Raw genomic sequence first — 56,618 nt, forward strand, 5'->3', positions numbered from 1 at the left:
TTGCAAGCGACGGCGGGGTCAATGTCCGCGGGATCCATACTACGGGATCGTCCAGTCAGAACTGTGGAACGAGGCTGACCAGCACCGTCTACAATACGCTTCAAAACTGGATCGCTACGTACCCGTGACTGCTCATTGACGCTGACTTGAAGTAACACGAACGTGGTGCGCCGCATGGCCGGCGCACCACGTTTTCGCGGCGTATCGGCCAACGCGCGAGGAGGCAAATATGAAAACGGTTTTTATTGCAGCGCTGATGCTGTTGGCAGGCTGCGGCCTCGACCGTACACAGCCGACCAAGAATCAAGAGCCGTTGGAGCGCGCGCTGATCATCGGCAGTGCAGAATCTCCGGACCCAGTGCTGGTCAAGGTCATGGAGTTGGAAAAAAGCGGTGTAGTGGAAGATGTCGTCGTGCACGAATCCTTTCCCGTGCAGATCCGCTTGCGCGCACCACAGAAAGTAATCGACGAGCTCAATGGAATCCCTCGGTCCGGCAAGTTGCGTTAGCGGTAGCCGACTTTACGAGGGATACTTAATCGACTCATCCGCATTTCGGGGGACTGGCATGGCAGTAGGCGACGCGCTAGAGATGAATTGGCTGGCGTCTTGCTCTCGTTCGGTTGACGTCGTCGGAACGACGAACCCAGGCCGCAGCCGCCATGCCCACCACCCGCATCGCCGGCCGCATCCATGCACCGCGCGCGGCGCCGCCCATCGCGCATTGATCGATTCCGACGCTGTCGCGACGTGGACGGTCCCCGGCGGCGTGACCAGCGAGGTCCATGTCTTCGAAGCGCGCGAGCAGGGGCGGTGCCGCATCTCGCTCACCTATACGGTCAAGGACGCGCACGGCACTGTGCTGCTGGGCGACAAGAGCATCGAGGCCGGCGCGTGAGCGATCCGCTGCACATCGCCTGCCCGCACTGCCAGGCATTGAACAGGGTGCCGGGCGAACGCCTGGCGGCGGCGCCGCAATGCGGGCGTTGCCATCGTGCGCTGTTCGTCGGCGCGCCGGTCGCATTGAGCGCGGACACCTTCGCCGCCCATGCCGAGCGCAGCGACATTCCGCTGCTGGTGGATTTCTGGGCGCCGTGGTGCGGTCCGTGCCGGACCATGGCGCCGCAGTTCGAGACCGCCGCCGCGCAACTGGAGCCGCGCATGCGCCTGGGCAAGCTGGACACCGAGGCGCAGCCGGCGCTGGCGGCGCGCTTCGGCATCCGCAGCATTCCGACCCTGGCCTTGCTGCGGCATGGCCGCGAGCTGGTGCGGCACAGCGGTGCGATCGGTGTGGCCGACATCGTGCGCTGGGCGCGGGCGAACGCGGGTTAGGCGTCCCCTGTCAGGCGCCGAATTCCTATTGCGTTCCTGTAGGAGCGGCTTCAGCCGCGACAGGATCTATCGGTAAGACCTGTCGCGGCTGATGGCCCGAGGCCACCCGGAGCCGCTCCTACAAAAAGCAGATGGAGCAGATGCCGCGCGTTACTTCCCCAGCGCCGCGTTCAGCGTCGCCGCCAGATCCGCGCCGGCCTGGCGCAGCTGCGCTTCGGCGACCAGGCGCCAGGTCGTCACGTAGTCGGCCGGCAGCTTGGCGCCGGGCGGGTAGAAGCCCGGGCGCAGCATGATCTTGCACGAGGCTTCGGCCCAGGCCGCGGCCGGCGGCGGCAGCGCGCTGCCGGCAGGCGAGGGTGGCGGCAGCGGTTGTGCCTGCAATTGCGCCAGGTAATGCGCCTCGTCCAGGCCGCGGCTGCGCAGCAGGCCGCTGTCCCACAGCGAATGCAGGTTGCTGCCTTTGCCCTCGAACTGGATCTGGAACGTGTTGGCGCCCTTGTCGTGGGCGTAGCCGGCGTGCAGCGGCTGCTGGATGTCGCCGGCGAAATGCACCACGAACTTCAGCGCCTGGGTGCGCGCCGCCTGCGGTTGGTTGCGGTCGGCAAGGATCGAGGCCTGGCGGCGCAGCGCCTCGACCACGCACTGGCCGTCGGGGCAGTCGCGGGTCTGTTCGTAGTGGCAATCGTTCTCGCCGAGGTTGACGTAGTGCCAGGGGCCGGAGCGCTTGCCCATGTCCGGGTCGCTTTCGCGCAATTGGTCGGCCCAGTTGGCGACGCCGGCCAGGGTCGGCTCGGGTTCGCCCTGCAGCAACTGCTGCACCTGCGCACGGGCCTGCGGAGTGAGTCGGGCATCGGCGAGATCGGCGACCAGGCGATGGCCCAGCGGACCCCAGGCGAAGGCGGCGGACGGCGCGGCGGCCAGTGCCGCGGTGAGCGCGGCGGACACGAAGAGAGAGGATTTCATCCGAGAATTCTAGCCGGCGCCGATGACGTTGCCATGGCCGCGTCATCGTGCCGTTGCGCAACCGCTAAGCCTCGCCCGTGCGGACGCGGCTGCGGGCCCTGCGGATCAGAAATACAGCAGGTAGGCCAGGCCGTAGGTGATGGGGTCGAGCTTGGCCTTGCCGAGCGTGCCGCTGTCCACTTCCACGTCGCTGCGCATGCTGGTCCAGCGCGCGTCCACGCGCAGCGCGCTGCGCTCGCCGATGGCGAAATCCACGCCGGCATGCACGGCCGGGCCGACGCTGTCCTTGAACTTGACGTCGTCGCGGGAGAACGCGCCCTTGCCGTCGGCGCCCAGGAAGGTGGTGTAGTTGAGGCCCACGCCGACGAACGGGGAAATGTCGCCGTTGCCGTTGAAGTGGTACTGCAGCGAGACCGTCGGCGACAGCGCCCAGGCGCTGCCGATATCGCCGCCCTGTTCCAGGCCGATCTTCTGCTGCCCGACCAGGGTCTGGATCTCCACGCCGAGGTTGCCGCGGAAGAAGTATTCGTAGCTGAACGAGAGCGCTGGCGTGGTGTCGGCGCTGAAACGCTGGTCGGTGCCGTCCAGCGTGCCGTTCGAAGAGCCGGGCACCATGCCGTGGATGCCGTAGCTGGTGGTGTAGTGGCCGGCCGACTGCGCCGCGGCGGGCAGGGCGATGGCAGCGAGGGCGGCGACGGCGAGACGGCGGAACAGGCGTGGCTTCATTGGGGACCCCGGTGGACGGCGAATGGGCGGATGCGAATCCCAGTGTCGGCCCGGCGGCGACCGATCCACATCCTTGTGGAGCGTAGTCTGCCAGAGAAGCGCGGCGCCCGCGCAGCCTCAGAACTTCATCACGTAGGCCAGGCCATACACCAGCGGATCGATGTTCGCGGTGCCCATGCTGGCGCCGTCGACCTTGACCTTGCTGTCGATGTCGGCCCAGCGCAGGTCCACCCGCAGCGCCGACTTGTCGGTGAGCGCGACGTCCACGCCGACGTGCGCGGCCAGTCCCCAGGAATCCTCCAGCTTCAGCTTGGTGCCGGCCAGCGCGCCGGTGCTGTCCTCGCTGAAGAAGGTGGTGTAGTTGATGCCGGCGCCGACGAACGGGGAGACCTTGCCGGCGCTGTTGAAGTGGTACTGCAGCGAGACCACCGGCGGCAGCTGCTTGGTGCTGCCGACCTTGCCGACGCCCTTGACCACGATGTCGTGCTTGAACGGCAGCGCGGCCAGCACTTCGATGCCCAGGTCCTGGTGCACGAAGTATTCGAAGGTGACGGTCGGCTTGATGTCGCTGCCGATGCTAAGCGGCAGGGTGCCGCCGGCCAGCTTGCCGTTGTCGGACTTCGGGTTGACCTGGTGGGCGCCGATGCCCACGGTCCAGTCGCCCTGTGACTGCGCCAGCGCCGGCAGGGCGCACAGCGCGAGGGCGACGGCCAGGCCGGACAGCAGAAGGGGGGAGGTCTTGCGCATGATGGGTGTCTCGTTTGGGTGTGGGCGCAGTGTCCCGCCGGCATCGCCGCGCCGCCTTGATCCTGATCAAAAGCGCGTGCCCGGCGCGATGCGGCCGGCCTGATAGAATGCTCGCCCCCTTCCATCCGCCGCGTCAGGCGCGGCCGCAGGAGCTACTGAAATGGCAATCAAGGTTGGCATCAACGGTTTCGGTCGCATCGGACGCAACGTGCTGCGCTCGGCGGTACAGAATTTCGGCAGCGACATCGAGATCGTCGCCATCAACGACCTGCTCGAGCCCGACTACCTGGCGTACATGCTGCAGTACGATTCGGTGCACGGCCGCTTCGACGGCGAAGTGTCGGTCGACGGCAATCACCTGGTGGTCAACGGCAAGAAGATCCGCCTGACCCAGGAACGCGATCCGGCGGCGCTGAAGTGGGACGAGGTCGGCGCCGAGGTGGTGATCGAATCCACCGGCCTGTTCCTGACCAAGGACACCGCGCAGAAGCACATCGACGCCGGCGCCAAGAAGGTGATCCTGTCGGCCCCGTCCAAGGACGACACGCCGATGTTCGTGTACGGCGTCAACCACGCCACCTATGCCGGCCAGGCGATCGTCTCCAACGCCAGCTGCACCACCAACTGCCTGGCGCCGCTGGCCAAGGTGATCAACGACAAGTGGGGCATCAAGCGCGGCCTGATGACCACCGTGCACGCCGCCACCGCCACGCAGAAGACTGTGGACGGCCCCAGCAACAAGGACTGGCGCGGCGGCCGCGGCATCCTGGAGAACATCATTCCGTCCAGCACCGGCGCGGCCAAGGCCGTGGGTGTGGTGATCCCGGAGTTGAACAAGAAGCTGACCGGCATGAGCTTCCGCGTGCCGACCTCGGACGTGTCGGTGGTCGACCTGACCGTGGAACTGGAAAAGCCGGCCACCTACGCCGAGATCTGCGCCGAAGTGAAGGCGCAGAGCGAAGGCGCGCTGAAGGGCATCCTCGGCTACACCGAGGACAAGGTGGTGGCTACCGACTTCCGCGGCGACGCGCGCACCTCGATCTTCGACGCCGACGCCGGCATCGCCCTGGACAGCACCTTCGTCAAGCTGGTGTCCTGGTACGACAACGAGTGGGGCTATTCCAACAAGTGTCTGGAAATGGTCAAGGTGGTAGCGAAGTAAACCGCGTCGCAGCGTCCTGCCCCATCCGAAATCCACGGTTTCGCCGGAAATTTCGGCAGTGCAATGCCGGCGGTCGCGTCCGGCGTTGCGCTGGAGGTTCAACGCAAAAAGGAGCGCGAAATGCGCTCCTTTTTGTTTGCCATATGCTGAAAAATCTCGGTCAGGGCATCGCCTGCCGGTAGCGCCTGAGCGTGGCGACGCACTCCTGCGCCACGCGGCGTTCGCTTGGCTACAGTGCGTTTTTGGACTCGTTGCTCTCGCTCTGGTCGTAATCGGTGACCACGCCTTTGGAGTCAAAGTCGATCGACAGGTAGTAGTCCTTGACGTTGCGCGCGCCGACGCCATGTTTCTGCGCTTCATTCACTGCGGAGCCGGTGTAGGCGCCAGGCAGCATCGACCTTAATACTCCGGTCACCGTCTTGCGGGCTTTTTCACCATGCGATTCCCCGGGGTCGTAACTCCACCTGTTTTCGTACCCGCCATTCTTCGCGGAAGTTTTGTGGACATAGGTCGGCTCGCCATAGATGGCGCGCACTTCTTCTCTGGTTGTCTTGCCCAGGACCAGATTCTTCTTCACCGCCTCACTGGTGTAGAGGCTCGGGTCGCCCACCTTTTCGGCGAACGCCGGAGCAGCGAAGGAGGTGGCCAGCAGGGCCGAGATGCAAAGCGTGCGAAAGGGTTTCATGGTCATGTCCGTTTACCTTGTGATTGCGTCTGAATTTCCAAATTCCATCCATACCATGCTGACACACCCGCATTCGGCGCGCATCAGCGATGCGCGCCGAGCTTAGGCATGCCGAAACGGCACCGTCAATACGCTACTTGCGGCCATGCGCATTCATGCGGGTCGATGCGCGCTGCATGGCGCACGGGCTTGCCGGACAGCGCCCGCATCATGCGAGTCTGGAGGACAACTGCAAGGTCGAAGAGCGTCTTGTGATGGGATGCGCTCTTTTCGGCATCGGTTGCCCAGGGATGGTAGCCAAAGGAGCGGCGTGCGAGGTGTTGGCTTCTGCACAGGGCGTACCGCCGAGCCACCTGCCGTGCGGCCAGCGCGCTGACGACCCGGCGGTATCGCGTCACCGCTGGCGGCATGCGTGCATGTGGGCGCTGCGGATCGCCGCGATCACGCCGCGCCGCGCTTGCCTGCCGCCGGGGCCGTGTCCAGTGCCGCGAGCATGTTGGCGCGGCACGCCGCGAGGATCTCGTCCGCCAGCGGCGAATCGTCCGGGCAGGCGCGGGACATGACGATCGCGCCTAGCGCGTGCGCCAGCATGTCCAGGCGCGCGGCGCGCGCATCGGCGGGGCTGGCGCCGGTCGCTGCGGCGTCCCCGGACTCCATGGTCGCCAGCATGGCTTCGACACCGTCCGCGAACGCGGACCGCACCGTTTCCGGCTCGCGTGCGGCATCGCCGCCCAGCGCGGCCATGGTGCAACCCGCCGCGCGGGCATCGCGGTGCGCGCGCGACACGTAGCGGCGGACGAATTCCGGCGCGTCGACCCCGTCCACCAGCATCACGGTCTGCGCGATCCCGCATGTCGTCGCCTCCGCCATCAGGTCGGCCTTGGACGGGAAGTGCTTGTAGAAACCGCCGTGGGTGAAACCGGCGGCGGCCATCAGATCGGCGACGCCGATGCCCTCGTAGCCGCGCTCGCGAAACAGCGCGGACGCGGTTTCGACGATATGCGCCCGGTTCGCCTGCGCCTGCGCCTTGCTGACCTTCATCGTGGATGCCCTCCAGCGTCGCTTTTTCAGGCGCAAGGATACATTGATGCCAGTCATCATCAAAATATTGAAAAATAAGATTACGATCATCATCATTAAGTGGCTTGCTTCGAAGCGCCGGTTGCGCCCAGCGCGCCGCCGCCGCACCACCGGCCATGCCCTCGTGGCCGCACCTTCCCTTTGACCCGAAGAGACCACTCGCATGAGCACTACCTCCACCGTCCTCATCACCGGCGCCTCCAGCGGCATCGGCGCCGTCTACGCGCAGCGCTTCGCCCAGCGCGGCCACGACCTGGTGCTGGTCGCACGCGACAACGCGCGCCTGGACGCGCTGGCCGCGCGCCTGCGCGCGGAACACCAGGTCGCGGTCGACGTGCTGCAGGCCGACCTGACCGCACAGGCCGACCTGGCCGCGGTCGAAGCGCGCCTGCGCGACGACGCGCGCATCGGCATCCTCATCAACAACGCCGGCATGGCCCAGTCGGGCGGTTTCGCCGAGCAGACGGCGGACGGCGTCGAACGCCTGCTTGCCCTCAACACCACCGCACTGACCCGGCTGGCGCTGGCGATCGCGCCGCGTCTGGCGCAGTCCGGCAGCGGCGCGATCGTCAATATCGGCTCGGTGGTCGGCCTGGCGCCGGAATTCGGCATGACCGTGTACGGCGCGAGCAAGGCCTTCGTGCTGTTCCTGTCGCAGGGCATGAGCCTGGAGCTGGCGCCCAAGGGCGTGTACGTGCAGGCGGTGCTTCCGGCGGCCACCCGCACCGAGATCTGGGAGCGCGCGGGCATCGACGTCAACACGCTGCCCGAGGTGATGGATGTGGAAGAGCTGGTCGATGCGGCGCTGATCGGTTTCGATCGCCGCGAGCTGGTCACCATTCCGCCGCTGCACGACGCCGACCGCTGGGACGCGCTCGACGGCGCCCGGCAAGCGCTGCTGGGCAGCATCCGCCAGGCCAATGCCGCGCAACGCTACCGGCCGGCGGCCTGAAGCCTGCAACCCTGCATCTGGCGCGATCGAGGCGATCATCATGCAAACGCAACGCGATAGCTGGGTGCTGATCAGCGGCGCATCGAGCGGATTCGGCGAGGAGTTCGCCAGGCAGTACGCGGCGCGCGGCCACAGGCTGATCCTGGTCGCGCGGCGCCTGGACCGGCTCGATGCGCTGGCGCAGGCGTTGCGGCAACGGCACGGTGTCGAGGTCCTCGTCGAGCAGGTGGACCTGTCGCAGATCGCGGCAGTGCGCGGGCTACACGCCGGCCTGCACACGCGTGGCATCGAGGTCGAGGTGCTGATCAACAATGCCGGGCATGGACTGCAGGGGCCGTTCCTGGATGGCGACCTGGAGCCGGCGTTGTCGATGATCCAGCTGGACATCGCCAGCCTGACCGCGATGACCCACCTGTTCGGCCAGGACATGCGCCGGCGCCGATGCGGCAAGATCCTGCAGGTGGCCAGTCTGCTGGCCTACCAGGGCGTGGAAAACTTCGCGGTGTATTCGGCCGCGAAGGCCTACGTGCTGCGCCTGGGCGAGGCGCTGCATCGCGAGTTCGCGCGCGATGGCGTCACCGTCGCCACGCTGTGCCCGGGATTGACCGACACCGGCTTCGCGCGCGTGGCCCAACAGCGGATCACGCCGCAGTTGAACGCCTTGATGATGCAGACCCCGCCGGTGGTGCGCGCCGGCATGCGCGCGCTGGATGCCGGCCGCATCAGCGTGGTGCCCGGGCTGATCAACAAATTGAATGCGGCCTTCATGTGGGCGACGCCGCGCTGGATCCACCAGGCCGTGCTGTCGCGCATCCTCAACCGGTGACCGCCATGCGCCCGGGTTTCCGTTCGCTGTCGGCCCTGGCCTCGCTGCTGTTCCTGGCGATCGCCTGCACCTGGATGTTCTCGCCGGACACGATGCTGGCGAACTGGGACATCGTCGCCTCGCCATCGGCCGAGCTGATGGCGCGACGCGGGGCCGCGCTGTATGCGGGCCTGAGCGTGATGTTGTTCATGGCGCGCGGCGCGGCGCCATCGCCGGCGCGTTCAGCGCTGGTGGCGGGCTTGGTCACCGCCTGTTCCTTGCTGGCGGCGCTGGGCATCGGCGAACTGGCCAGCGGGCACGCGGGCCGCGGGATCCTGGTCGCGGTCGTGCTCGAAATCGTCTTCGTTCTCGCATTCGTTTTCGTCAGGGAAACATCATGAAAGCGTTCTTCATCGAAGGCTACGGCAACAGGCATCCGGGCCGGATCGGCGAACTGCCCGAACCGGAGGTGCGCGACGACGAGGTGCTGGTCGAGGTGCATGCCGCCGGCGTCAATTTGCTCGACGCGAAGATTCGCAAGGGCGAGTTCAAGCTGATCCTGCCGTACCGCTTTCCGCTGGTGCTGGGCAACGACGTGGCCGGCGTGGTGCTGCGGGTCGGGGCCGGCGTGCGCCGCTTCAAGCCGGGCGACGCGGTGTATGCGCGTCCCGACCAGACGCGCATCGGCAGCTTCGCCGAACGCATCGCGGTCAAGGAAAGCGCGCTGGCATTGAAGCCTGCCAACCTCGGCATGGAAGAAGCCGCCTCGGTTCCGTTGGTCGCGCTGACCGCGTGGCAGGCGCTGGTCGAGACGGCACGGCTGCGGAAGGGCCAGAAGGTGCTGATCCATGCCGGCTCCGGCGGCGTCGGCAGCATCGCCATCCAGCTCGCCAAGCACCTCGGGGCCTTCGTCGCGACCACCACCGGCACCGACAATGTCGCCTGGGTGAAGGCGCTGGGCGCCGACCTGGTGATCGACTACCGGACGCAGGACTTCGCGACCGTCGTGCACGGCTACGACGTGGTCCTGAACAGCCTGGGCAGCGACGTGCTGGAAAAATCCCTGCGCGTGCTGAAACCCGGCGGCACGCTCATTTCCATCTCCGGCCCGCCGGACCCGGACTTCGCCGTGCGACAGGGACTGGCGTGGCCGCTGCGGCAGGCGATCCGTCTGCTGAGCGGAGGCATCCGCAGGAAGGCCAAGCGGCACGGCGTCAGCTATGCCTTCCTGTTCATGACCGCCAACGGCGAGCAGTTGCGCGAGATCGGCGCGCTGATCGAGGCCGGCAGCATCAGGCCGGTGATGGATCGGGTGTTCCCGCTGGAGGAAACCGCGCAGGCCCTGGCCTGTGTCGAGAGCGGACGCGCCAAGGGCAAGGTGGTGATCAGGGTCGGCCAGCGCTGAGCGTTGGCCGACCCGCGCGCGCCTCGCGCTACAGCGCCTGCAGAATCAGCGAATGCCAGCCGGTGCGATAGGTTTCGTAGCCGGGCGAGGCCGCATGCGCGATGCAGTGCGGGCGCCCGTTGAGGTCGCTCAGCACGGCGCCGCGCGGCTGCTTGAACAGCGCGTCGCGGCCCTGGAATTCGATCCGCTCCTGCAGCATGCGTCCGGCCGAGTCGGCCAGGACCTGGCCGCGCTGGTCGACGATGCAGACCCGGCTGCGGCCCCATTCCTGCTCCGACAGCGGCGTGCGCTGCACCACCGTCTGCGCCAGCGCGTCCCAGCGGAACACGATGCCGAGCACGCCCAGCACGCGGCCGTCGACGCGGCCGCCGTCGCGCACCGTGCACGAGTACACCAGCACGCGTTCGCCATCGGCCAGGGTGCTGGCATGCACGTCCTGGAAGCCGAATTCCTCGCCGCTGCGGGTGCGCGTGGCGTCTTCGAACCACGCCTGCCCGGACACGTCGCTGCCGGCCGAGGCGTACTGCTGCGGCCGGCCGTTGGCGAGGATGCGGCCGTCGGTGCCGGCCAGCACCAGGTCGAAGTAGACGGTGTACGAATCCAGGATCTGGCCCATGCGCCGCGACGCGTAGGCGAGTTCTTCGTCGCCGCGGCCGGGACGCGCGGCGGCGACGATGGCCGCGTCGGTCGCCCACCAACGCACGTCGCAGCTGCGTTCGTAGAGGTTGCGGTCGATCAGGTCGATATTGCTCAGCGCCAGTTCGCTCAGGCGCGTGCGGCGCACGTCGTCTTCCAGTCGCTGCAGGGTGTGGCGCATGTCGGCGCTGGTGCTGGCGGCGACCTTGTCCAGATCCTGGGTGGCATCGGCGACGCGCCGCGACAGCACGTCCATTTCCTGCGCGATGACGCTGAAGCCGCGCCCGGCCTGGCCGATCCGGGCCGATTCGATGCGGGCATTCATCGAGATCACGTGGGTGGTGCGGTTGATCTCGTCGATGCGCTGCAACGACTGGCGCAGCTGTCCGAGCAGTTGATCGGACAGGCCGACCACGGAGCGGATATGGTCGTCGATGCCCGCTTCGGTGGGTTTGGCTGGCAGGTTCATTGGCGCTGTCGGTGGGAGGGGAGGGAACAGCGGACGCAACGTGGGATAAGGGAGGTAGCGGCCGCGAATGCATCGGCTTTAGCGCCGATTGCGCTGGCCTGCGTTGCCGGAATGCGTTGCCGCGCCTGGCTTGCACCGCTGCCGGCGCGGCCGCGGCAAGGCCGAACTCGTCTACCATCTGCCCCAGGACCGGCGCCGTCGGACCATTGGTACGCGCCCAGCGCCGTGCCGGCTTGGGCATGGAGTGCGGATGGAAGGCTTGATCGTGTTGGCGGTGGTGGCGGTACTGGCGGTACCGATCCTGATGATCATGATGCTGGTGGCGCTGGCGGGCGTGCGCCGGCGCGTGGCGGTGCTGGAACTGCAACTGGCGCAACTGCGAGGCGCCGCGCCGCGGGCGGCGCAGGCCGATGTCGGGTTCGCTGCCGACGCCGATACCGATACCGAAGCCGAATTCAATGCCGGGTTCGAGGACCGCGCTGCGGCCGAGGGTCCGTTCTTCGTCACCGCGCCTGTCGCCACCGCACCCGCAGCGACCACGCCACCGCCGCTTCCGCCGCAGTTCGCAACCCGCGCATCGGCGGTGCGCGACGTTGCGGACACGGATGCCGACATGGGCGTTGCGCCAGCGCCCGAGACCTACGTGCCGCAGGGCCCAGGCCCGATCGAGCGGCTGCTGGCCGGCACCAAGCGCTGGTTCACCGAAGGCAACGTGCCGGTCAAGATCGGCATGCTGGTGCTGCTGGCCGGCGTCGCCGCGCTGCTGAAGTACGCCGGCGACCAGGGCTGGCTGCGCATGCCGATCGAACTGCGCTACGCCGGCATCGCCGCCGCGGCGCTGGCCGGCCTGGGCTTCGGCTGGCGCCAGCGCGAACGCAAGCGCAGCTTCGCGCTGGCCTTGCAGGGCGGTGCGATCGGCGTGTTGCTGCTGACCGTGTTCGCCGCGTTCAAGCTGTCCGGGCTGATTCCGGCCGGCGCCGCGTTCGCGCTGAGCATCGTGCTGGTGGCCAGCATGTGCGTGCTGGCGGTGTTGCAGGAATCGCGCACGCTGGCGGTACTGGCCACGCTGGCCGGGTTCCTGGCGCCGATCTGGCTGTCCACCGGCAGCGGCAACCATGTCGGCCTGTTCTCCTATTACGCGGTCTTGAACGCGGCGGTGTTCGCGATCGCCTGGTACCGGCCGTGGCGGGTACTCAATCTGCTCGGGTTCGGCTTCACCTTCGGCATCGGCACGCTGTGGGGCGTACTGCAGTACCAGCCGTCAAAGTTCGCCAGCACCGAGCCGTTCCTGCTGCTGTTCTTCGCCTTTTACCTGCTGATCCCGATCCTGTACGCGCGGCGCCAGCCGGCCACGCGCGGCAACCTGGTCGACGGCAGCCTGGTGTTCGGCACGCCGCTGGTCGCGTTCTCGCTGCAGGCCGGGCTGCTGCGCGGCGAGGGCCTGCCGCTGGCGCTGTGCGCGCTGGGCCTGGCGGCGGTGTATGCGTTGCTGGCCGCGGCGCTGATCCGGCGCGAACGCTTCGCGGTGCTCGGCCAGGCCTATGCGCTGCTGGCGGTGGGCTTCGCCACGCTGGCGGTGCCGCTGGCGCTGTCCGCGCGCGCCACCGCCAGCATCTTCGCGCTGGAAGGCGCGGCGCTGGTGTGGCTGGGACTGCGCCAGCAGCGCTGGTTGCCGCAGTTCACCGGCGCCGGCCTGCAACTGGCCGCGGCGATCGGTTTCGTGCTCGGGCTGGACGTGGCCTGGCACGACGTCCATGCGCTGGCCAATGCCACCTTCATGAGCGGCGCGTTGCTGGCCCTGGCCGGTCTCGCCAGCGCCTGGAGCTATCGCCGTGCCGGCGCCGACACGCCGGCGCTGGCCTATTACCTGTGGGGCCTGGCGTGGTGGTGCGGGATCGGCGTCGCCGAGATCGAACGCTTCGTCGCGGCCGCGGCGCAGGCCGACCTGTTGCTGGCGTTCGTCGCGCTCAGCGGCTGGCTGGCCGCCGAGGCGCAGCGCCGCTGGCCGGCGCGCGCGCTGGCCGCGACCACGCTCGGCGGGCTGCTGCTGGCGCTGCCGCTGGCAGTGCTGCAGGCGGACGCGCACGGCCAGCCGTTCGCCGGGCATGGCGCCTGGGCGTGGACGCTGTTCGCGGTGCTCGGCGTGCGCAGCCTGATCTGCCTGCGCGGCAGCGGCGGCTGGGTGGCGCGCGCGGCGCAATTCGCCTGGTGGCTGGTGTGGCCGTCGGTGCTGTCGATGCTCGGCCTCTGGCTGGCGCAGCGCTTCGCCCTGGCCGAGGGCTGGCAGTGGGCATTGCTGCTGGCGCCATGGCTGGCGGCGGCGGCGTTGTCGCTGCTGCGCTGGCCGTGGCTGGCGGCGCCGCTGGGTGAGGATTTCGACCGTTGCCGCACGGCGCTGCAGGGCAGCTATTTCGGCCTGCTCGGCCTGGCCTGGCTGTGGACGCTGTGCGTGCCCGGCGCCAGCGCGCCGCTGCCGTGGGTGCCGCTGCTCAATCCGCTGGAACTGAGCCAGTTGCTGGTGGTGGCGCTGGCCGCGCGCTGGCTGTGGTCGGCGACCGCGCCGGCCCTGTTGCGTGCGCAGCGCCTGCAACTGCTGGCCGCTGCCGGATTCCTGTGGGTCACCAGCGTGACCCTGCATGCGGTGCACTACTGGGCGCCGGTGCCGTGGGCGTCGCTGTTGTCCGCCGGCGTGGCGCAGACCAGCCTGACCGTGGTGTGGAGCGTGCTCGGCGTACTGGGCTGGGTGCTCGGCTCGCGCCGCGGCCAGCGCGGCCTGTGGCTGGCCGGTGCGCTGCTGATGGCGGTGGTGCTGGGCAAGCTGCTGCTGGTGGATCGCGGCAACCTCGGCAATGTCGCCGGCATCGCCTCGTTCATCGCCTACGGCCTGCTGTGCACCGTGGTCGGCTATTTCGCGCCGGCGCCGCCGCGCGCCATCGAACCGGCCGAGGAGGCCCATCCATGAAACGCCTGATCATTCCGGCCGTGCTGCTGGCATTGCTGCCGGTGGCTGCCTTCGCCGCCAGCCAGCGCGACGACTACGTGCAGCAATGGCCGCTGACCCTGCAGGATCCGGCCGCCGGCGCCTACCGCGTGCAACTCGACGATGCGGTGTACCGCAGCGCGCACCTGGCCTCGCTGGGCGACGTGGAGGTGTTCAACGCGGCCGGCGATCCGCTGCCGTCGGCGCTGTTCGCGGCCGAACTGGCCGAGACCACGCCGCGCCGGCAGCCGCTGCCTTGGTTCCCGCTGCCGGCCGTGGCCGGTGGCGGTGCGGACAACCTGGAGCTGATCGCCGAGCGCGATACCGACGGCAGCGTGCGCCGCATCCGCACCCGCATCGCCAGCAGCGCCACGGCCAGCGCCGAAGCCGGTTGGTTGATCGATGCCAGCGCGCTGCGCGAGCCGTTGCGCGCGCTGTCGCTGCAGTGGGCGGCCGATGCGCAGCCGCGGCAGGCGCGCTACCGGGTCGAGGCCAGCGACGATCTGCGCGACTGGGAACTGCTGGTGCCGGAGGCGACCCTGGTCGACCTGGCCAACCAGGGCAAGCGCCTGCAGCAATTGCGCATCGCCATCGATCGCCAGGTGCGCTACCTGCGGCTGCTGCCGTTGTCCTCGCCGCCGCTGCCGACGCTGACCGGGGTGGAGGCCGAACTGGCGCCGGCGCCGGTCGCCGCCGACTGGCACTGGCAGCAACTGGATGCGCTGCAGGCCGATCCGGCGCAGCACAGCTTCGACTTCGTATCGCCCGGCCGCTATCCGGTCGCGCAGCTCGACATCGCGCTGCCCGGCAACAGCGCGATCGAATGGCGCGTGCAGAGCCGCGACAGCGCCGAGGCGCCGTGGCAGGACCGGGCCGGGCCGTGGGTGGCCTACCAGGTCGGCGCCGGCGCCAGCCGCTCGCCGCCGCAGGCGCTGACCCAGCCGGTGCGCGACCGCTACTGGCGGCTGCTGGCCACGCAGGATCCGGGCCGGCAGCGGCCGGCGCTGCGCCTGGGCTACCAGCCGGAAACATTGATCTTCCTGGCGCAGGGCATGCCGCCCTACGCGCTGGCCGCCGGCAGCGCGCGCACCCAGCGCGCTGCCGCGCCGTTGGCGACCACGTTGCAGGCCCTGCGCGCGCAACGCGGCCCGCAATGGACGCCGGCCACCGCCACGCTTGGCGCGGCGGTGCCGCTGGCCGGCGCCGCCGCGCTGCAGGCGCCGGCGACGCCACGCGACTGGAAGACCTGGCTGCTGTGGGCGCTGCTGGTCGGCGGCGCGCTGATCGTGGTCGGTTTCGCCTTCAGCCTGTTGCGCAAGCCGGCCGCGCCCGGCGCGGGCTGATCGGCTCGGTACCGCCACGCCACGCGCCCGTCGCGGCGTGGCCACCTCTGTGCGCGCGTGGTTTTGCCCGCGCCGCAGCGCTGCGGCCGCACGCTGCGCGATGTCTCGATTTGCCGCTGCGCGGCCGACGCCGGACAATGCCCGTCTCGGCACCGCCCGCGCGCGCTGGCGCCAGCGTGCCTGCAGCGGAGGTTCCGATCGCCGCGCCTATGCTGCGCACGGCCTCCTCTTTCCTCAGCAACCCCACGATAGCGAGCAACCGACAATGCCCATCCTGCGAATGACCGATCTCGACCTGTCCGGCAAGCGTGTGCTGATCCGGCAGGACCTCAACGTGCCGATCGACGACAACGGCCAGATCACGTCCGAGCAGCGCATCCTGGCCTCGGTGCCGACGCTGCGCCACGCGCTCGAGCAGGGCGCGGCGGTGATGGTGACCTCGCACCTGGGCCGGCCCAAGGAAGGCGTGTGGACGCAGGCCGATTCGCTGGCGCCGGTCGCCGCGCGGCTGACCGCGCTGCTCGGCACCGAGGTGCCGCTGCTGCGCGATTGGGTCGACGGCGTGGACGTGCAGCCGGGCCAGATCGTGCTGCTGGAGAATTGCCGCATGAACGTCGGCGAGGGCAAGGACGACGAGGCGTTGTCGCAGAAATATGCGGCGCTGTGCGACGTGTTCGTGATGGATGCGTTCGGCACCGCGCACCGCGCGCAGGCGTCCACCCACGGCGTGATCAGGTTCGCCCCGATCGCGGCCGGCGGCCCGCTGCTGATGGCCGAGCTGGACGCGCTGGCCAAGGCGCTGGAGCACCCGGCCAAGCCGCTGCTGGCGATCGTCGCCGGCAGCAAGGTCTCGACCAAGCTGGAGCTGCTGTCGAACCTGGTCAACAAGGTCGAGCAGCTGATCGTCGGCGGCGGCATCGCCAACACCTTCATCGCCGCGGCCGGCTATCCGGTCGGCAAGTCGCTGTGCGAGCCGGACCTGCTCGACACCGCGCGCAAGATCGTCGCCGACGCCAATGCGCGCGGCGCGGCGATCCCGCTGCCCACCGACGTGGTGGTGGCCAAGCAGTTCCTGCCCGACGCCGAAGCCACGGTGAAGGCGCTGGCCGAGGTCGCCGACGACGACCTGATCCTGGACATCGGCCCGCAGACCGCCGCGCACTACGCTGAGTTGATCGCCAAGGCCGGCACCGTGGTCTGGAACGGCCCGGTCGGGGTGTTTGAGTTCGATGCGTTCGGCCACGGCACCGAAACCCTGGCGCGCGCCATCGCCGCCTCGCCGGCGTTCTCCATCGCCGGCGGCGGCGACACCCTGGCCGCGGTCGACAAGTACGGCATCGCCGAGCAGGTGAGCTACATCTCCACCGGCGGCGGCGCGTTCCTGGAGTTCCTGGAAGGCAAGACCCTGCCGGCGGTGGCGGCGCTGCAGGCGCGCGGCGCGTGAGCGCGAACACCCTGTTCTTCGACCTGGACGGAACCCTGGTCGATTCGGAGGCCGGCATCGTCGGTAGCATCCGCCACGCGTTCGCCGAACTCGGGCGCGCGGCGCCCGAGCCGCAGCAACTGCGCGCCTGGATCGGGCCGCCGTTGCGCGACAGCTTCAACGACTACTTCCCCGGCGACCCGCCGCTGGTCGAGCAGGCGCTGTCCCTGTACCGCGAGCGCTACGACGCGCAGGGCTGGCGCGAGCACACCGTGTTCCCGGAGATCGGCGCGGCAGTTGAGGCATTGGCCGCGGCCGGCCATCGCTTCGCGGTGGTGACCTCGAAGAACGAGCGCTTCGCCCGGCGCATCGTCCAGACGCTGCCGTTCGCCGCGCATTTCGAGGAGATCGTCGGCGCCAGCGACGACGGCCAGCGCCGCTTCAAGCCGGACCTGATCGCCGAGGCCTTGCGGCGGCTGTCGCTGCAGCCGGCGCAGTGCGTGATGATCGGCGACCGGCGCATGGACATCGAGGGCGCCAACCACCACGGCATGCGCAGCATCGGCGTGCTGTGGGGCTTCGGCGACGCGGCGGAACTGCGCCAGGCCGGCGCCAGCGCGTTGGCGCAGGTGCCGGCGCAGTTGCCTGGCTTGGTTGCTTGACGGCGGGGATTCGGGATTGGGGATTCGGGATTCGTAAAAGCGGGTCCTGTTGCCGAATCCGCGCATTCGCGTCATTGCCGGTTCCAGGTGCGCTGCCCGGCCTGCGTCGCGTGCGCCGGGCGCAGCGCCAGACCACTGCGTGGCGTGTGTGTCCGGCGGTTGGCGGCTTCGCCTGACAGGGCCGGCAACAGCGCAAGAGAGCTGAGCCTGGGCTTGCCTGGCATGGCGCCCGCGCCAGGGCTGGGCGCGGGCGAGGCAGCGCTGGCGCGGCTTCGAGTCCGCATACTGTCCCGCACTGTCTGCAAGACATGCATGAATCCGCGGTCGCCTATGTCGATTCGCCATCCTGCGGTAGCGGCGCCTGTGCTAGTTTTGACGGCTTTTCCAGGGAACGACGTCTCATGATCGAACGCCAGCGCCGCACCAAGATTCTCGCCACCCTCGGCCCGGCCACGGATCCGCCCGGCGTGCTCGAGGACCTGTTCCGCGCCGGCGTCAACGTCGTGCGCCTGAATTTCTCCCACGGCGACCCGTCTGGCCAGGCCAAGCGCGCCGCCGAAGTGCGCGCCGCCGCGCAGCGCGTGGGCAGCGAAGTGGGCATCCTCGCCGACCTGCCGGGGCCGAAGATCCGCATCGAGCGCTTCGCCGCCGGCAAGGTGGCGCTGAAGGCCGGCGCGCGCTTCGACCTGGTCGCCGATCCCAACGCGCCGGCCGGCGACGAGCACCAGGTCGGCGTCAGCTACCTGGGCCTGCCCAACGACGTCAAGCCGGGCGACGTGCTGCTGCTCGACGACGGCCTGCTGCAGTTGCAGGTGGTCGAAGTCGACGGCGCGCGCATCGTCAACACCGTGCTCAACGACGGCATGCTGTCCGACCGCAAGGGCCTGAACAAGCAGGGCGGCGGCCTGTCGCTGGGTGCGCTGACCGAGCGCGACAAGGAACTGATCGGCATCGTCGCCAAGATCGGCGTGGACTTCATCGCGGTGTCGTTCTGCCGCAACGCGCAGGACATGCACGACGCGCGCCGCATCGCCCGCGAACACGGCTGCGAGGCCGCGCTGGTGTCCAAGATCGAGCGCACCGAGGCGATCGAGAACCTGAGCGAGATCGTCGAGGCCAGCGACGTGGTGATGGTCGCGCGCGGCGACCTGGGCGTGGAGATCGGCGATGCCGAACTGCCGGGCCTGCAGAAGAAGATCATTCGCGAGTCGCTGGCGCAGAACAAGGTGGTGATCACCGCCACGCAGATGCTGCAGTCGATGGTCGAGAACCCGATCCCGACCCGCGCCGAGGTGCTGGACGTGGCCAACGCGGTGATCGACGGTACCGACGCGGTGATGCTGTCGGCCGAGACCGCCGCCGGCGCCTACCCGGTCAAGGCGGTGCAGGCGATGGCGCGCATCTGCCTGGGCGCCGAGCGCCAGTTCGAGATGGACACCGACTTCGAGGCCGCGCAGCGCAACCTCGAGCGCGCCGACCAGGCGATCGCGATGGCGACGATGTTCCTGTCCGAGCACATCGGCCTGAGCGGCGTGGTCACCCTGACCGAATCCGGCGGCACCCCGCGCTTCCTGTCGCGGTTCCGTTCGAAGATGCCGATCTACGCGTTCACCCGCCACGACGGCGCGCGCCGCGGCATGGCGATGATGCGCGGCGTGTTCCCGATCAACTTCGACAGCCGCGGCCTGACCCCGCGCGAAGCGGCACGTGCGGCGATCCGCCTGCTGGTCGAGGCCGAGCGCATGGGCCCCGGCGACCGCGTAGTGTTCACCAGTGGCGAGCACATGGAAACGCACGGTGCGACCAACACCCTGCGCCTGCTCGAAGTCGGCCCCGACGGCCGCGCCAGCGGCCTGGGCGAGCTGTAGCCGCAACCGCGCCGCCAACGCCGGACCACGACCGCGCGCTGCGTCTGCAGCGCGCGGTTTTTTTTGCCTGTCCGGCGGGCGCTGCCGGTCGCCTGCCGCTGCGCGCGAATGCGCATGCGGTCGCGGATTGCGTCTACCGGATGGAAACGGTTGCAGGCATTCCGTGAAGGAATCGGTAGCGTTTGCCGCGATATACTTCGGGTTTCCCCCCGTGCCATAGGAATTCCATGAGCATCGAACAGCTTGCCGAAACCGCACAGGCGATGGTCGCCCCGGGCAAGGGCATCATCGCGATCGACGAATCCACCAGCACGATCGCCAAGCGCTTCGCCAGCGTCGGCATCGAGAATGTCGAGGAGAACCGCCGCGCGTATCGCGAGCTGCTGCTGACCACGCCGAAGCTGAGCGAGCACATCTCCGGCGCGATCCTGTACGACGAGACCATCCGCCAGAAGACCAAGGACGGCGTGCCGTTCCCGAAGTACATGGCCGAGCACGGCATCATTCCCGGGATCAAGGTCGACAAGGGCACGCATCCGCTGGCGGGCATGCCCGGCGAGCTGATCACCGAAGGCCTGGACGGCCTGCGCGCGCGCCTGGAGGAGTACTACAAGCTCGGCGCGCGCTTCGCCAAGTGGCGCGCGGTGATCACCATCGGCGAGGACATCCCGTCGGGCGTGTGCATCGAGACCAACGCCCACGCGCTGGCGCGCTATGCGGCGCTGTGCCAGGAGCAGGGCCTGGTGCCGATGGTGGAGCCGGAAGTGCTGATGGACGGCAACCACGACATCGAGACCTGCTACGAAGTCACCGAAGCCACGCTGCGTTCGCTGTTCGGCGCGCTGTACGAGCAGAACGTGGTGCTGGAAGGCACCATCCTGAAGGCCTCGATGGTCATCGCCGGCAAGGACTGCGACGAGCAGGCCAGCGTCGAGGAAGTGGCCGAATCCACCGTGATGTGCCTGAAGAGCACCGTGCCGGCGATCCTGCCGGGCATCGTGTTCCTGTCCGGCGGGCAGACCGACGAGCAGTCCACCGCGCATCTCAATGCGATGAACCAGATCGGCACCCTGCCGTGGCCGCTGAGCTTCTCCTACGGCCGCGCGATGCAGCAGGCCGCGCTGAAGCTGTGGGCGCAGGACATGAAGGGCAACTTCGCCAAGGCGCAGCAGGTGGTCTACGACCGCGCCAAGGAAAACGGCCTGGCCGCCCTGGGCAAGTGGCAGGACTGAGGTCCGGCTAGAAGCGCACGAAAAACGCCGGCATCGCCGGCGTTTTTCGTTCTGTATCCCTTCTCCCGACGGGAGAAGGTGCCCCGAAGGGGCGGATGAGGGTACGGGGGCGTAGCCCCTAATGAAGCCGGTTAGCAACGCTACCGCAAACCGCACACCCCAAACTCAAGGCCTCAAAGCAGCCGGCGCATGAAACCGGTAACCGCTATTACGCAGCGTCTTCACCGGCAGCGGCCGCCCACTGATCTCCTCCACCCGCCGCCGCAGCCGGTACATCTGCGTGTCCAGCCGGCGCCGATCGTGGTCGAGGAAGTTCGCACCGAGCGCCTCGGCGATTTCGCGGTGGCCCACGCTTTCGCCGGCGCGGCTCATCAGGCACTTGAGCACCAGCAGATCCTGATGCGAGAGCGGAACCGACGGCGCGTCGGGCACGTTCAGGCGTGCGGCACCCAGCTCCAGCATCCAGCAGGCGTTTTGCAGGCCCAGGCGCCGGCCGAGCGCGGCCAGGGTCGCGGCCAGTTCGTCCAGATCGGCGCCTTTGCCCAGGTAATGGTCGGCGCCGATGTCGAGGCCGGCGACGCGATCGCGGCTGGTGTTGCGCGCACTGAACACCACGATGCCGAGCCGTTGCGCGCCTTGCCGCAGTTCGCCGATCAGGTCCAGGCCGCTGCCGTCGGGCAGTCCGACGTCGATCACCGCCAGGCCATGGCGCAGCGGATCGAACCGTTGCCAGAATTCCCCGACGTTGGCCGCGCACGTCGTGGCGTAGCCGAGATCCTCGAGGAATTCGCCGAGCTCCTCGCGCAGCACGGGCTCGTCTTCAAGCAGGATCACCTCGCCCATCGCGGCAAACTCTTGGTGCATCATTGGTCGCTGTGACTCAACCGGGTTCGGCGATCGTGCGGTGTGGCAAATGATGGCGAGGTGTTTTCGCTGGTTTGTGGGCGCATGGCTGTGCTGGGGCGCGATGGCCTGTGTCGCGGCGCAACCGGGATGGGCGCCGCCTGAAAAGTTGTCGCTGACCGCCGCGGCCGAGCATCTGGATGCGAGCGGATACCTGCAGCGCCTGGACGATCCGCAAGGCCGGCTGGATGCCCGCCAGGCCGCGGCAGCGTCCGGCTGGACCCCACTGCCTGCCAGCCTCAATGCCGGGTTCACCGCCAACACCGTGTGGCTGCGCGTTCCGCTGCACGTGGACAGTGTAGCGTCCGCGGGCTGGATGCTGCGACTGAGCAATGCCGTCATCGACGATGCGCAGGCCTACGCCAGCGTCGACGGCGGCGCTTGGCAAGCGTTGGGCCATAGCGGCGAGAACGTCCGCCGCCACGATTGGCCGGTGGACTACCGCAGCCCGGTGTTCCAGTTCGCGCCGTCGCGTCCCGGCGACTACGTGATCCTGCTGCGGCTGCAGAGCAAGAACGCGCTGGTCACCCGTCTCGATATCTGGCAGCGGCTGCCGTTCGACAACCAGTCGCGGCGCGAGGGGCTGCAGTTCGGCCTGTACTTCGGCTTCTACCTGCTGCTGATCTGCGTGCATCTGCTGTTCTGGAGCGTGACGCGTGCGCCGATGAGCGGCCTGTTCGTCGCCTACCTCGGCGGCTGCGTGCTCAACGAGGCCATGTCGATCGGCCTGGTGCAGCAGGTGACGGGAGTGCCGGTGCAGTGGAGCGACCGCCTGCTGGGGATCAGCATCGCCTGCAGCCTGCCGGTGGGCTTCCAGATCGCGAGCAGGCAGTTGCACCTGCGCGCCCTGTATCCGCGGTTCGCGCGCTGGTCCATCCGTTTCCTGTGCGGTGCCGCGCTGGTCTGTGCCGCGCTGGTCGCGACGGGGCACTACGCGCTGGGCATGCAGCCGGTGCAGGTGCTGGCCTTGCTCGGCATCGCGGTGCTGACGGTGCTGGCGCTGCGCCTGCTGTGGCAACGCTATCCGCCCGCGGTGTTGTTCGCGCTCGCCTTCTTCCCGTTCTACCTGGGGGTGATGCTCGGATTCCTGCGCAATCTGGGGCTGGTCCCGGTGAATGCATGGACCCAGTACGCCACCACCGTCGGCACCATGCTGCACATGACCGTGATGAGTTTTTTGGTCATTGGTCGCTACGAACGTCGGCGGCGCATCCGCGAGCGGCGCCACGCCAATGCCGCGGCGGAACTGGCGCGCAGGCATGGCATGCAGTTGGAACGCGAAGTCGCGTTGCGCACCGTCGAACTGCACGGCGAGATCCGCAGGCGGCAACGCCTGGAGGACGAACTGCGCGCCTCGTTGCAAACCGAACGCCGGGTGATGCAGGAGCAGGGCGAATTCGTGGCGATGGTGTCGCACGAGTTCCGCACGCCGCTGGCGGTCATCATGACCTCGGCGCAGCAACTGGCGCGCAAGCTGGAGGGGCCGATAGAGCGCAACCGCGCGCGCTGCGTCAACATCCATGGCGCGGCGCAGCGGCTGCTGGCACTGGTGGACGAATACCTCGGCGCCGACCGCATGGACGCGACCACTGCGGAACTGCGGCTGCAGCCTTGCGCGCTGCGCGATCTGCTGGACGCGGTGTGTCGTGACTTCCCGCCGCAGCGCGTGGTCTGCGCATACGAGAGCGACGACGACAGCCTGGTCACCGACAGCGGACTGTTGCGCGTGGCCTTGCGCAATCTGATCGCCAATGCCGATCGCCATAGCCCGCCGGGCGAGCCGATTCGCATCCGCGTGCGCGGGCATGGCGAAGCGCTGCGGGTGGAGATCGCCAATGCGGGCGAGCGCATCGCCGCCGCCGATCGGCAGCGGCTGTTCCAGAAATACTACCGGGGCGAGAACGCCAGGAATACGCCAGGCGCCGGACTCGGCCTGTACCTGGTGCGCAGGATCGCCGAGCGCCTCGGCGGTTGGGTGGGGCTGGCCGGTGACACTGCCGACGCGCCGGTCTGCTTTGTCCTGCTGTTGCCGCGGCGTCCGCATGCGCAGATCGAGCCGTTACCGCCAGCGTTCGATTCCTGATCCTGCAGCGCACGCGATCGCGCGCGCGGATTCCGCGGCGTGCGGCGCGGATATTCAAGTTGCCCACGATGCCGGACCCACGCGCCGAATTGCCGCGCGGGAATGGCGTGCCTGTTCGCTCGGCCTTGGCTGTTCGGCGCAGACCGCCGCCATTCGCGATGCGGGAATGGCGGCGGCTCGGCCGCGCGACGCCTCGGCGAGGCGTCGCAGCCGATGGCGGTTACTGCTGGATGATGCAGGCTTCCGCGGGCGCGGCGGACGTGCCCTGGTTGCAGGCGAGTGCGGGGACGCGAACGCCGCCATCGACGATCAGGATGGAGTCGGTCGCGGCCGTGGCGCTGCTGCCGCTTGCGGCCTGGGCGCTCGCCGCCAGCTCCCTGGCGGTCTCGTCGTTGCCGGTGCCGGAAGTGCCGGTTTGCGCAGTCGCCGAGACCGAACTGTTGATCGCTTGCACCGTCGCATTTTCCAACTGAATGCCGGTGCCGGGACCGGGACCGGGGCCGGTATCGCCGCCGGGCAGCACGCTCAACAGGCCATCGACATAGCTGACGGTGTAGTTGGACAGCCCCGCACCGGTGGCGCCGGACGCGCTGATCGCGTACTTGCCGACCGCGGCGCTGGCGGCCGAACCGCCACTGCTCAGGCCGACGCCGGAGACCGTGTCGCCATTGCGCAAACCGGACACGGTGTAGCCGGTCAGGTTGATGCTGCTGCCGAAGGTCTTGCTGGCATCGGTGGCGACGATGCGCAGCGTCGCCGGATCGACCGTCAGGCTGCCATCGACATAGCTGATGACGTAGTTGGACAGTCCCGTGCCGCTGGCGCCGGAGGCGCCGATGGCGTACGTGCCGACCCCGGCGGTGGCGGCCGCGCCGCCGCTGCTCAGGTTGACGCCGGAAACCGCGTCGCCACCGATCAGGCCGGACACGCTGTAGCCGTTGAGGCTGGCGGTGTTGCCGTAGGTCTTGCCGGCGTTGCTGGCGGTCACCGTCAGGCTCGCCGGGGTGATGGTGATGCTGCCGGTTGCCGTGTAGGCGATGTCGTAGCCCTGCTGGGTGGAGTACAGCCCGCTCACGGCGATGCCGCCATTGCCGGTGGTGTAGGTTCCCGCGTTCTTGCCGGCGGTCGCGTAGGTCAACGACGAACCGAGCAGCAGGTTGCTGTTGGGGTTGCCGCCCACCGTGTAGTTGGACGTGGTGCCGCTGGCGCCGGTGCCGTCGTAGGTCTTGTCCACGCCGGAGACAGTGGCGGTGACCGTGAGCGACTTCAGGAAACCGCGCAGCAACGGCGACGTATGGCCCTCGTACATGCGCCAGGTCAGGCCGGTCCCGCCCTTGTCGTCGATGTTCCAGCCGGCAGCGGTGAAGGTGGACAACGTGGTCAGCTGGTTCCAGCTCTTGCCGCCGCTGTAGCCGTCGATGTTGCCGCCGGCATTGCCGGCCAGGTTCAGGCCGGCATTGATCGCATTGCCGTTGGCATCGGTGGTGGCGAAGAAGCTGGCGACGATGGTGCCGTTGGAATTGGAGCCGACCAGGCCGCCGACCGCATTGCTGCCGGTCACGCTGCCGGTGGCATAGGAGTCGCGCAGGGTGTTGTTGTAGTTGACGCCCACCAGGCCGCCGACATACGCGCTGCCCGAGACATTGCCGCTGGCGTAGGTGTTGGCGATGGTGCCGTTGTAGTTGTAGCCGGCCAGCCCGGCGACATACATGTCGCCGGTCGCGGTGCCGGTGGCGTAGGCGGTGGCGATGCTGCCTTCGTCGTTGTAGCCGACCAGTCCGCCGATGTAATCGTCGCCGGAGACATTGCCCATCGCGTAGACCGTGTTGACGCTGGCCGAATCGTTGTAGCCGACCAGGCCGCCGACATAGCTTCCGCCCGACACGTTGCCGCTGGCGTAGGCCGATTCGATGCTGCCGCCGGACAGGCTGCCGACCAAGCCGCCGGTGTCGTAGGTGGTGCCGGTCACGGCGCCGGTCGCATAGACGTTGCCGATCGTGGTGCTGGAACTGCGGCCGACCAAACCGCCGACGCTCTTGGTTCCGGATACGTGTCCGCTGGCGTAGGCATTGTGGATGCTGCTGGACGCGGCGAGGCCGACCAGGCCGCCGGCGCTCGCGGTGGTGGCGGTGATGTCGCCGGTGGCGTGCGCGTTCTGGATGTTGCTCTGGGTCGCGCTGCCGATGAGGCCGCCGACGTTGTTGCCGGTGGACGAACTGGTGCTGGTCACGTTGCCGCTGGCGCGCACATCGTCGTACGTGCCCAGATAGTCGTTGCCGACCAGGCCGCCGACGGTGCTGCCGCCGGACACCGTGCTCGTCGAGGACGAGGCGGACACCGATCCGGCGTTGTTGCTGCCGATCAGGCCGCCGACGTAGTTGCCGCTGTAGGCGCCGCCGCTGGCGACCACGCTGCCTGCGGTCTGCGCGCCGGAGATCGCGCCGCCGTCGTTGTAGCCGACCAGGCCGCCGACGAAGTTGCCGGTGCCGGCCACGCTGCCCGCGGCGGAGACGCCGCTGAGGGTGCTGGCGTTCTGGCCGACCAGGCCGCCGACATAGGCCAGGCCCGCGATGCTGCTGCCAGTCAGCGCGAGATTGCGGATCGCGCTGCCGCTGCCGGTCACGCCGAACAGACCGACACTGTTTTCGGCGCCGCGGGCGATGCTCAGGCCGCTCACCGTGTGGCCGTATCCGTTCAAGCTGCCGGTGAAGGCGCGCGTGGCATCGCCGACCGGATCGAAGCCGGCGCTGCTCCACATGCCGCTGGCGTTGCTGCCGGAGGTGGTGCTGGCATCGATGTCGGTGGCCACGGTGTAGCTGGCCGCCAGGTTGTAGGCCATCAACTGCAACTGGTGGGCGTTGCCGATGGCGGTGCTGTACTCGCTGGCCAGGAACGGACGGGTCTGCCCCTCGATCATGATCCAGGCCGCCTGCCCGTTGCCGTCGGCGGCGACGTAGACATCGCTGCTGCCGTTGAGCAGCGACCAGGTGCCCAGCGCGCCGTAGCTGGCATGGGCATAGCGGCTGCCGCCGGTGACGCTGGCGACGTTGGCGGAGGTCGAGTTCTCGAAGTTCTGGCCGATCGCGCTGGCCTGCCCGGAACTGCCCGCGTCCCAGTAGGCGTTGGTGAGGCTCGAGTTGTTGCGGTGGTAGCCGACCAGGGCGCCGGCCACTGCGGTCCCGCCGTTGGTGCCGGTGACCAGGCCGGTGGCGTAGACGTTGTCGAGCGTCGCCTGGTAGGTGTAGCCGACCAGGCCGCCCACCTCCGACGTCGCGGTCACGTTGCCGGTGGCGTAGGCGTTGTCGATCGAGGTGCCGACCATCTGCCCAGCCAGGCCGCCTGCGTTGTTGCTGGTCGCCGACACGTTGCCGGAGGCGTAGACATGATCGAGGGGGCCGTTGGTATAGCCGACCAGGCCGCCGATATAGGACACGCCCGAGACGTTGCCGGTGGCGTAGGCATCGCTGATCGCGCCGGTGTTGTAGCCGATCAGGCCGCCGGCGAACAGGACGGTGCCGGTGACGTTGCCGGTCGCGTAGGAATTGCGGATGGTGCCGCCGTTGTAGCCGACCAGCCCGCCGTAGTAGCCCGCGTTCGAACTGACATTGCTGCCCGAGTGAGAGGCGATGACGGTGCCGTCGGGGTTGTAGCCGACCAGCCCGCCGACATAGTTGTTGCCGCTGACGCTGCCCGTGGCGTAGACGTTGCTGATCGTCGCCCTGCTGCTGCCGACCAGGGCGCCGACATAGTTGCTGCCGGTGACGCTGGCGTTGACCAGGCCCAGGTCGCGGATGGTCGCGACGCCGACGTAGCCGAACAGGCCGACGTAGTTGTTCCCCGAGTTGATGCTCAGGTTGCTGATGGTGTGGCCCAGGCCGGTGAAGGTGCCGGAGAACTCGCCGGAGGCCGTGCGGGCGATGATCGGCGACCCGTAGGTGGTGCCGCTGGCGTCCAAGTCCGCGGCCAGGGCGTAGTTGCCGGTATTGCTTATCACGTTCTGCAAATCGTCCATGGAGCGCAGCAGGGTGTAGGCATCGCCATTGATGCTCAGCTGGGCGTTGCTGCCGCTGAGCGTGACCGGCGTTTTGACCCGGTAGTCGCTGCCGCTGGCGGCGGCGCCGTTGGCGGTATAGCCGCCGTAATTCAGCACCAGGCCGGCGTTGTTGCCGGTGGCGGTGATGGCGGCATTGAGGTTGATGTCGTTGTAGGCATCCAGGGTCAGCGTGGAATTTCCGCCCCAGCTGATCGCCGAATTCACGTTGATGTCGCCGCTGCCGCTGCTCACGGTGCCGGGGCCGCTGGCGGTGGTGCTGGTGGTGATCAGGGTGACGTTGGTGCCGCCGTCCAGCGTGCTGCCGATGGTGCCGGCCGCGGCGCTGTCCACGGTCAGGTCTTCCGGATCCACCAGCCAGGTGCCGGCGCTGCCGCCGCCGGCCGCCTTGGCGCCGACCGCGATGCCGCCGAAGTCCACGTGGTGGCCGCTAGTCTCGATGCTGCCGCCGTCGCCGCTGCCGGCGGCATTGGCGCGCAGGCTGCCGTGTACCGCGGTGTCGCCGTTGGACCAGACCACGATCGAGCCGCCGTCGCCGTGCGCGGTGGCGCTGGCGTCGAGCACGCTGCCGCTGCCGACCGTGGCCGAGCTGGCCTGCAGCAGGTGCTCGCCGCCCTGGTAGCCGCCGCCGATGCGGATGCTGCCGCCTGCGTTGGTGCCGCGCGCATCGATGCTGCCGTCGACCGCCACGTTGGCGTCCGACAGCAGCTGCACGCTGCCGCCGTCGCTGCCGGAGACGTCGATGCTGCCGCTGCTGGCCACTCCGCCGCCGCTGGCGACCAGTCGGATGCTGCCGCCGGAGGTATCAATGGCGGACGCTTCGAGCGCGCCGGTGTTGTTGACCAGCAGTTCGGACAGGCCGGTGCTGGCCGCCTGCAGCAGGATCTGCCCGCCGCCGGCGGTGAGCGTGCCGCTGTTCTCCACGGCCGCGCCGGTGCCGCTCGCCGTCTGGGTGGAGGCGGCGAGCAGCTGCAGGCCGATCGCGCCGGCTGCGTCCATGGTCACCTGGACCTGGTCGGCGGAGAGCAGGCGAATGGCGCCGCCGTTGGCGCTGATCGTGCCGCTGTTGGCGACATGGTTGCCGACCAGGTTGACCGAACCGCCGTCGCGCGCGGTGATCTGGCCGTGGTTGATCACGCTGGCGGCTGCGGCATCGCCGCGGCCGAGCAGGTAGCCGTCGCCGTCGTCGTCGGCCAGGCCCAGCGAGCTGGCGACCAGACCGCCGACATTCACCTGGGCGTGGCGGCCGAACAGGATGCCGGCCGAGTTGATCAGGAACACGTTGCCGTTGGCGCGCAGGCTGCCGTTGATGGTGCTGGCGCCATGGCTGGCGTCGATCAGGTTCAGCGCCACCGCCGAGCTGGAGGGCTGGGCGAACACCACGCTGGCGTCCTTGCCGATGTTGAAGCTGTTCCAGTTGAGCACGGCCTTGGCCGCGTTCTGGTCGATGGTCAGGGTGCTGCCGTGCTGCGACACGCTGGCGCCGGTGGCGCTGGACAGCGAGGGCAGGCCGCTGGCGTGCGCAGGCGCGGCCAGCGCCCAGGCCAGGGCGAACGGCAGCAGCGGCGCCAGCAGGCGCTTGGCGCCGGAGGTGCCGCCGCCGGCGTGGCCGGCGGCGACTTCGGAAGCGACCTGGAGCACGCCGAGATTGCGGTTGAAGACGAGGCGGTAAATGCGGTTCATGGCGTTCCCCAAATCAGAAAGTGAGGCCGAAGCGGGCCCAGTAACGTACGTTCTTGCCGTCGGCCGGCTCGGTGCCGCCGGTCGGCTTGGCCGCGGCCAGGTCGAACGACAGGCCCTGCCAGTGGGGAAGGCGGAAGTTCAGGCCGACGCCGGGTCCCTGGAAAGTGGTGACGGCGTCGTACACGGCACGGTTGGCCCCGTTGGGATAGACCCGGCCGTAGTCGTAGAACACGCTGGCGGTCAGCAGTTCGCCCCAGGGGCGACCGCCGAACGGCGAGGCGGTGCCGGCGAAGCCCGGCGCGTCGACCTGGTATTCCAGGCTGGAGTCGAAGCCGCGGTCGCCCAGCGCGCCGCCGAGCGCGAAGGCGCGCACGCTGGTCGGGCCGCCGAGCGAGAACTGCTCCAGCGGCGTGAGCGCATCGTCGCTGTATTGGCCGTTGAGGCGCAGTTGCAGTCGCTGGGTGGCGGTCAGGCCCTGCAGGCGGGTGTAGGCCAGGCGCGCGACCAGGAAGTGGCGGTCGTGCTGCGCGTACAGGTAGTCGGTGCGCTGCGAGTCGTCGTCCAGCGCGCTGCGCACGCTGAGCTGCAGCGCGTCGATCGCATGCCGCTGGCGGTCGTCATGGCGGAAGGCCGCGCCGAGTTCGACCACGTCGAACTTCTGTTTGGACAGCAGCACGCCAAGGCCCTGGATGCGCGAGCTTTCCTGGATCAGGTGCAGCCAGGTCTGCATGCGCCAGGCGTCGGTGTTGCGGAACTTCCAGTCCAGGCCCAGCGATTTCTGCTGGGTCGGCCCCTGGATGCCCAGCGCGGCGAAGGCGCCGGTGTCCAGATTGATCAGGCTGCGGGTGTAGGCGGCGTTGACGCTCAGGCCGTCGACGTCGGCGATCGGCACCTGGTAGGCGAAACTGCCTTGCCAGTTGTTGGCCGGATCCAGCGCATAGGCGTAGCTGGCGGAGAGGTGGTCGCCGAGGCCGAGCGGATTGTTCCAGTCCACGCCGAGCTGGGCACGGTAGCGGCCGATGCTCTCGGTGCCGTAGTTGCTGGCGCCGACGCTGACCTGCAGCGGGCGGTCCTCGGTGGCCTGGATCACCACGTCGGTCTCGCCCAGCTGCGCGCCGGGCTTGAGCACCGAGGTGACGGACACGCCGGGCAGGTCGCGTGCGTAGAGCAGCGCCGACTGCAGGTCCTGCTGGCGCAGGATCTGGCCCTGCAGGGCCAGCGCGGGGCTGGCGATCAGGCGCTCGTCGTAGCGGCGCGTGCCTTCGACGGTGATCTTGCCGACGCGGCCTTCGGCGACGCGGATCTCGACGCTGTGGTCGGCGCCGATGGTCTGCACCGGCAGGTAGGCGCGCGCGACCAGGAAGCCGGCCTGGCGATAGGCCTGGGTCAAGGCATCGGCGATCTGCTGCAACTGGGCGAAGCTGAGCTGGGCCGGCAGAGCCTGGCCGCCGAGTTCGCGCAGGCGCGCATCGGCCAGCGCCTGCAGGCGCTGCGGGCTGATGTCCTGGCGCGGATGGTCGCCGACGCCGGTCACGCGGATGGCCTGGACGGCGATGGGCGCCGCCGCTGCGGCAGGCGTACCGGTTGGGACGGCACCCGCGTCCTGGGCGAAGGCGGCGGGGCAGGCCATGACCAAGGCCAGGCTGGTCGCCCAGGGCAGGGCGAACCGGGCTTTCGCCAGCGCACTCGGACGTGGCCGACGGCAAGAGGTCTTGGTCATGATGAAGTAAAAATAGTGTGAAGTTGGCGCAATGTAGCGCCGCCACTGCAGGCCAATCTGAGCAAATCTGAGCGCGCCCTCGTGCCGGCCGTCACACCCTGACAGGGTGTGGGGGAAATCCCTACAGCGGATGCTTCAGGTCGTCGCCTGCGTAGCAGGGCTGGATGCACGGGCGAGGCGTTGGCGACGTCCGCGCGAGCGGCGGAGTATCGCAGCAACGCTATGCGTCGTGGGTTGCCTGCAGGCCGTGTCGCTGGTGTACGCCAACTGCCGCGGTGCGCACGCCAGGCCTTGGCGCGGGCGTCATTGTAGGCTCGCCGCTCGGGTACTGCATGCCTGTCCGGTGCCGAGTCTTTCGGCGGCCGCGACGCGCGCGGCCTGGGTGGGATGCTCGGCAGGACACTCCAGAACTAATCGCAGCAACACGGCTGGGTGCAAGCCAAGCCCGATGAGCGCGATGCCGCCCATCGGATGCAGCGGCGCGAATGCGGCTCAGGCCACTTGCGTCTGCGCCGCCTGCAGCAACGACACCTGCATCAGCGCTTGCTGGTAGGCCTTGTAGGCCGCATCGCCGTAGGCGACCAGGATCACCCGCTTCGGCACCGCATGCGCACGCTGCCAGGCGGTGGTTTCGGCCACCGCGATGCGCGCGGCCTGGTGCAGCGGATAGCCGTAGACTCCGCAGCTGATCGCCGGGAACGCCACCGAGTGCAGCCCCATCTGTTCGGCCAGGCGCAGCGAGCGCCAATAGCAGTTGGCCAGCAGCGCCGGTTCGTCGTGGGCGCCGTCGCGCCACACCGGGCCGACGGTGTGCAGCACATGGCGTGCCTTGAGCCGGTAGCCGGCGGTGGCGCGAACCTCACCGACCGGGCAGCGCACGCCGGGCTTGAGTTCCGGAAGCCGCAGGCATTCGTCCAGCAGCTGCGGACCAGCGGCGCGATGGATCGCCCCATCCACGCCGCCGCCGCCGAGCAGGGATTCGTTGGCGGCGTTGACGATGGCGTCCACGTCCAGTTCGGTGATGTCGCCTTGCCAGATTTCGATCTTCATGCCGGGATCTTTATGGGATTCCAATGACGGAAACGTGATGAACGTGGAGTTCGCGCCGCTGCGCTGCAACGGCGGCTTAACTGGCGAGCGGCAAGACTGCAGCGTCTTCATCTCAGCGCCTGCGACATGAACCGGACCCAGCCGTCACCCGCCATCGCCGAGGCCCTGGCGCGTGGCGAGATCATCAAGGCAATCAAGCTGTTGCGCGCGCAGAGCGGCATGGACCTGCGCAGCGCCAAGCTGCAGGTGGACGCGTGGCTGCAGGCCGGTGCGGCGCAGACGGTCGCGGAGATGCTCGGCCGGCATGCCGGCGCCAGCCAGACCTCGGCCGGGGCATCGATGGGAGCGGAGACGGACCGGCTGCCGCCGGCGGCGTTGCTGGCGCTGGGCCAGGGGCAACTGCTGCAGGCGATCAAGCTGACCCGCGAGCAGCATCCAGGTATGGGCCTGCGCGAGGCCAAGGAATTGGTCGAGCGTTACCGCGACCGCAACGCACCGCGTGCAGGCACGCCACCGACCGTGGCCGGCGGCGATCGCCCCGGCGCGTGGCTGTGGGGCGTGCTCCTGCTGCTGGTGGCCGCTGCTGCGGCGTTCTGGTGGCTGCGCGGCTAGCGGATTGTTCTGCGAACTGTTTGCAGGTTGTGAGAGCGATCAAGGTAGTGAGATCCAAGGCTTGCCGAGGCGAGCGCAGTTGCGCTCCAACGCGACGCCATCCGATTCGCCGTGCGGCGCTGCCTACAGCCAGCGCCGCACCTGCGCGCAATAGCGGTCATAGGCGCTGCCGAAGCGCTCGCGCAAGCGCGCCTCCTCGAACGGGATCACCACGCGCTGCAAGGCGAGCAACGGCAACGGCAGCAGCAGGAGCGCCCACGGCCAGCCGATCTGCACGCACAGGCCGGCGTAGCTCAGCACCAGGCTCAGGTACATCGGGTTGCGCGTGTAGCGGTACGGGCCGCGCAGCACCAGATGGGACGGGTCGCGTTCGGGCAGCACGGCGGTGCGCCGTTGCACGAACATTGCCAGGCACAGCAGCGACAGCAGCAGCCCGGCGACGGCGACCACGCCACCGGCCAGTTGCATCCAGGCCAGCGCACGGCCTTGCGGCAGCGGCAGGGTCAATGCGCGCTGCAGCCATGCGCCGATCAGCATCGCGGCAATGAAATGCGCGGGCGACGTGGTGCGCACCAGCAGCGGGATACGCGGGTACCGGTCCTGCCGCTGGCTGCTTGCTTGATCGCTCAACGCTACTTCTCCCGTCCCCTAGGCTCAGTGCAGCGCCACTGTAACGCGCCGCAGGTCAGGCAGGGAGCGCGCCATCGTTCGCCGCCGCGCTGCGATCAGTCCGCCGGCGGCGCGCGCTGCAGGCGTCGTGCGCCAACGCGCGGGCTGTGCAGCGCTGGCGCAATGGTGTTCACTTGGCCCGCTGCACACGCGTTGCCTTCCTCCTCCTTCCAATACGCATTCCATGCCCGATCCGACATCCGCTTCCGCTGCTTCCCTCGCACCGCGCCGCCGCGTCATCCTCGAAGACGACATCGACGGCTTCACTCCCGCGCAGCTGCTGTTGCTGCAATCGCCGGAGGTCGAGGTGCTCGGCATCTCGGTGGTCAGCGGCAACATCTGGCGCGACGAGGCGCTGGCGCATACGCGCCGCCTGCTGGAAATCGCCGGCCGCGGCGAGGTGCCGGTGCTGCCCGGGCCGGTGCATCCGCTGCTCAACAGCGAGCTGGCCACCGAGCGCTGGGAAGCGTTGTACGGCAAGCTGCTGTGGAAGGGCGCGTGGACCAGGCAATGGATCGAGCACGACACCGTGCAGAGTTCGCCGCGCTACCACGCGCACGACGTGGTGCCGGACCTGGCGCTGGGCAATCCGTCGGTGGTGCAGGCGGCCAGCGAGCCGGCGGCGTTGTTCATGATCCGCAAGGTGCGCGAATTTCCCGGCGAAGTCAGCATCGTCGCCACCGGCCCGTTGACCAATCTGGCGCTGGCGCAGCGGCTGGATCCGCAGTTCGCGTCGCTGGCGAAGGAGCTGGTGTACATGGGCGGCAGCCTCAACCCGCGGCAGCGCCGCGACAGCGTGTCGGCGCGGCAGTTCGCGCGCGAGTTCGTCAATTCGCCGCGGCGCGAGTTCAATATCCGCTGGGATCCGGAAGCGGCGAGCATCGTGATGCGCTCGCCGTGGCGCAGGATGGTGATGGTGCCGGTGGACCCGTCCACCGCCACCGAACTGACCCCGCAGTTGCTCGCGCGGATGAGCGCCGCCGACACGCCGATCGGCCATGCGCTGCGCCGGCGCGAGCCGGGCTTTCCGCTGTGGGACGAACTGGCCACGGCGCTGTGGCTGCAGCCGCAGCTGGCGACGGTCAGCGAGACGCTATACATCGATACCAACACCGAGTTCGGCCCCGGCTACGGCGACATCCTGTCGTGGGCGCCGGGCTACCAGCCGGGCCTCGGCGAACAGGCGCAGCAGGTGGTGCGCGAGGTCGACGTGGACGCGATCGAACGCCTGTTGGTGGAACGCCTGACCGCGCCGCAACCGCCGGCGCTGGGCGTGCCGTTGCCGGACTGACGGTAGCGCGGCGCCGGCAGCGTGCACGGCGTTTCCGACGCAGGCGCGCTCCCGTGCCAGGTCGCGCCGTTCCGTCCGCCGACGATTCCGCTTGTGCGCCGCGCTGCCGGCGCGCCGGCAGGCCGATGCGCGGCCGCGCTTGCGCGATCCGCTCGCCGCAGGCGACCCTGCAACCGCGGCGAAGGTTGGCCGGCTCCCCTCATCGAGAGACAAGCGTCATGCAGATTCCCACGACGTGGCACGCCGGCATCCAGCGCAACACCGAGTTGCTGCTCGGCTACGCCCAACTGCTGCAGGCGTTCGAAGCGCCGTCCGCGCCGCCGGTCGCGGACGGCGGCGGAGCGGTCGCCGCGATGGTCGCCGCCACGCGCACGGATGGCGCGGCCGCGCAGCGGCACGCGCGGCAGGCGCTGGCGCAGATCGAACGCGAAAATCCGCGCTTGTGCGCGGTGACGCGAGCGCTGCCGGCGCGTGCCGAGGCCGATGCGGCGCGCGTGCAGGCGGCGCTGGCCGGCGGCGGCGATGGCGGTGCGCTGGCCGGGGTGCCGTTCGTGGTCAAGGACCTGTTCGATGTCGCCGGTCTGGCGACCACCGCCGGCGCCGCGTTGCGCGCCGAGCTGCCGCCGGCCACGCACGATGCGGCGGTGGTGCGGCGCCTGGCCGACGCCGGCGCGGTGCTGGTCGGCACCGCCAACATGGACGAATTCGCCTACGGCTTCGCCACGGTCAATGCGCATTACGGCACCACGGCCAATCCGCACGATCCGCAGCGCTTGGCCGGCGGGTCTTCGGGCGGCTCGGCGGCGGCGGTGGCGGCGCGCTGGGTGCCGTTCGCGCTGGGCTCGGACACCAACGGCTCGATCCGTGTGCCGGCGGCGCTGTGCGGCGTGTACGGCCTGCGCCCGAGTCACGGCAGCCTGGAGATGGACGGCGTGTTCCCGTTCGTCGAGGCCTTCGACGTGGTCGGGCCGTTCGCGACCACGGTCGCCGACCTGCGCGCGGTGTACGCGGCGATGCGCGGGCACGAACCGGCGCCGGTGGACACCGCCGCGTTGCGCGTGGCGCGCCTGGGCGGCTGGTTCCAGCGCAACCTCGATCCGGAACTGGAGGCCGGCCTGGCCGCGCTGCATGCCGCGCTCGGCGGCAATGCGTTGCGCGAACTGCCGCAGGCCGAACGCGCGCGCGCCGCGGCGTTCGTGATGACTGCGGCCGAAGGCGGCTACCGCCATCGGCAGGCACTGGCCGCGCACGGCGAGCGCTTCGATCCGGCCACCCGCGAGCGCCTGCTCGCCGGCCTGCAATTGCCCGCGGCCGCCATCGCCGATGCGCAGCGGTTCGGCGCGTGGTTCGCCGGCGCGATGCAGCGCCTGTGGGACGAGGTCGATGTACTGCTGGCGCCGGCCACGCCGTGTGCGGCGCCGCGCATCGATCAGGAGACGATCCAGATCGACGGCAAGGCGGTGTCGGCGCGCGCCAACCTCGGCATCTTCACCCAGCCGCTGGGCCTGGCGCGTTGCCCGGTGCTGGCCGCGCCGCTGTACCGTCCCGGACGCCTGCCGCTGGGCGTTCAACTGATCGCCGCGCCGGGGCGCGAGGACCGCCTGTTCGCGCTCGCCGCGCAATTGGAACGCGACGGTTTGATCGGTTCCACGCCGCCGTCGCTGGAGCCGCGCTGATGCTGCACACCTTGCGTTCCCGGCGCGGCATGGTGGTCGCGCCGCATCACCTGGCCGCGCAGGCCGGGCGCGATGTGCTGCGCGACGGCGGCACCGCGGTGGAGGCCGCGGTGGCGACCGCGGCCTGCCTGGCGGTGGTCTATCCGCACATGACCGGCATCGGCGGCGACGGCTTCTGGCTGATCGCCGAAGCCGATGGCCGCGTGCATGCAATCGATGCCTGCGGTCGCGCCGCGCAGGCCGCCACGCTGCAGCACTACGCCGGACAGGCGGCGATTCCCTGGCGTGGTCCGGGCGCGGCCAACACGGTCGCCGGCACCGTGTCCGGCTGGGCGCTGGCGCTGCAACGCAGCGACGCGCAGCTGCCGCTGTCGCGCCTGTTCGAGGACGCCGTCCATCATGCCGCGGCGGGCATGCCGGTCACCCTCGGCGGTGCCGCCATCGCCGCGGCCAAGGGCGCCGAACTGCGCGAGCAGCCCGGCGCCTATGCGGCGATCTTCGAAGCCGCCGGTCGTCCGTTGCGCGAAGGCGAACTGCTGCGCCAGCCGCAGCTGGCCGCCACCCTGCAACGCCTGGCCGCGGCCGGCCTGGACGATTTCTACCGCGGCGCGCTGGCGGCCGACATCGCCGCCGACCTGCAGGCCTTGGGCAGTCCGCTGCGCGCCGGCGATCTGGCCGCGCACCGCGCCGAGGCCAGCGTGCCGCTGTCGGTGGCGATCGCCGGTGCGCGCCTGTACAACCACGCGCCGCCGACCCAGGGCCTGGCCTCGCTGCTGATCCTGGCGCTGTTCGACCGCCTGGCCGCCGACCAGGCCGACGGCTACGCGCATCTGCATGGGCTGATCGAGGCGACCAAGCAGGCGTTCCTGGTGCGCGACGCGCACGTCGGCGACCCGGCCTGGATGACCCTGGATGCGCAAGCGCTGCTCGACGATGCCGGCGCGCTCGACGCGATGGCCGCGCGCATCGATCCCGCGCGCGCGCTGCCTTGGCCGCAGCCCTCACAGGCCGGCGACACCGTGTGGTTCGGCGCGATCGACGGCGCCGGCCGCGCGGTCAGCTGCATCCAGTCCACCTATTTCGAATTCGGTTCCGGGCTGGTGCTGCCGCGCAGCGGCATCGTCTGGCAGAACCGCGGCTGCAGTTTCCGCCTCGCCGCCGACGGTTGGAACGCGCTGGCGCCTGGGCGCAAGCCGTTCCACACGCTCAATCCGGCGCTGGCGCGTTTCGAGGACGGCCGGCTCATGGCCTACGGCACCATGGGCGGCGAAGGCCAGCCGCAGACCCAGGCGGCGCTGTTCAGCCGCTATGCGCGCTTCGGCATGCCGTTGCAGCAGGCGCTCAGCGCGCCGCGCTGGCTGCTCGGCCGCACCTGGGGCGAGGACAGCACCACGTTGAAACTGGAAGACCGCTTCGATCCGGCGGTGGTCCGCGCACTGCGCGCCGCCGGCCACGCGGTCGAACTGCTGCCGGCCTACAGCGCGGTGATGGGCCATGCCGGCGCGCTGGTGCGCGAGGCCGACGGCACCCTGTGCGGCGCCAGCGATCCGCGCAGCGATGGCGCGGTGGCGGGCTGGTAGCGCTCGCTGCCTGCAGCTTGCGATGGCAATGAACCACGACAGCCAATCCCTCGCGCGTGCCAGAGCGCTGGTGGACGCGGCGATGCGCGATCCGGAGCGTTGGTCCGCCCATCTCGCGCAGGCCGAGGCGCTGCTCATGGCCGCAGCGGCATCGGCGCCGGACGATAGCGCGGTGCTCACCTGCCTGGGCGCGGTGTTGTGCGATCTGGCGAAGTACCGCGAGGCCGCCGAGGCGCTGCAGCGCGCGGTGCGCCTGCGCTCTGACGATCGCAACACCTATTTCAATCTCGGCGTCGCGCTGCTCAACAGCGGCAAGCGCCGCCAGGCCATGCAGCGCTTCCGGCAGGCGGCGTCGCGGCGTGCGTCGGCGGCGACCTGGGAAGCGTATTTCGATCCTCAGGCGCAATGAAGCGCCATGCGCACGATGCAGGCGAAGCACAAGACGAGCGCAGGCGGCGCCAGCGGCGACGCTTCCGTACCATGGCAGTCGCGCGACGACGCAGCCGCTTCCACGCCGAGCGTCAGGCCCCACAGGAACCGATGCCGCCATGCCGACCTTCTCCCGCTTCACCCGCTATTTCATGGAAGTGGCGCATTGGCGCAGCATCCGCCGCGCCTCCGAGGCGCTGCATGTGTCGGCGTCGGCGATCGACCGGCAGATCCTCAAGGCCGAGCAGGAGCTGGGTGTGCAGTTGTTCGAGCGCCTGCCGAGCGGCTTGCGCCTGACCAGCGCCGGCGAGTTGCTGCTGGTCGATGTGCGGCGCTGGGAGAAGAGCTATCAACGCACGCTGGAGCAGTTCGACGAACTGAAGGGCCTGCGCCGCGGCCATGTCGAGATCGCGATGATCGATGCGTTAAGCGAGGGCATCGTGGTCGATGCGCTGGCGCAACTGATCGACGAACATCCGGGCCTGACCTTCGGCCTGCAGACCGAGGACAACCAGAAGGTGGCCGACAAGGTCATCGCCGCGGAGGTGGACTTCGGCCTGCTGCTGGACCCGGTCAGCGGCATCGACCTGGAGGTGGTCGCCTTCGCCGAGATCCCGCTGGGCATCTGCATGCCGGTGGGGCATCCGCTCAGCGGCAGGGCCAGCCTGCAGTTGAACGAAGTGCTCGACGACCATCGCCTGCTGCTGCCGGCCGCGCCGCTGATCGTCAACGAACACGCCAAGGTGGTGTACCAGCGCCAGCACATCGACACGCGCCGCTGCATCCGCTGCAACGACGTGCGCACGCTGCGCGCGCTGGTGCGGCAGGGCGTGGGCGTGGGCCTGCTGTCGCAACTGGACGTGCTGGCGGACCTGGCCGAGGGGCGGCTGGCGTTCGTGCCCTTGCGCGAAGGCCTGGCCAAGCCGATGACGCTGTCGCTGTGCGTGGCCCCGCAGCGGCAGCTGTCCAGAGCCGCGCAGACCATGCTCAAGGCGCTTGCGCCGCGGGTGGAAGCCATCCTGGAACCGCGCTAACCGAGCCGGCCGCAAGCCGTCGAGGTTGAAACCCCCACCTGCAAGCGCACCGCCAGCCACGACCTCCCTGTAGGAGCGGCTTCAGCCGCGACAACTTCCAACCGGCGCCAGTCAAGGCCCGTCTCGAAAGCGCACGAAGCAGCACGCACAACCTCCTTCGCACGCGAATGAGCACGCAGCCCGCGTCGGCGTTGCATTTTTTGCACTGCCCGCACGCGAAAACGGTGTTTGCCGGCTTTCGGCACGCTTCGTATAGTGCTTTTACCCCGGCAAAGCTGCGATTCCTCGGAAATAAGCTTTTGAATTGAAAGAACTTCCTTGGGCGCGCCAGACCCACGCCACGGCTCGCACCGATCGCCCGTCCCGCTCCGCCCGTCTTCCAAGCGAACCCAGCCATGCGCGACACCTCGCCACATCCGGGCCGCGACGGCGGCCGCACCTGAGCCGGCAGCGGCCATGCTGATGCCGGCTAGCGTTCCTGGCCTGCGCGCGGTGGCACGCTGCGACGCGCTCGGCGTGGCGCCCTACAGCGACACTGCGGACGGCCTGTTCCGCGGCTGGCTGAGTCCGGCGCATCGCGCCAGCGTGGCGGCCGTGGCCGCGTGGATGGGCGAGGCTGGCCTGCATCCCCACATCGATCCGGCCGGCAACCTGCTCGGCCGCTACGAGGGCGTCGCCGCGCAGGCGCCGGCGCTGCTGATCGGCAGTCACCTGGACAGCGTGCGCGACGCCGGCCGCTACGACGGCCCGCTCGGGGTGATGCTCGGCATCGAATGCGTGGCCGCGCTGCACGCGCAGGGCCGCCGGCTGCCGTTCGCGATCGAGGTGATCGCGTTCGGCGATGAGGAAGGTTCGCGCTTCCCGGCCTCGATGCTGAGCAGCCGCGCCGTCGCCGGCACCCTGGACCCGGCGGCGCTGCAGGTGGCCGACGGCGACGGCGTGACGCTGGCCGATGCGCTGGCCGTCTGGGGCCTGGACATCGCCCTGCTGCCGAGCGCGGCGCGCGCGCCGCACAGCGTGCTGGCCTATCTGGAAGCGCATATCGAACAAGGGCCGGTGCTGGAGGCCGAAGGCCTGGCGCTGGGCGCGGTCACCGGCATCGCCGCGCAGCGGCGCTACCGCGCGCTGCTGGTCGGCCGCGCCGGCCATGCCGGCACCACGCGCATGGACCTGCGCGCCGATGCGCTGGCCGCCGCCGCCGAATGCGTGCTGGCGGTGGAACAGGTGGCGCGCAGCGGTCCTGCGGATCTGGTGGCCACGGTCGGGCGCCTGCAGGTGGCGCCGGGTGCGGTCAACGTGGTGCCGGGGCGGGTCGAGTTCTCGATCGACGTGCGCGCCGGCGACGATGCCGTGCGCGATGCGGCGGCCGCGGCGATCGCGCAGCGCCTGCACGCCATCGCCGCCGCGCGCGGCGTGCAGCTGGAGCTGCAGTGCGTGCAGGACCTGCCGGCCAGTCCCTGCGACCCGCGCCTGGTCGCCGCGCTGGACACGGCGATCGCCGCGCAGGGCCTGGCGCCGCGGCGGCTGGTGTCCGGCGCCGGCCACGACGCGATGGTGATGGCGGCGCTGTGCCCGACCGCGATGCTGTTCCTGCGCTGCGCCGGCGGCGTCAGCCACCATCCTGCCGAACATGTGGATCCCGCCGATGCCGACGTGGCGGTGGCGGCGATGCTGCACTTCATCGATACCTTGGGAGACACCCTTGTCCGTTGACCCGCTGCACGCCGACCTGTTCGGCGAAATCGATCCGCCGCAACGCCTGCTGATGGGACCGGGCCCGGTCAATGCGCATCCGCGCGTGCTGCGCGCGATGTCCGCGGACCTGCTCGGCCAGTTCGATCCGGAAATGACCGGCTACATGAACCAGGTGATGGCGCTGTACCGGCCATTGTTCGGGACCGAGAACCGCTGGACCTTCCTGGTCGACGGCACCGCGCGCGCCGGCATCGAGGCGGCGCTGGTGTCGCTGGTGGCGCCGGGCGATCGCGTGCTGGTGCTGAACTTCGGCCGTTTCGGGCTGCTGCTGGGCGAGATCCTCGGCCGCATCGGCGCGGTGGTCGAGAGCGTGGATGCGCCGTGGGGCGAGGTGGTGCCGATGGCGGCGGTGGCCGACGCGATCGAACGCGTCGCGCCGAAGCTGGTCGCCTGCGTGCACGGCGATACCTCGACCACGATGGCGCAGCCGCTGGACGGCCTCGGCGCGCTGTGCCGCGCCGCCGGCGCGCTGTCCTACGTCGATGCCACCGCGACCATCGGCGGTATGCGCATCGCCAGCGATGCCTGGGGCGTGGACGTGGTCACCGGCGGCCTGCAGAAGTGCCTGGGCGGGCCGTCCGGCTCGGCGCCGATCACCGTGTCCGCGCGCGCCGCCGAGACGATCTTCGCGCGCCGCCACGTCGAGCGCGGCATCGTCCGCGACGACATCGCCAACGGCAGCGGCATGCGCATCGGCTCGAATTATTTCGACCTGGCGATGGTCATGGACTACTGGTCGGACAAGCGCCTCAACCACCATACCGAAGCCACCAGCATGCTGTACGCGGCGCGCGAGTGCGCGCGCGTGGCGCTGCAGGAAGGCCTGCCCGCGCGCTTCGCCCGGCACGCCGCGGCCGGCCGCGCAGTCGCCGCCGGCGTGCGTGCGCTGGGACTGCAGGTGTTCGGCGACGACCGCTACCGCATGGCCAACGTCACCGGCGTGGCGATTCCCGCCGGCATCGATGGCGAGGCGGTACGGCGGCGCATGCGTGAGGATTTCGAGATCGAGATCGGCACCGCGTTCGGACCGCTGCAGGGCAAGCTGTGGCGGATCGGCGCGATGGGCTACAACGCGATGAAGCACAAGGTGCTGATCACCCTGGGCGCGCTGGAAGCGGTGCTGCGCGCCGAAGGCTATGCCTGCACGCCGGGCGCCGGGGTGGATGCGGCGCTGGCCGCCTGGCACGCCGACGGAGCGCAGGGATGAGTACGGCGCGCGACCTGGTCGGCTACGGCGCGCAGCCGCCGGACCCGCAGTGGCCGGGTGGCGCGCGGGTGGCGCTGCAGTTCGTGATCAATTACGAGGAAGGCGCCGAGAACGGCGTGCTCAACGGCGATGCCGGCTCGGAGGCGTTCCTGTCGGAGATGGTCGGCGCGCACAGCCAGCCGGGCGCACGCGCGATGGCGATGGAGAGCCTGTACGAATACGGCAGCCGCGCCGGCTTTTGGCGGCTGCAGCGGCTGTTCGCCGCACGCGGCGTGCCGGTCACGGTGTTCGGCGTGGCGCAGGCGCTGGCCGCCAATCCCGAGGCGGTGCAGGCGATGCGCGACGCCGATTGGGAGATCGCCAGCCACGGCTTGCGCTGGATCGATTACCAGCAGGTACCGGAGGCGACCGAACGCGCGCATATCGCCGCGGCGATCGCGTTGCACACGCAAGTCGCCGGGACGCGTCCGCTGGGCTGGTACCAGGGCCGTACCAGTCCCAACACCGCACGCCTGGTGGCCGAGGAGGGCGGCTTCGTCTACGACGCCGACAGCTACGCCGACGACCTGCCGTACTACGATCGCCGCCACGGCCGCGCGCAGTTGGTGGTGCCGTACACGCTGGACGCCAACGACATGAAGTTCGTCGCCTACAACGGCTTCGCCGACGGCGAACCGTTCTTCCGCTACCTGCGCGACAGTTTCGAGCAACTGTGCGCCGAAGGCGGGCGGATGATGTCGGTGGGCCTGCATGGGCGCATCGCCGGACGCCCGGCGCGCGCGCTGGCGCTGGCCCGTTTCGTCGATCATGCGCTGGCCAGCGGCCAGGCCTGGATCGCGCGGCGCATCGACATCGCCCGCCACTGGCAGCAGGTGCACCCGGCATGATCGTCGATGCGCCCGAGGTGCTGGCCGAGGTGCAGGCAGCGTTCGCCGCCTACGAGCGTGCGCTGATGGCCGACGACGTCGCCGCGCTGGACCGGCTGTTCCACGATGCGCCGACCACGGTGCGCTACGGCGTCGGCGAGACGCTGTACGGCGCCGAGGCGATCCGCGCGTTCCGCCAGGGTCGCGGCGGGTCGCCGCAGCGGCAGCTGTTGCGCGTGCAGATCGTCGCCTATGGGCGCGATTTCGCCACCGCCGATGCCGAGTTCCTGCGCGAAGGCGCCACCCGCCGTGGCCGCCAGAGCCAGAGCTGGGTGCGCTTCGCCGACGGCTGGAAGGTGGTGTCGGCGCACGTGTCGCTGCAGGGCGAGCACGCATGAACGCCGCCGACTGGAATGCGCTGCCTTCTGCCGAGTTCGTCGCACGCCTGCACGCGCTGTTCGAGCACTCGCCGTGGGTGGTCGAACGGGCCGCGGCGCGGCGCCCGTTCGCCGATCTGCATGCCGGCCTGCTGCAGGTGCTGCATGCGGCCAGCGCCGACGAGCAACTGGCGCTGATCCGCGCGCATCCGGAACTGGCCGGCAAGGCCGCGATCGACGGCAGCCTGACCGCGGCCTCGGCCGCCGAGCAGGCGCAGGCCGGGCTGGACCGGCTCACTGCCGAGGAGTTCGCGCGATTCCATGCGCTCAATGCGGCCTACCGCGCGCGCTTCGATTTCCCGTTCGTGATCTGCGTGCGGCTGACCGACAAGGCCGGGATACTCGCGGCGATGCAGGCGCGGCTGGCGAACGCGCGCGAGGCCGAGATCGCCACCGCGCTCGACGAGATCGGCAAGATCGTGCGCTTGCGCCTGGAGGCCTTGCGGTGAGCGCCAAGGCCGGCGGCTTGCAAGCGCTGTCGGCGCAGGTCGCGCGCGAGCTGCAGTGGCTCGGCCATGGCGGCCCCGACTGGACCCGCCCGCAGCGGCACGGCGCCGAACATGTCTACGACGTGGTCGTCGTCGGCGGCGGGCAGAGCGGGCTGGGCGCGGCGTTCGGGCTGCTGCGCGAGCGCATCTCCAACCTGTTGGTGATCGACGAGAATCCGCCCGGCCAGGAAGGCCCGTGGGTCACCTACGCGCGCATGGTCACCCTGCGCACGCCGAAGGAACTGAGCGCGTTGGACTTCGGCATGCCGTCGCTGACCTTCCGCGCCTACTGGGAAGCGCGCCACGGTGCGGCCGCCTGGGACGCGCTGGGCAAGATCGCGCGCGCCGACTGGATGGACTACCTGCGCTGGTACCGCGAGGTGCTCGGCCTGCCGGTGCGCAACCAGGCGCGGCTGCTGCGCATCGAACCGCTGCCGGCGCAGCGCCTGCAGCGGCTGCACCTGGCCGGCGGCGACAGCCTGCTCGCGCGCAAGGTGGTGCTGGCGACCGGGATCCAGGGCGGCGGGCAATGGCACGTGCCGCCGCTGGTGGCGCAGACGCTGCCGCGCTCGCGTTACGCGCACACCTCCGAGGCGATCGACTACGCGGCCCTGGCCGGGCGCCGCATCGGCATCCTCGGCGGCGGCGCCTCGGCCTTCGACAACGCCCAGCACGCGCTGGCCGCAGGCGTCGGCGAAGTGCACGTGTTCCTGCGCCGCGCCGAACTGCCGCGGATCAATCCGATCCGGCACATGGAGCGCAGCGGCATCATCCCGCGCTTCGCCGCGCTGCCCGACGCCGACAAGTACGCGATGATGGCCAGCTTCTTCCGGCACAACCAGCCGCCGACCAACGACACCTTCGAGCGCGCGGCGGCCTGGCCCAATTTCCGCCTGCATCTGGGCAGCCCTTGGCAGCACGTGACCGAAGACGCCGACGGCGTGGCCGTGACCACGCCGCACGCGCGCCTGCAGTTCGATTTCGTGGTGCTGTCGACCGGCCTGGTCACCGATCCGGCGCTGCGCCCGGAACTGGCCGCGGTAGCCGACGGTATCGTGCGCTGGTCGGATCGCTACCGACCGCCGCAAGGGCAGGGCGTGCCGCTGCTCGACGCGCACCCCTATCTGGGGCCTGGCTTCGAACTGCTGCCGCGCACGCCCGCGCATGCGCCGGCGCTGCATGGGTTGTTCGCGTTCAACTATTCGGCGCTGCTGAGCCTGGGCCTGTCGGCGGCGGCGCTGTCCGGTCTCAAGCACGCGTTGCCGCGGCTGGTGAAGGCGGTCGCCGACCAGTTGTTCCTGGACGAGCGCGAGGCGATCGTCGGCGCCTACCTGGACTACGCCGAACCCGAATTCGTCGGCCAATGGCCGTTGCCGCAAGCGGAGGAATGCGTCGGATGAGCACGCTATCGACCCATGTGCTGGACCTGAGCCGCGGCGTGCCCGCTGCCGGCGTCGCGGTGCGCCTGTTCGCCGGCGAGACGCTGCTGCACGCCGGCGTCACCGATGCCGATGGGCGCTGTCCGGCGCTGCGCGAACTGCGTCTGGCGACGCGATGCTATCGGCTGGAATTCGACGTGGCCGACTACTTTCGCGGCCAGGGCGTGGTCTTGCCCGAGCCGCCGTTCGTGGATGTGGTGCCGATCGCGTTCGGTCTGGCCGCTGCCGCGCACTGCCACGTGCCGCTGCTGGTCTCGCCGTTCGGCTATTCCACCTACCGGGGCAGTTGAGATGGACGCGGTGCGGTTCCTGCTGGATGGGCAAGTGCTGGAACTGGAAGCGGTGGACCCGACCGCCAGCGTGCTCGATCTGCTGCGCTACCGGCTCGGCCGTACCGGCAGCAAGGAAGGCTGCGCCGAAGGCGATTGCGGCGCGTGCACGGTGCTGGTCGGCGAACTGGCCGGTGCCGAGGGCGACGAGCGGGTGCGCTGGCGCGCGCTCAACGCCTGCATCCTGTTCGTGCCGATGCTCGACAGCAAGGCGCTGCTGACCGTGGAGAGCCTTGCTACCGGGGGTGCACTGCATCCGCTGCAGGAAGAACTGGTGCAGCGCCATGGATCGCAGTGCGGCTTCTGCACGCCAGGGTTCGTAATGTCGCTGTACGCGCGCAGCATCGGTGCGCTGGGCACCGAGCAGGCGGCGCTGGCCGACGTGATCGCCGGCAACCTGTGCCGCTGCACCGGCTATGGCCCGATCCTGGAGGCTGGCGCGGCGGTGCCGGTGGCGCCGCGCGACGACGCGGCCACGCTCGCCGGCTTGCGCGCGCTGCGCCGCCAGACCGCGTTGCTGCAGACGCATGCCGATGCGACCGCCGGCCGCGTGCGCCGCAGCACGGCCCCGCGCAGCGCCGACGCATTGGCCGCGTTGCTGCTGGAACGTCCCGACGCGCGCCTAGTCGCCGGCGCCACCGATGTCGGCCTGTGGGTGGCCAAGCAGCAGCGCGTGCTCGACGATGTGGTGTTCATCGGCGACATCCCCGAGCTGCGCGACTTGCACGACACGCCCGACGGCCTGCACATCGGCGCTTGCGTGCGCTACAGCGAAGCGCACGCCGCGCTGGCCGCGTTGCACCCGGCGCTGGGCGAACTTGTGCGGCGCATCGGCGGGACCCAGGTGCGCAACGCCGGCACCATCGGCGGCAACATCGCCAACGGCTCGCCGATCGGCGACATGCCGCCGGCGCTGATCGCGCTCGGCGCCACCCTGACGCTGCGCCGTGGCGATGCGCGACGGACCTTGCCGCTGGAGGAGTTTTTCCTGGCTTACGGCCGCCAGGCACGGCAGCCGGGCGAATTCGTCGAAAGCGTGTACGTGCCGCGCCCGCCGCCCGCCACGCTGTACCGCGTGGACAAGCTCAGCAAGCGCTTCGACAGCGACATCTCCGCGGTCTGCGGCGCGTTCGCGCTGCGCATCGACGATGGCGCGGTGACGCAGGCGCGGATCGCCTTCGGCGGCATGGCCGGCATTCCGCAGCGTGCGCGTGGCGCCGAACAGGCCTTGCTCGGCCAGCCATGGAGCGAGGTAACGGTCGAAGCCGCCGCGGCCACGCTGGCGCAGGACTTCAGCCCGCTCAGCGATGCGCGCGGCTCGGCGGCGTATCGGCTGGCGGTCGCCGCCAACCTGCTGCGGCGGCTGTGGATCGGGCACGCGCATCTGCACGAACCGCTGTCGGTGCTGGCACTGGAACTGGTCGATGGCTGACGGGCCGGCCGCCAGCGACGCGGCGTTGCCGCAGGTGCACCGTTCGTTGCGCCACGACAGCGCGCAGGCGCATGTCAGCGGCCAGGCGCGCTATATCGACGATCTGCCGGAGCCGCCGGGCCTGCTGCATCTGGCGTTCGGCCTGAGCGAACACGCGCATGCGCGCTTGCTGCACGTGGATCTGGCGCCGGTGCGCGCGGCGCCCGGGGTGGTGGCGGTGTTCGCCGCCGCCGATATTCCGGGCGAGAACAACGTCGCTCCGGTCGCGCACGACGACCCGCTGTTCGCCCGCGACGAAGCGCTCTATCACGGCCAGCCGCTGTTCGTCGTCGCCGCCGACAGCCATGCCGCGGCACGGCGCGCCGCGCGGCTGGCGCTGGTCGAATACGCGCCGCTGCCGGCGCTGCTCAGCATCGCCCAGGCGCGTGCCGCCGGCGCGGTGCTGGAGCCTGCGCAGCGCATGGCGCGCGGCGGCGATGTCGATGCCGCCCTGGCCGCGGCGCCGCGGCAGTGCAGCGGCGCGCTGGAGATCGGCGGGCAGGAGCATTTCTATCTGGAAGGGCAGGTTGCGCTGGCCTTGCCCGGCGAGCAGGGGCAGCTGCATGTGCTGTCCTCGACCCAGCACCCGAGCGAGGTGCAGCACCTGATCGCGGAACTGCTCGGGCTGAGCAGCGCCGACGTGACCGTGGAAGTGCGGCGCATGGGCGGCGCGTTCGGCGGCAAGGAGACCCAGGCGGCGGCGCCGGCCGCGGCCTGCGCGCTGGTCGCCGCACTGACCGGGCGCCCGGCCAAGCTGCGCTACGACCGCGACGACGACATGCGCATCACCGGCAAGCGTCACGACTTCGTGGTCGACTACCGCGCCGGCTTCGACGACGACGGCCGCATCCTGGCGCTGCGCCTGGAACTGGCTTCGCGCTGCGGCGCCACCACCGACCTGTCGCTGGCGATCAACGACCGCGCGATGTTCCATGCCGACAACTGCTACTGGCTGCCGGTGGTGGAGATCGTCTCGCACCGACTGCGCACGCATACCGTGTCCAACACCGCGTTCCGTGGTTTCGGCGGGCCGCAGGGCATGCTGGCGATCGAGCGGGTGCTGGACGCGGTCGCCGCCGCGCTCGGCCGCGATGCGCTGGCGGTGCGCCGCATCAACCTGTACGCGGCGCCGGATCGCAACGTCACCCCGTACGGCATGACCGTGGAGGACAACGTCGCGCCGGCGCTGATCGAGGAACTAGCCGCGCATGCCGACTACGCCGCGCGGCAATCGGCGGTCGCCGCGTTCAACGCGCGCCACCGCGTGTTGAAGAAAGGCCTGGCGCTGACCCCGGTGAAGTTCGGCATCAGCTTCACCACCAGTCACCTCAACCAGGCCGGCGCGCTGGTGCTGGTCTATGCCGACGGCTCGGTGCAGCTCAACCATGGCGGCACCGAGATGGGCCAGGGGCTGATGATCAAGGTCGCGCAGATCGTCGCCGACGTGTTCGGCATCGATGTCGAGCGCGTGCGCATCACCGCCACGCGCACCGACAAGGTGCCCAACACCTCGGCCACTGCGGCGTCCTCGGGCACCGATCTCAATGGCATGGCCGCCTACAACGCCGCCAGCGAGATTCGTGCACGCCTGGCCGCGCTGGCCGCCGAGCGCGGCGGCGTGGCGCCGGCGCAGGTGCGTTTCGCCGCCGGCAAGGTCATCGCCGGCAGCCTGGAGCTGGAGTTCGGCGCGTTGTGCCGGCAGGCGCACATGGCGCGCATCTCGCTGGCCGCCAGCGGCTACTACGCCACGCCGAAGATCCACTACGACCGCGCCAGCCACCGCGGCCGCCCGTTCTACTACTTCGCCTACGGCGCGGCGCTGAGCGAAGTGGTGATCGACACGCTGACCGGCGAGCACAAGGTGCTGGCGGTGGACGTGCTGCACGACGTCGGCCGCTCGCTCAATCCGGCGATCGACCTGGGCCAGATCGAGGGCGGCTTCGTCCAGGGCATGGGCTGGCTGACCACCGAGGAACTGGTCTACGACGCGCACGGCCGGTTGCTGACGCATGCGCCCTCTACCTACAAGATTCCCACCGCCAGCGATCGCCCGGCGCGGATGGACATCCGCCTGTGGCAGGCCGGCCGCAACAGCGAGGCGACCATCCACCGTTCCAAGGCGGTCGGCGAACCGCCGTTGATGCTGGCGATCTCGGTGTTCTCGGCGCTGACCCAGGCGGTGGCCGCGGCGGCGCCGGGCGCGGGGCTGCCGGCGCTGGATGCGCCGGCCACGCCGGAGCGGATCCTGGCCGCGATCGCGGCACGGCGCGCCGATGCGCGCTGACTGGAGCCTGCAGGCCGAAGCGGCACTGGCGCGCGGCGCGACCGCGCTGGTCACGGTGCTGGCCACCGCCGGCTCGACCCCGCGCGAGGCCGGCACGCGCATGCTGGTGAGCGCCGACGGCAGCATCGGCACCATCGGAGGCGGCGTGCTCGAGTGGCGCACCTGCGCGCTGGCGCGCGAACTCCTCGCGCAGCCGCCGGGCAGCTGGCAGGTACAGGACTACACGCTGGGCGCGGCCGCGCCTGCGCGCGCTGTGCGCTGCAGCGGCAGGTGCGGCGAATGCGCGGCGCAGGCCCAGACCGACGACCTGCTCGGCCAGTGCTGCGGCGGCCGCGTGCGCCTGCTGCTGGAACGGCTGGACCCGGTGCGCAGCGACTGGCTGCGGCAGGCGACGCTGGGCCGCACGCTGCTGACCCGGCTGCGGCTCGGCAGGCTCGAACACCGCATCGGCGATGCGCCGCCGCAAGCGCTGTCGCTGCGTGCACCGGCGCCCGTGGCCGGCGCCTTGCTGGCACAGGCAATCGGCCCGCGGTGCACGCCGCTGTATCTGTTCGGTGCCGGTCATGTCGGCATCGCCATCGCGCGGGCGTTGCACGGCCTGCCGTTCGCGCTGACCTGGTCCGATCCGCGCGCCGACCTGGCCGCTGCCGCCGGCGCGGAGCATCTACAGGAAACGGCATTGCTCGCGCGTGCCGCGGCGGCGCCGGCCGATGCGATGCTGCTGATCCTGACCCACGACCACGCGCTGGACTATCGGCTCACTTCGGCGGCGCTGAGCGGCCAGGCCGGCTTCGTCGGCCTGATCGGCTCGGCGTCCAAGCGCGCGCGGTTCCTGTCGCGGCTGCGCCACGACGGCCTGGGCGCGGCCTCGCAGGCGCGGCTGACCTGCCCAATCGGTCTGCCCGGCATCGACGGCAAGGCACCGGCGGTGATCGCACTGGCGGTGGCCGCGCAGTTGTTGCTGCGTGCGTCGGCGCTGGACGCGCAGCGTCCGCAGGCGGAGGACGCCGCATCGCTGCCGCAGCGATCCGCGCTCGCCGCGCGCTGACATCGCCATCGTGGAAGCGGTGCTGCATGGCCTCGGGCGATCAGTCACAACGAGAGAAGTGTGAGAGGTTCATACGTCGGACACAGCCTGTCGGGGCTGAAGCCCCTCCTACAGTGCACTCAGTTGGCTCGCCGCAAGTCCCTGTAAGAGCGGCTTCAGCCGCGACGAGCGAAGCGGCGCGCTTTCCGACGGCGCAATGCGTCGGGACTGAAGTCCCTCCCACAGTGCACCCGGTTGGCTCGCCCCAAGTCCCTTTAGGAGCAGTTTCAGCCGCGACGAGCGGAGTGGGGAAGTCCAGGCTTCGGAAACAGCCTGTCGGGGCTGAAGCACCCTCCTACAGTGCACCAGCTGGCTCGCCGCAAGTCCCTGTAGATACCGTCTTCCCTGCTAACAGGCAAGAGCCTTTTCAGGATCGAAGTGCGTCCGTGATTTGAGGACGCCGTAGGCGATATGCAGCAGCTTGCGCATGGCGGCGCAGATGATCTGCTTGTTGGCTTTGCCGCGCTCGCGCAGGCGTTGCTTGAGCGCCCGGACAATCGGATTGTGGGTCATGGCGACCAGCGCGGGCATGTAGAGTCCGGCACGCAGGCGAGGTGAGCCGGTGCGGGAGATGCAGACCTGGCCCTGGCGCTTGCCCGACTCCTGCAGTCGCGGGTTCAGGCCCGCAAACGCCGTCACCGCCGCGGCATCGGCGAAGCGGGCCACATCGCCCAGCTCGGCCAGCATCAATGCCGCGCTGGTGTCGGCAATGCCGTCGATGCTCACCAGCAGTTCGCGCTGTCCGCGCAAGGTCGGATCCTGGTCGATATGGTCCTCGATCGCCCGTTCGATCTCGGCAATGCGGACCTGCAGATCGGCAATATGCGTGTGCAAGGAGTCCTGCACGGCGGACCCGGCCACGTCCAGACGGTTGCGCTCCATCTGCAGCATCTGCTGCAGATCGCCGCGACGGCGTACCAGCGCCTTGAGCTGCTTGAGTGTCGGCGGATCGGGCTGCCAGGGCCGTAGCTGCTCTTGGTGGCGTGCGCCGTAGCTGGCGATCAGCTTGGCATCGCTGCGGTCGGTCTTGACCCGGGTCAGCTGGCTGCGCGCATACAGCGCCGTTTGCGCTGGGTTGAGGACACAGACGCGGTAGCCGAGCGCATACACGAACTCCGCCAGGGCCTCGTGGTAAACGCCGGTGGCCTCCATCACGATCCAGCTATCGGCCTGCGCATGGGTCTGTAGCCACGTCTGCAGTGCCTGAAAGCCCTTCTGCTCGTTGGGGAGCTTGGCCTTGGTGCGGTGCTTGCCGTTGGCCAGTTCGATGGCCAGGTCGAAACTGCATTTGGCGACGTCGATACCGACGACTAGGAGCATGAAGAATCCTCCATCGTAGGGTGAAGGCGATCATCGCTGCGCCCGGTCCTGCCTTGTGGATGCGAGTTCACGCCAAGGGCGGACTCTGGATACCGTTCGGACACCGATGGGCCAGCATGTGGAGGGCGCGAGCCGATCTACAGCACAAGCTCGAAGCTTCAGGAGCGACTGGACTTCCCGCACCTCCTCCGATGATCAGTCGGAAGACATAACGCCATAGGAGCGCTATGTCCAGATACAAGGAGCGGCTTCAGCCGCGACGAGCGAAGCGACGCGCTTTCCGGCGGCGCAATGCGTCGGGACTGAAGTCCCTTCCACAGTGCACCCAGTTGGCTCGCCCCAAGTCCCTTTAGGAGCAGTTTCAGCCGCGACGAGCGGAGTGGGGAAGTCCAGACTTCGGACACAGCCTGTCGGGGCTGAAGCCCCTCCTACAGTGCACCCAGTTGGCTCGCCGCAAGTCCCTGTAGGAGCGGCTTCAGCCGCGACGAGCGAAGTGGTGTGCTTTCCGGTGGCACAACGCGTCGGGACTGAAGTCCCTCCCACAAGTGCATCCTGCTCACGCGCCGCAAGTGCGTGTCGAAGCGGCTGCATTCCCGCGTCGCCATGGCGCTTACGGCAGCCCGGCCAGCCAGTCGTCGTCGGAGCCTTCGTTGATGTCGGCGAACAGCGGGGTGGAGAAGTAGCGTTCGCCGGTGTCGGGCAGCATCGCCAGGATCACCGAGCCGGGGGCCGCGGTCTCGGCCACGCGCAGCGCGGTGGCCACGGTGCCGCCGCCGGAGATGCCGGTGAAGATGCCTTCCTCGGCGGCAAGACGGCGCGAGACGGAGATCGCGTCGGTGTCCTCCACGCTCAGCACTTCGTCGTAGACCTCGCGGTTGAGCACCTCGGGCACGAAGTCCGGGGTCCAGCCCTGGATCTTGTGCGGCTTCCACTCCTGGCCCTGCAGCAGGGCCGCGCCGGCCGGCTCGGTGGCGGTGATGCGGACGTCCGGACGGGCAACGCGCAGCACTTCGCCGACGCCGGTGAGGGTGCCGCCGGTGCCCCAGCCGCTGACGAAATGGTCGAGCCGGCGGCCGGCGAAGTCGCGCAGGATTTCCGCGGCGGTGGTGCTGCGGTGGTAGGCCGGGTTGGCCGGGTTGGCGAACTGGCGGGCCAGGAACCAGCCATGCTGCTGGGCCAGTTCCTCGGCCTTGCGCACCATGCCGCTGCCGCGCTCGGCGGCCGGGGTCAGGATCACCTTGGCGCCGTACGCGCGCATCAGCTTGCGGCGCTCGATCGAGAAGGTCTCCACCATCGTCGCCACGAACTTGTAGCCGCGCGCGGCGGCGACCATCGCCAGGGCCACGCCGGTGTTGCCGGAGGTGGCTTCGACGATGGTGTCGCCGGGCTTGAGCAGGCCCTTGGCCTCGGCGTCGAGCACGATCGCCAGCGCCAGCCGGTCCTTGACCGAACCGCCGGGATTGAACGCCTCGACCTTGACGTACAGTTCGACCTGCGCGGGCGGCAGGCGATGCAGCTTGACGATCGGGGTGTGGCCGATGGTGTCGAGGATGTTGTCGTAGATGGCCATGCGCAGGGTCTCCGGAAAAGGGATGCGGGTCAGGCGGCGTGGGCCAGGGTAGGCACGGCCGGCTTCGGGAAAGGTGAGGGCGGCGCGGTCAGCGGCGCGGCGCCGAACCAGTGCAGGGTGCTCGCCAGCGCGGCCACCTCACCCAGGATCAGCAGCGCCGGCGAACGCACCTGGTGCGCGCGGGCGGTGTCGGGCAGGTCGGCCAGGGTGCCGACCACCACCCGCTGCTGCGGGCGCGAGCCGTTTTCCACCAGGGCGAACGGGGTGTCGGCGGCGCGGCCGGCGCGCAGCAGGCGTTCGCGCACCGTATCCAGTCCGGCCACGCCCATGTACACCGCCAGGGTCTGCCGTTCCTGCGCCAGCGCGGCCCAGTCCAGCGTGTCGAACGATTCCTTGCAATGCGCGGTGGCCAGGCGTAGCGACTGCGCGTGCTCGCGATGGGTCAGCGGGATGCCGGCGTAGGCCGCGCAGGCCAGCGCCGCGGTGATGCCCGGCACCACCGCGTAGGGCACGCCGTGCGCGCGCAGGTATTCCAGTTCCTCGCCGCCGCGGCCGAACACGAACGGATCGCCGCCCTTCAGCCGCACCACGCGGCGCCCGCGCCGCGCGTGTTCCAGCATCAGCGCGTGGATCTGCTCCTGGCGCACGCTGTGGCCGCTGGCCGACTTGCCGACTTCGATCCGCTCGGCAGTGCCCGGCAGCAGCTCCAGGATCGCGGCGCTGACCAGGCGGTCGTGCAGCACCACGTCGGCATTGCGCAGCGCGTGCAGCGCGTTGAGCGTCAGCAGGCCGGGATCGCCGGGGCCGGCCCCGACCAGGGTCACCGTGCCGGGACGGATCGCTTGCGCCTGCGCTGCGGCGGCGGATGCGCCGATGCCGTCGCCGGCGCCGTCAGTCGACGGCGTGGCTGCGACCGTACCGGCTGTGCCGAATGCGTCCTGCGCCAGCACCCGCTGCGCGGCGGCGGCCTGCAGCGCCTGCCGGTTCAGCGCGTCGTCGTCGCTGGCGGCGACCAGATACCACACCGCGTCCAGCCAGGCGCCATCGAAGCGGCCGCGCAGCCACTGGACGCGTCCGGCATCAGCCCAGGCCTGCAGCGCCGGCGTCAGTGCCGGTGCACCCAGTCGCGGCAGAGCGCCAGCCGCGAGCAGCGCCTGCACCTGACGCTCGGCGGTGGCACCACCGCCGACCACCAGCACGGGCCGCTCGCACAGGTCCGGATACAACGCAATCGGGGCAGGGCTCACGGCGGTCGCAACGCAGGAAGGAGGTGGGAGGAGTGACCGTAGCGCCGGCTTATAGCCTCCGGAAATGACTTCATGCCTCTACCAGATAGCTTTCGGTTATAAGGTGAGAGGCCCATTTCCACTACAGTCGTGGCTGCTCCCGCCAGGCGGCGCCTCGCCCTCGCTCCGATGACGCTGACCCAACTCCGCTACCTCGTCGCCATCGCCGATGCCGATCTCAACATCACCCTGGCCGCGGCGCGCGTGCACGCCACCCAGCCGGGGCTGTCCAAGCAGCTCAAGCAACTGGAGGACGAACTCGGTTTCCTGCTGTTCGTGCGCAAGGGTCGAAGCCTAGAGATGGTGACCCCGGCCGGCCGCGAAGTGATCGAGCGCGCCCGCGCGGTGCTGGCCGAGGCCAACAACATCCGCACCTACGCCGCCAACCAGCGCCGCGAGAGCCAGGGCCAGCTGACCCTGACCACCACCCACACCCAGGCGCGCTTCGTGCTGCCGCCGGCGGTGGCGCAGATCAAGCTGGCGTATCCGCAGGTCAGCGTGCACCTGCAGCAGGCCGCCGAGAGTGCGGCGCTGGACCTGCTCAGCCAGGGCGATGCGGATATCGCCATCGTCAGCACCGCCGGCAGCGAGCCGGGCGCCGGCATCGCGGTGCCGCTGTACCGCTGGCGGCGGCTGGTGCTGGTGCCGCGCGGGCATGCGCTGGACGTGCCCAAGCGGGTGCCGGACATGGCCGCGCTGGCGGTGCAGCCGCTGATCAGCTACGAATCCTCCACCCGCTCCGGCTCCTCGCTGCAGCGCGCCTTCGCCCGGCTCGGGCTGGAGCCGAGCATCGCCCTGACCGCGCTCGACGCCGACCTGATCAAGACCTACGTGCGCGCCGGCCTCGGCGTCGGCCTGCTCGCGGAAATGGCGGTGCATGCCGGCGACACCGACCTGCGCGCCTGGCCGGCGCCGCCGGAGATCCCCGAGTGCATCGCCTGGGCGGTGCTGCCGCGCGACCGCGTGCTGCGCGACTACGCGCTGGAACTGGTGCATGTGCTGGCGCCGCAGATCGACACCCGCGACCTGCGCCGGGTCATGGAAGGCAACCAGGAACCGGACTGGCCGACCCCGCCGAGCTGGGAAGAGCTGACCCAGACCATCACCAGCTGAGCGGCGGCGCGGCGGCGTCTTCGCCGCGCCTGGCGCTGGCCGCTCCGGTCGGATGGCATCCGCAGCGGCGATCGCCGACGGCGCTGCGCGAACGGCGCGCTCGTCGCTGCGCGCGGATGCCGCGCCGTCAGGGCTTGCCATTGCCATCGTGGCGCGCGGCCGCTACGGTGCGCGCTCTTTTACCCAACACAAGGATGTCCATGCACCCCGTCCTCCAGCAGAACCTGTTCTTCGTCAAGGAGCAGGTCGGCATGTTCAAGGCCGCCAACAACTACGACGTGTTCGATCCGCAGAGCAACCAGCAGGTGCTCGAGTGCCGCGAGCCGAACCTGGGCGTGTTCACCAAGATCTTCCGGTTCACCGACTACAAGCGCATGACCCCGTTCCAGGTCGAAGTGCGCACGCCGAACGGGCAGAAGGTGCTGACGGTCAAGCGCGGGTTTTCGCTGTTCCTGTCCAAGGTCGAGGTGCTCGACGAGCACGATCGCCTGGTCGGCTCCTTCAGCCAGAAGTTCTTCTCCATCGGCGGCAAGTTCGACGTGCTCGATGCGCGCGAGAAACTGGTATGCACGCTGCGCGGCAAGTGGACCAGCTGGGATTTCCGCTTCGTGCAGGGCGAGCGCGAACTGGCGCGTGTATCCAAGAAGTGGGCCGGGCTGGGCAAGGAGCTGTTCACCTCGGCCGACAACTACATGCTCGCGATCGACAATGCGGTGC

The 56,618-nt window shown here is 69.8% G+C and carries 48 protein-coding genes (2 of these 48 running past the window's edge); 34 read left to right on the top strand and 14 right to left on the bottom strand.

All coding sequences use genetic code 11. The features are described from left to right. From HEP74_RS04810 to trxC, 4 genes are all read left to right on the top strand, one after another. A protein-coding gene (locus HEP74_RS04810) for a trypsin-like serine peptidase (RefSeq protein ID WP_185815432.1) crosses the window boundary here: on the top strand, positions 1-128 show its final stretch. The gene continues 868 nt to the left of window position 1, outside the view; 128 of the gene's 996 nt are visible here — the last part of the coding sequence; its start codon lies beyond the left edge, outside the window; its stop codon occupies positions 126-128. A 101-nt stretch (positions 129-229) separates the two neighbouring features. Continuing rightward, a complete protein-coding gene (locus tag HEP74_RS04815; RefSeq protein ID WP_185815433.1) occupies positions 230-508 on the top strand; it encodes a hypothetical protein in 279 nt (92 codons plus the stop codon). 214 nt (positions 509-722) lie between these two features. Continuing rightward, positions 723-896: an SRPBCC family protein gene (locus HEP74_RS04820; protein WP_185815434.1), complete on the top strand. Its 174-nt coding sequence runs from the start codon at positions 723-725 to the stop codon at positions 894-896. Then, positions 893-1,330 (top strand): thioredoxin TrxC, encoded by a 438-nt coding sequence (gene trxC / locus HEP74_RS04825; protein WP_185815435.1) that lies wholly within the window; start codon positions 893-895, stop codon positions 1,328-1,330. Before HEP74_RS04820 ends, trxC begins: the two co-directional genes overlap by 4 nt. 150 nt (positions 1,331-1,480) lie before the next feature. Here the strand turns inward: trxC and HEP74_RS04830 are convergent, their stop codons facing one another. The 3 genes from HEP74_RS04830 to HEP74_RS04840 all read right to left on the bottom strand — a co-directional run bounded on the left by HEP74_RS04830 (position 1,481) and on the right by HEP74_RS04840 (position 3,766). Next, a complete protein-coding gene (locus HEP74_RS04830) occupies positions 1,481-2,293 on the bottom strand; it encodes a S1/P1 nuclease (RefSeq protein WP_185815436.1) in 813 nt (270 codons plus the stop codon). A gap of 105 nt (positions 2,294-2,398) precedes the next feature. Continuing rightward, on the bottom strand, positions 2,399-3,019 hold the full coding sequence (locus HEP74_RS04835; protein ID WP_185815437.1) for an OmpW/AlkL family protein: 621 nt from the start codon (positions 3,017-3,019) through the stop codon (positions 2,399-2,401). A 117-nt stretch (positions 3,020-3,136) separates the two neighbouring features. Next, positions 3,137-3,766 carry an OmpW/AlkL family protein gene (locus tag HEP74_RS04840; RefSeq protein WP_185815438.1) on the bottom strand — a complete coding sequence of 210 codons (630 nt, stop codon included), beginning with the start codon at positions 3,764-3,766 and terminating at the stop codon, positions 3,137-3,139. 160 nt (positions 3,767-3,926) lie between these two features. On the opposite strand from HEP74_RS04840, the gene gap reads away from it, so the two are divergent. Then, positions 3,927-4,928: a type I glyceraldehyde-3-phosphate dehydrogenase gene (gap, locus tag HEP74_RS04845; protein ID WP_179566832.1), complete on the top strand. Its 1,002-nt coding sequence runs from the start codon at positions 3,927-3,929 to the stop codon at positions 4,926-4,928. A gap of 229 nt (positions 4,929-5,157) precedes the next feature. Here gap and HEP74_RS04850 read toward each other — a convergent pair whose 3' ends face one another. Further along, complete coding sequence (locus tag HEP74_RS04850) at positions 5,158-5,619, bottom strand: hypothetical protein (RefSeq protein WP_185815439.1); 462 nt, start codon at positions 5,617-5,619, stop codon at positions 5,158-5,160. Between the two features lie 435 nt (positions 5,620-6,054). Beyond that, on the bottom strand, positions 6,055-6,654 hold the full coding sequence (locus tag HEP74_RS04855) for a TetR/AcrR family transcriptional regulator (protein WP_185816503.1): 600 nt from the start codon (positions 6,652-6,654) through the stop codon (positions 6,055-6,057). A gap of 202 nt (positions 6,655-6,856) precedes the next feature. On the opposite strand from HEP74_RS04855, the gene HEP74_RS04860 reads away from it, so the two are divergent. The 4 genes from HEP74_RS04860 to HEP74_RS04875 are packed head-to-tail and all read left to right on the top strand — an operon-like array spanning position 6,857 to position 9,855. Further along, positions 6,857-7,645, top strand: a complete 789-nt coding sequence (locus tag HEP74_RS04860) for an SDR family NAD(P)-dependent oxidoreductase (protein WP_185815440.1) — start codon at positions 6,857-6,859, stop codon at positions 7,643-7,645. A gap of 40 nt (positions 7,646-7,685) precedes the next feature. Continuing rightward, a complete protein-coding gene (locus tag HEP74_RS04865; RefSeq protein WP_185815441.1) occupies positions 7,686-8,471 on the top strand; it encodes an SDR family NAD(P)-dependent oxidoreductase in 786 nt (261 codons plus the stop codon). 5 nt (positions 8,472-8,476) lie between these two features. Further along, the gene (locus HEP74_RS04870; RefSeq protein ID WP_185815442.1) at positions 8,477-8,851 is read left to right on the top strand and encodes a hypothetical protein; all 375 of its coding nucleotides are present in this window, start codon (positions 8,477-8,479) and stop codon (positions 8,849-8,851) included. Then, complete coding sequence (locus HEP74_RS04875; RefSeq protein ID WP_185815443.1) at positions 8,848-9,855, top strand: NADP-dependent oxidoreductase; 1,008 nt, start codon at positions 8,848-8,850, stop codon at positions 9,853-9,855. Before HEP74_RS04870 ends, HEP74_RS04875 begins: the two co-directional genes overlap by 4 nt. A 28-nt stretch (positions 9,856-9,883) precedes the next feature. On the opposite strand, the gene HEP74_RS04880 is transcribed toward HEP74_RS04875, so the two are convergent. Then, positions 9,884-10,960: a methyl-accepting chemotaxis protein gene (locus HEP74_RS04880; protein WP_185815444.1), complete on the bottom strand. Its 1,077-nt coding sequence runs from the start codon at positions 10,958-10,960 to the stop codon at positions 9,884-9,886. A 250-nt stretch (positions 10,961-11,210) separates the two neighbouring features. On the opposite strand from HEP74_RS04880, the gene HEP74_RS04885 reads away from it, so the two are divergent. The 6 genes from HEP74_RS04885 to HEP74_RS04910 all read left to right on the top strand — a co-directional run bounded on the left by HEP74_RS04885 (position 11,211) and on the right by HEP74_RS04910 (position 20,468). Further along, positions 11,211-13,922 carry a DUF2339 domain-containing protein gene (locus HEP74_RS04885; RefSeq protein ID WP_185815445.1) on the top strand — a complete coding sequence of 904 codons (2,712 nt, stop codon included), beginning with the start codon at positions 11,211-11,213 and terminating at the stop codon, positions 13,920-13,922. Then, positions 13,919-15,283 carry a DUF3999 domain-containing protein gene (locus HEP74_RS04890; RefSeq protein WP_185815446.1) on the top strand — a complete coding sequence of 455 codons (1,365 nt, stop codon included), beginning with the start codon at positions 13,919-13,921 and terminating at the stop codon, positions 15,281-15,283. The genes HEP74_RS04885 and HEP74_RS04890 overlap by 4 nt, the downstream gene beginning before the upstream one ends. A gap of 265 nt (positions 15,284-15,548) precedes the next feature. Further along, positions 15,549-16,727, top strand: coding sequence for a phosphoglycerate kinase (locus HEP74_RS04895; RefSeq protein WP_185815447.1), 1,179 nt, complete (start codon positions 15,549-15,551; stop codon positions 16,725-16,727). Beyond that, positions 16,724-17,368, top strand: coding sequence for an HAD-IA family hydrolase (locus tag HEP74_RS04900; RefSeq protein WP_185815448.1), 645 nt, complete (start codon positions 16,724-16,726; stop codon positions 17,366-17,368). Before HEP74_RS04895 ends, HEP74_RS04900 begins: the two co-directional genes overlap by 4 nt. A gap of 401 nt (positions 17,369-17,769) precedes the next feature. Further along, positions 17,770-19,236, top strand: coding sequence for a pyruvate kinase (gene pyk / locus HEP74_RS04905; protein WP_039005845.1), 1,467 nt, complete (start codon positions 17,770-17,772; stop codon positions 19,234-19,236). A 227-nt stretch (positions 19,237-19,463) separates the two neighbouring features. Next, the gene (locus tag HEP74_RS04910) at positions 19,464-20,468 is read left to right on the top strand and encodes a class I fructose-bisphosphate aldolase (RefSeq protein ID WP_185815449.1); all 1,005 of its coding nucleotides are present in this window, start codon (positions 19,464-19,466) and stop codon (positions 20,466-20,468) included. A 165-nt stretch (positions 20,469-20,633) separates the two neighbouring features. Here the strand turns inward: HEP74_RS04910 and HEP74_RS04915 are convergent, their stop codons facing one another. After that, positions 20,634-21,311: a response regulator transcription factor gene (locus HEP74_RS04915; protein ID WP_185815450.1), complete on the bottom strand. Its 678-nt coding sequence runs from the start codon at positions 21,309-21,311 to the stop codon at positions 20,634-20,636. A 169-nt stretch (positions 21,312-21,480) separates the two neighbouring features. On the opposite strand from HEP74_RS04915, the gene HEP74_RS04920 reads away from it, so the two are divergent. After that, entirely contained in the window at positions 21,481-23,454 is a 1,974-nt protein-coding gene (locus tag HEP74_RS04920; RefSeq protein WP_255427889.1) for a sensor histidine kinase, read from the top strand. Between the two features lie 220 nt (positions 23,455-23,674). On the opposite strand, the gene HEP74_RS04925 is transcribed toward HEP74_RS04920, so the two are convergent. From HEP74_RS04925 to HEP74_RS04935, 3 genes are all read right to left on the bottom strand, one after another. Then, positions 23,675-29,188, bottom strand: a complete 5,514-nt coding sequence (locus HEP74_RS04925) for a GLUG motif-containing protein (protein ID WP_185815452.1) — start codon at positions 29,186-29,188, stop codon at positions 23,675-23,677. Between the two features lie 13 nt (positions 29,189-29,201). After that, on the bottom strand, positions 29,202-30,908 hold the full coding sequence (locus HEP74_RS04930; protein WP_185815453.1) for a ShlB/FhaC/HecB family hemolysin secretion/activation protein: 1,707 nt from the start codon (positions 30,906-30,908) through the stop codon (positions 29,202-29,204). Between the two features lie 492 nt (positions 30,909-31,400). Continuing rightward, entirely contained in the window at positions 31,401-31,958 is a 558-nt protein-coding gene (locus tag HEP74_RS04935; protein WP_185815454.1) for an O-acetyl-ADP-ribose deacetylase, read from the bottom strand. Between the two features lie 126 nt (positions 31,959-32,084). On the opposite strand from HEP74_RS04935, the gene HEP74_RS04940 reads away from it, so the two are divergent. Beyond that, the gene (locus tag HEP74_RS04940) at positions 32,085-32,570 is read left to right on the top strand and encodes a hypothetical protein (RefSeq protein ID WP_185815455.1); all 486 of its coding nucleotides are present in this window, start codon (positions 32,085-32,087) and stop codon (positions 32,568-32,570) included. Positions 32,571-32,693: 123 nt separating this feature from the next. Here the strand turns inward: HEP74_RS04940 and HEP74_RS04945 are convergent, their stop codons facing one another. Continuing rightward, complete coding sequence (locus tag HEP74_RS04945) at positions 32,694-33,200, bottom strand: methyltransferase family protein (RefSeq protein ID WP_524540766.1); 507 nt, start codon at positions 33,198-33,200, stop codon at positions 32,694-32,696. Between the two features lie 223 nt (positions 33,201-33,423). Between HEP74_RS04945 and HEP74_RS04950 the strand changes: the two genes are divergently transcribed. The 15 genes from HEP74_RS04950 to xdhC all read left to right on the top strand — a co-directional run bounded on the left by HEP74_RS04950 (position 33,424) and on the right by xdhC (position 50,573). Further along, positions 33,424-34,530, top strand: coding sequence for a nucleoside hydrolase (locus HEP74_RS04950; protein ID WP_185815456.1), 1,107 nt, complete (start codon positions 33,424-33,426; stop codon positions 34,528-34,530). Positions 34,531-34,748: 218 nt separating this feature from the next. Beyond that, positions 34,749-36,206: an AtzE family amidohydrolase gene (locus tag HEP74_RS04955; protein ID WP_185815457.1), complete on the top strand. Its 1,458-nt coding sequence runs from the start codon at positions 34,749-34,751 to the stop codon at positions 36,204-36,206. Then, complete coding sequence (locus HEP74_RS04960; RefSeq protein WP_185815458.1) at positions 36,206-37,786, top strand: gamma-glutamyltransferase family protein; 1,581 nt, start codon at positions 36,206-36,208, stop codon at positions 37,784-37,786. Before HEP74_RS04955 ends, HEP74_RS04960 begins: the two co-directional genes overlap by 1 nt. Next, entirely contained in the window at positions 37,764-38,195 is a 432-nt protein-coding gene (locus HEP74_RS04965; RefSeq protein ID WP_255427891.1) for a tetratricopeptide repeat protein, read from the top strand. Before HEP74_RS04960 ends, HEP74_RS04965 begins: the two co-directional genes overlap by 23 nt. A gap of 139 nt (positions 38,196-38,334) precedes the next feature. Beyond that, positions 38,335-39,249 carry a LysR family transcriptional regulator gene (locus tag HEP74_RS04970; protein ID WP_185815460.1) on the top strand — a complete coding sequence of 305 codons (915 nt, stop codon included), beginning with the start codon at positions 38,335-38,337 and terminating at the stop codon, positions 39,247-39,249. A gap of 456 nt (positions 39,250-39,705) precedes the next feature. After that, the gene (locus HEP74_RS04975) at positions 39,706-40,962 is read left to right on the top strand and encodes an allantoate amidohydrolase (protein ID WP_185815461.1); all 1,257 of its coding nucleotides are present in this window, start codon (positions 39,706-39,708) and stop codon (positions 40,960-40,962) included. A gap of 52 nt (positions 40,963-41,014) precedes the next feature. Further along, complete coding sequence (locus HEP74_RS04980; protein ID WP_255427950.1) at positions 41,015-42,211, top strand: pyridoxal-phosphate-dependent aminotransferase family protein; 1,197 nt, start codon at positions 41,015-41,017, stop codon at positions 42,209-42,211. Beyond that, positions 42,208-43,098 carry an allantoinase PuuE gene (gene puuE, locus HEP74_RS04985; protein WP_185815463.1) on the top strand — a complete coding sequence of 297 codons (891 nt, stop codon included), beginning with the start codon at positions 42,208-42,210 and terminating at the stop codon, positions 43,096-43,098. Before HEP74_RS04980 ends, puuE begins: the two co-directional genes overlap by 4 nt. Further along, positions 43,095-43,475 carry an oxalurate catabolism protein HpxZ gene (gene hpxZ, locus HEP74_RS04990; protein ID WP_185815464.1) on the top strand — a complete coding sequence of 127 codons (381 nt, stop codon included), beginning with the start codon at positions 43,095-43,097 and terminating at the stop codon, positions 43,473-43,475. Before puuE ends, hpxZ begins: the two co-directional genes overlap by 4 nt. Then, positions 43,472-43,963 carry a 2-oxo-4-hydroxy-4-carboxy-5-ureidoimidazoline decarboxylase gene (gene uraD / locus HEP74_RS04995; RefSeq protein ID WP_185815465.1) on the top strand — a complete coding sequence of 164 codons (492 nt, stop codon included), beginning with the start codon at positions 43,472-43,474 and terminating at the stop codon, positions 43,961-43,963. The genes hpxZ and uraD overlap by 4 nt, the downstream gene beginning before the upstream one ends. A 17-nt stretch (positions 43,964-43,980) precedes the next feature. Then, on the top strand, positions 43,981-45,402 hold the full coding sequence (locus tag HEP74_RS05000) for an FAD/NAD(P)-binding protein (RefSeq protein ID WP_185816505.1): 1,422 nt from the start codon (positions 43,981-43,983) through the stop codon (positions 45,400-45,402). Continuing rightward, positions 45,366-45,731 (top strand): hydroxyisourate hydrolase, encoded by a 366-nt coding sequence (uraH, locus tag HEP74_RS05005; protein ID WP_524540767.1) that lies wholly within the window; start codon positions 45,366-45,368, stop codon positions 45,729-45,731. Before HEP74_RS05000 ends, uraH begins: the two co-directional genes overlap by 37 nt. A gap of 1 nt (position 45,732) precedes the next feature. Next, positions 45,733-47,202, top strand: a complete 1,470-nt coding sequence (gene xdhA / locus HEP74_RS05010; protein WP_185815467.1) for a xanthine dehydrogenase small subunit — start codon at positions 45,733-45,735, stop codon at positions 47,200-47,202. Continuing rightward, complete coding sequence (gene xdhB / locus HEP74_RS05015) at positions 47,195-49,525, top strand: xanthine dehydrogenase molybdopterin binding subunit (RefSeq protein WP_185815468.1); 2,331 nt, start codon at positions 47,195-47,197, stop codon at positions 49,523-49,525. The genes xdhA and xdhB overlap by 8 nt, the downstream gene beginning before the upstream one ends. Further along, complete coding sequence (gene xdhC / locus HEP74_RS05020) at positions 49,515-50,573, top strand: xanthine dehydrogenase accessory protein XdhC (RefSeq protein ID WP_185815469.1); 1,059 nt, start codon at positions 49,515-49,517, stop codon at positions 50,571-50,573. The genes xdhB and xdhC overlap by 11 nt, the downstream gene beginning before the upstream one ends. A 387-nt stretch (positions 50,574-50,960) precedes the next feature. On the opposite strand, the gene HEP74_RS05025 is transcribed toward xdhC, so the two are convergent. The 3 genes from HEP74_RS05025 to cobA form a co-directional block, all read right to left on the bottom strand. After that, the gene (locus HEP74_RS05025; protein WP_185815470.1) at positions 50,961-51,932 is read right to left on the bottom strand and encodes an IS110 family transposase; all 972 of its coding nucleotides are present in this window, start codon (positions 51,930-51,932) and stop codon (positions 50,961-50,963) included. A gap of 610 nt (positions 51,933-52,542) precedes the next feature. Beyond that, positions 52,543-53,502, bottom strand: a complete 960-nt coding sequence (cysK, locus tag HEP74_RS05030) for a cysteine synthase A (protein WP_185815471.1) — start codon at positions 53,500-53,502, stop codon at positions 52,543-52,545. A 29-nt stretch (positions 53,503-53,531) separates the two neighbouring features. After that, positions 53,532-54,749 carry a uroporphyrinogen-III C-methyltransferase gene (cobA, locus tag HEP74_RS05035; protein ID WP_185815472.1) on the bottom strand — a complete coding sequence of 406 codons (1,218 nt, stop codon included), beginning with the start codon at positions 54,747-54,749 and terminating at the stop codon, positions 53,532-53,534. Positions 54,750-54,917: 168 nt separating this feature from the next. Here cobA and HEP74_RS05040 point away from each other — a divergent pair, with 168 nt between their 5' ends. Both HEP74_RS05040 and HEP74_RS05045 read left to right on the top strand, forming a co-directional pair. After that, on the top strand, positions 54,918-55,901 hold the full coding sequence (locus HEP74_RS05040; protein ID WP_185815473.1) for a LysR family transcriptional regulator: 984 nt from the start codon (positions 54,918-54,920) through the stop codon (positions 55,899-55,901). A 200-nt stretch (positions 55,902-56,101) separates the two neighbouring features. Then, positions 56,102-56,618, top strand: partial view of an LURP-one-related family protein gene (locus HEP74_RS05045; RefSeq protein WP_185815474.1) — the 5' portion only. 71 nt of this gene lie beyond the right edge of the window; the window shows 517 of its 588 coding nt (coding positions 1-517); its start codon is at positions 56,102-56,104; its stop codon lies beyond the right edge, outside the window.

It is taken from the genome of Xanthomonas sp. SS (assembly GCF_014236835.1).
In the GTDB taxonomy this organism is placed as follows: domain Bacteria; phylum Pseudomonadota; class Gammaproteobacteria; order Xanthomonadales; family Xanthomonadaceae; genus Xanthomonas_A.

What these genes read in the sequence shown, in the direction of transcription:
- HEP74_RS04855 (WP_185816503.1), bottom strand. Translation starts at nt 6,654, where the DNA reads ATGAAGGTCAGCAAGGCGCAGGCGCAGGCGAACCGGGCGCATATCGTC.
- puuE (WP_185815463.1), top strand. Translation starts at nt 42,208, where the DNA reads ATGAGTACGGCGCGCGACCTGGTCGGCTACGGCGCGCAGCCGCCGGAC.
- HEP74_RS04940 (WP_185815455.1), top strand. Translation starts at nt 32,085, where the DNA reads ATGAACCGGACCCAGCCGTCACCCGCCATCGCCGAGGCCCTGGCGCGT.
- HEP74_RS05025 (WP_185815470.1), bottom strand. Translation starts at nt 51,932, where the DNA reads ATGCTCCTAGTCGTCGGTATCGACGTCGCCAAATGCAGTTTCGACCTG.
- HEP74_RS04885 (WP_185815445.1), top strand. Translation starts at nt 11,211, where the DNA reads ATGGAAGGCTTGATCGTGTTGGCGGTGGTGGCGGTACTGGCGGTACCG.
- HEP74_RS04960 (WP_185815458.1), top strand. Translation starts at nt 36,206, where the DNA reads ATGCTGCACACCTTGCGTTCCCGGCGCGGCATGGTGGTCGCGCCGCAT.
- pyk (WP_039005845.1), top strand. Translation starts at nt 17,770, where the DNA reads ATGATCGAACGCCAGCGCCGCACCAAGATTCTCGCCACCCTCGGCCCG.
- gap (WP_179566832.1), top strand. Translation starts at nt 3,927, where the DNA reads ATGGCAATCAAGGTTGGCATCAACGGTTTCGGTCGCATCGGACGCAAC.
- xdhC (WP_185815469.1), top strand. Translation starts at nt 49,515, where the DNA reads ATGCGCGCTGACTGGAGCCTGCAGGCCGAAGCGGCACTGGCGCGCGGC.
- HEP74_RS04880 (WP_185815444.1), bottom strand. Translation starts at nt 10,960, where the DNA reads ATGAACCTGCCAGCCAAACCCACCGAAGCGGGCATCGACGACCATATC.
- HEP74_RS04840 (WP_185815438.1), bottom strand. Translation starts at nt 3,766, where the DNA reads ATGCGCAAGACCTCCCCCCTTCTGCTGTCCGGCCTGGCCGTCGCCCTC.
- HEP74_RS04925 (WP_185815452.1), bottom strand. Translation starts at nt 29,188, where the DNA reads ATGAACCGCATTTACCGCCTCGTCTTCAACCGCAATCTCGGCGTGCTC.
- HEP74_RS04955 (WP_185815457.1), top strand. Translation starts at nt 34,749, where the DNA reads ATGCAGATTCCCACGACGTGGCACGCCGGCATCCAGCGCAACACCGAG.
- HEP74_RS04870 (WP_185815442.1), top strand. Translation starts at nt 8,477, where the DNA reads ATGCGCCCGGGTTTCCGTTCGCTGTCGGCCCTGGCCTCGCTGCTGTTC.
- HEP74_RS04975 (WP_185815461.1), top strand. Translation starts at nt 39,706, where the DNA reads ATGCTGATGCCGGCTAGCGTTCCTGGCCTGCGCGCGGTGGCACGCTGC.
- HEP74_RS04875 (WP_185815443.1), top strand. Translation starts at nt 8,848, where the DNA reads ATGAAAGCGTTCTTCATCGAAGGCTACGGCAACAGGCATCCGGGCCGG.
- HEP74_RS05040 (WP_185815473.1), top strand. Translation starts at nt 54,918, where the DNA reads ATGACGCTGACCCAACTCCGCTACCTCGTCGCCATCGCCGATGCCGAT.
- HEP74_RS04835 (WP_185815437.1), bottom strand. Translation starts at nt 3,019, where the DNA reads ATGAAGCCACGCCTGTTCCGCCGTCTCGCCGTCGCCGCCCTCGCTGCC.
- HEP74_RS04895 (WP_185815447.1), top strand. Translation starts at nt 15,549, where the DNA reads ATGCCCATCCTGCGAATGACCGATCTCGACCTGTCCGGCAAGCGTGTG.
- HEP74_RS04850 (WP_185815439.1), bottom strand. Translation starts at nt 5,619, where the DNA reads ATGACCATGAAACCCTTTCGCACGCTTTGCATCTCGGCCCTGCTGGCC.
- HEP74_RS04950 (WP_185815456.1), top strand. Translation starts at nt 33,424, where the DNA reads ATGCCCGATCCGACATCCGCTTCCGCTGCTTCCCTCGCACCGCGCCGC.
- HEP74_RS04830 (WP_185815436.1), bottom strand. Translation starts at nt 2,293, where the DNA reads ATGAAATCCTCTCTCTTCGTGTCCGCCGCGCTCACCGCGGCACTGGCC.
- hpxZ (WP_185815464.1), top strand. Translation starts at nt 43,095, where the DNA reads ATGATCGTCGATGCGCCCGAGGTGCTGGCCGAGGTGCAGGCAGCGTTC.
- xdhB (WP_185815468.1), top strand. Translation starts at nt 47,195, where the DNA reads ATGGCTGACGGGCCGGCCGCCAGCGACGCGGCGTTGCCGCAGGTGCAC.
- HEP74_RS04930 (WP_185815453.1), bottom strand. Translation starts at nt 30,908, where the DNA reads ATGACCAAGACCTCTTGCCGTCGGCCACGTCCGAGTGCGCTGGCGAAA.
- HEP74_RS04860 (WP_185815440.1), top strand. Translation starts at nt 6,857, where the DNA reads ATGAGCACTACCTCCACCGTCCTCATCACCGGCGCCTCCAGCGGCATC.
- HEP74_RS04910 (WP_185815449.1), top strand. Translation starts at nt 19,464, where the DNA reads ATGAGCATCGAACAGCTTGCCGAAACCGCACAGGCGATGGTCGCCCCG.
- HEP74_RS04890 (WP_185815446.1), top strand. Translation starts at nt 13,919, where the DNA reads ATGAAACGCCTGATCATTCCGGCCGTGCTGCTGGCATTGCTGCCGGTG.
- HEP74_RS04980 (WP_255427950.1), top strand. Translation starts at nt 41,015, where the DNA reads ATGGGACCGGGCCCGGTCAATGCGCATCCGCGCGTGCTGCGCGCGATG.
- HEP74_RS04935 (WP_185815454.1), bottom strand. Translation starts at nt 31,958, where the DNA reads ATGAAGATCGAAATCTGGCAAGGCGACATCACCGAACTGGACGTGGAC.
- xdhA (WP_185815467.1), top strand. Translation starts at nt 45,733, where the DNA reads ATGGACGCGGTGCGGTTCCTGCTGGATGGGCAAGTGCTGGAACTGGAA.
- uraH (WP_524540767.1), top strand. Translation starts at nt 45,366, where the DNA reads ATGGCCGTTGCCGCAAGCGGAGGAATGCGTCGGATGAGCACGCTATCG.
- HEP74_RS04965 (WP_255427891.1), top strand. Translation starts at nt 37,764, where the DNA reads ATGGCGCGGTGGCGGGCTGGTAGCGCTCGCTGCCTGCAGCTTGCGATG.
- HEP74_RS04970 (WP_185815460.1), top strand. Translation starts at nt 38,335, where the DNA reads ATGCCGACCTTCTCCCGCTTCACCCGCTATTTCATGGAAGTGGCGCAT.
- HEP74_RS04865 (WP_185815441.1), top strand. Translation starts at nt 7,686, where the DNA reads ATGCAAACGCAACGCGATAGCTGGGTGCTGATCAGCGGCGCATCGAGC.
- cysK (WP_185815471.1), bottom strand. Translation starts at nt 53,502, where the DNA reads ATGGCCATCTACGACAACATCCTCGACACCATCGGCCACACCCCGATC.
- HEP74_RS04915 (WP_185815450.1), bottom strand. Translation starts at nt 21,311, where the DNA reads ATGGGCGAGGTGATCCTGCTTGAAGACGAGCCCGTGCTGCGCGAGGAG.
- uraD (WP_185815465.1), top strand. Translation starts at nt 43,472, where the DNA reads ATGAACGCCGCCGACTGGAATGCGCTGCCTTCTGCCGAGTTCGTCGCA.
- HEP74_RS04815 (WP_185815433.1), top strand. Translation starts at nt 230, where the DNA reads ATGAAAACGGTTTTTATTGCAGCGCTGATGCTGTTGGCAGGCTGCGGC.